This window comes from Corynebacterium tuberculostearicum (assembly GCF_046097255.1).
Taxonomy (GTDB): Bacteria; Actinomycetota; Actinomycetes; order Mycobacteriales; family Mycobacteriaceae; genus Corynebacterium; species Corynebacterium tuberculostearicum_J.
The window spans coordinates 2389916-2446619 of sequence record NZ_CP175770.1; the positions used below are offsets into that span (position 1 = coordinate 2389916).

At 61.1% G+C, this 56704-nt stretch carries 55 protein-coding genes and 1 tRNA gene (2 of these 56 cut by a window edge); 16 read left to right on the top strand and 40 right to left on the bottom strand.

Annotated features, from left to right (window positions below):
* The 4 genes from ACKFRY_RS11400 to ACKFRY_RS11415 form a co-directional block, all read right to left on the bottom strand.
* Positions 1–300: the start of an IS30 family transposase gene (locus ACKFRY_RS11400; protein WP_408922875.1), read on the bottom strand. The gene continues 717 nt to the left of window position 1, outside the view; only the first 300 of its 1017 coding nucleotides appear in the window; the start codon lies at positions 298–300; its stop codon lies beyond the left edge, outside the window.
* Positions 301–693: a hypothetical protein gene (locus ACKFRY_RS11405; protein WP_408922876.1), complete on the bottom strand. Its 393-nt coding sequence runs from the start codon at positions 691–693 to the stop codon at positions 301–303. It abuts the gene before it with no gap.
* A gap of 686 nt (positions 694–1379) precedes the next feature.
* A tRNA-Met gene (locus ACKFRY_RS11410) sits at positions 1380–1456 on the bottom strand.
* A 151-nt stretch (positions 1457–1607) separates the two neighbouring features.
* Positions 1608–4565: a UPF0182 family protein gene (locus ACKFRY_RS11415; protein ID WP_408923431.1), complete on the bottom strand. Its 2958-nt coding sequence runs from the start codon at positions 4563–4565 to the stop codon at positions 1608–1610.
* Positions 4566–4688: 123 nt separating this feature from the next.
* Between ACKFRY_RS11415 and ACKFRY_RS11420 the strand changes: the two genes are divergently transcribed.
* The gene (locus ACKFRY_RS11420; RefSeq protein ID WP_005322346.1) at positions 4689–5225 is read left to right on the top strand and encodes a PPA1309 family protein; all 537 of its coding nucleotides are present in this window, start codon (positions 4689–4691) and stop codon (positions 5223–5225) included.
* Positions 5226–5271: 46 nt separating this feature from the next.
* Entirely contained in the window at positions 5272–5943 is a 672-nt protein-coding gene (locus ACKFRY_RS11425) for a beta-N-acetylglucosaminidase (RefSeq protein ID WP_408922877.1), read from the top strand.
* 5 nt (positions 5944–5948) lie between these two features.
* Here ACKFRY_RS11425 and ACKFRY_RS11430 read toward each other — a convergent pair whose 3' ends face one another.
* Positions 5949–7013 (bottom strand): PDZ domain-containing protein, encoded by a 1065-nt coding sequence (locus tag ACKFRY_RS11430; protein ID WP_408922878.1) that lies wholly within the window; start codon positions 7011–7013, stop codon positions 5949–5951.
* A 93-nt stretch (positions 7014–7106) separates the two neighbouring features.
* On the opposite strand from ACKFRY_RS11430, the gene ACKFRY_RS11435 reads away from it, so the two are divergent.
* On the top strand, positions 7107–8528 hold the full coding sequence (locus ACKFRY_RS11435; protein WP_408922879.1) for a zinc-dependent metalloprotease: 1422 nt from the start codon (positions 7107–7109) through the stop codon (positions 8526–8528).
* Here ACKFRY_RS11435 and ACKFRY_RS11440 read toward each other — a convergent pair.
* On the bottom strand, positions 8525–9046 hold the full coding sequence (locus tag ACKFRY_RS11440) for a M48 family metallopeptidase (protein ID WP_408922880.1): 522 nt from the start codon (positions 9044–9046) through the stop codon (positions 8525–8527). The two genes, ACKFRY_RS11435 and ACKFRY_RS11440, sit on opposite strands and share 4 nt — an antisense overlap.
* A 62-nt stretch (positions 9047–9108) precedes the next feature.
* On the opposite strand from ACKFRY_RS11440, the gene ACKFRY_RS11445 reads away from it, so the two are divergent.
* Complete coding sequence (locus ACKFRY_RS11445; RefSeq protein ID WP_408922881.1) at positions 9109–9996, top strand: hypothetical protein; 888 nt, start codon at positions 9109–9111, stop codon at positions 9994–9996.
* Here ACKFRY_RS11445 and ACKFRY_RS11450 read toward each other — a convergent pair.
* The 8 genes from ACKFRY_RS11450 to ACKFRY_RS11485 form a co-directional block, all read right to left on the bottom strand.
* Positions 9974–12031, bottom strand: a complete 2058-nt coding sequence (locus ACKFRY_RS11450) for an ATP-dependent DNA helicase UvrD2 (RefSeq protein WP_284844715.1) — start codon at positions 12029–12031, stop codon at positions 9974–9976. The genes ACKFRY_RS11445 and ACKFRY_RS11450 overlap by 23 nt on opposite strands.
* On the bottom strand, positions 12024–12755 hold the full coding sequence (locus ACKFRY_RS11455; protein WP_408922882.1) for an NAD(+) diphosphatase: 732 nt from the start codon (positions 12753–12755) through the stop codon (positions 12024–12026). The genes ACKFRY_RS11450 and ACKFRY_RS11455 overlap by 8 nt, the downstream gene beginning before the upstream one ends.
* Positions 12756–13874 carry a potassium channel family protein gene (locus ACKFRY_RS11460; RefSeq protein ID WP_408922883.1) on the bottom strand — a complete coding sequence of 373 codons (1119 nt, stop codon included), beginning with the start codon at positions 13872–13874 and terminating at the stop codon, positions 12756–12758.
* Positions 13875–13946: 72 nt separating this feature from the next.
* The gene (locus ACKFRY_RS11465; RefSeq protein WP_408922884.1) at positions 13947–17126 is read right to left on the bottom strand and encodes an ATP-dependent helicase; all 3180 of its coding nucleotides are present in this window, start codon (positions 17124–17126) and stop codon (positions 13947–13949) included.
* Positions 17119–20226: an ATP-dependent helicase gene (locus tag ACKFRY_RS11470; protein WP_408923432.1), complete on the bottom strand. Its 3108-nt coding sequence runs from the start codon at positions 20224–20226 to the stop codon at positions 17119–17121. The genes ACKFRY_RS11465 and ACKFRY_RS11470 overlap by 8 nt, the downstream gene beginning before the upstream one ends.
* A 32-nt stretch (positions 20227–20258) precedes the next feature.
* A complete protein-coding gene (locus ACKFRY_RS11475) occupies positions 20259–21044 on the bottom strand; it encodes a hypothetical protein (protein WP_408922885.1) in 786 nt (261 codons plus the stop codon).
* 9 nt (positions 21045–21053) lie between these two features.
* Entirely contained in the window at positions 21054–21992 is a 939-nt protein-coding gene (locus ACKFRY_RS11480) for a DUF3152 domain-containing protein (RefSeq protein ID WP_316981682.1), read from the bottom strand.
* Positions 21993–22053: 61 nt separating this feature from the next.
* Positions 22054–22278 carry a DUF3107 domain-containing protein gene (locus ACKFRY_RS11485; protein WP_316981683.1) on the bottom strand — a complete coding sequence of 75 codons (225 nt, stop codon included), beginning with the start codon at positions 22276–22278 and terminating at the stop codon, positions 22054–22056.
* Between the two features lie 71 nt (positions 22279–22349).
* On the opposite strand from ACKFRY_RS11485, the gene ACKFRY_RS11490 reads away from it, so the two are divergent.
* A complete protein-coding gene (locus tag ACKFRY_RS11490; RefSeq protein ID WP_316981684.1) occupies positions 22350–23675 on the top strand; it encodes a DEAD/DEAH box helicase in 1326 nt (441 codons plus the stop codon).
* Complete coding sequence (locus tag ACKFRY_RS11495; protein WP_408922886.1) at positions 23672–24910, top strand: hypothetical protein; 1239 nt, start codon at positions 23672–23674, stop codon at positions 24908–24910. Before ACKFRY_RS11490 ends, ACKFRY_RS11495 begins: the two co-directional genes overlap by 4 nt.
* A gap of 75 nt (positions 24911–24985) precedes the next feature.
* Here ACKFRY_RS11495 and ACKFRY_RS11500 read toward each other — a convergent pair whose 3' ends face one another.
* On the bottom strand, positions 24986–25474 hold the full coding sequence (locus ACKFRY_RS11500) for a hypothetical protein (protein WP_200436090.1): 489 nt from the start codon (positions 25472–25474) through the stop codon (positions 24986–24988).
* A 497-nt stretch (positions 25475–25971) separates the two neighbouring features.
* Between ACKFRY_RS11500 and ACKFRY_RS11505 the strand changes: the two genes are divergently transcribed.
* Both ACKFRY_RS11505 and ACKFRY_RS11510 read left to right on the top strand, forming a co-directional pair.
* Positions 25972–26232: a WhiB family transcriptional regulator gene (locus ACKFRY_RS11505; RefSeq protein ID WP_005322377.1), complete on the top strand. Its 261-nt coding sequence runs from the start codon at positions 25972–25974 to the stop codon at positions 26230–26232.
* 83 nt (positions 26233–26315) lie between these two features.
* Positions 26316–26390, top strand: a complete 75-nt coding sequence (locus tag ACKFRY_RS11510; RefSeq protein ID WP_100067784.1) for a 50S ribosomal protein bL37 — start codon at positions 26316–26318, stop codon at positions 26388–26390.
* A gap of 266 nt (positions 26391–26656) precedes the next feature.
* Here ACKFRY_RS11510 and ACKFRY_RS11515 read toward each other — a convergent pair whose 3' ends face one another.
* The gene (locus ACKFRY_RS11515) at positions 26657–26929 is read right to left on the bottom strand and encodes an anti-sigma factor (RefSeq protein ID WP_198492673.1); all 273 of its coding nucleotides are present in this window, start codon (positions 26927–26929) and stop codon (positions 26657–26659) included.
* On the bottom strand, positions 26929–27531 hold the full coding sequence (locus ACKFRY_RS11520) for a sigma-70 family RNA polymerase sigma factor (protein ID WP_408919128.1): 603 nt from the start codon (positions 27529–27531) through the stop codon (positions 26929–26931). The genes ACKFRY_RS11515 and ACKFRY_RS11520 overlap by 1 nt, the downstream gene beginning before the upstream one ends.
* Before the next feature lie 37 nt (positions 27532–27568).
* On the opposite strand from ACKFRY_RS11520, the gene ybaK reads away from it, so the two are divergent.
* Positions 27569–28072, top strand: coding sequence for a Cys-tRNA(Pro) deacylase (gene ybaK / locus ACKFRY_RS11525; protein ID WP_408919129.1), 504 nt, complete (start codon positions 27569–27571; stop codon positions 28070–28072).
* Here ybaK and ACKFRY_RS11530 read toward each other — a convergent pair.
* Positions 28058–28705 (bottom strand): SOS response-associated peptidase, encoded by a 648-nt coding sequence (locus tag ACKFRY_RS11530; RefSeq protein ID WP_150850790.1) that lies wholly within the window; start codon positions 28703–28705, stop codon positions 28058–28060. The genes ybaK and ACKFRY_RS11530 overlap by 15 nt on opposite strands.
* Between ACKFRY_RS11530 and aroA the strand changes: the two genes are divergently transcribed.
* Entirely contained in the window at positions 28704–30005 is a 1302-nt protein-coding gene (aroA, locus tag ACKFRY_RS11535; protein WP_408922887.1) for a 3-phosphoshikimate 1-carboxyvinyltransferase, read from the top strand. The genes ACKFRY_RS11530 and aroA overlap by 2 nt on opposite strands.
* Positions 29998–31023 (top strand): ribosome small subunit-dependent GTPase A, encoded by a 1026-nt coding sequence (gene rsgA, locus ACKFRY_RS11540; RefSeq protein WP_408921422.1) that lies wholly within the window; start codon positions 29998–30000, stop codon positions 31021–31023. The genes aroA and rsgA overlap by 8 nt, the downstream gene beginning before the upstream one ends.
* On the opposite strand, the gene ACKFRY_RS11545 is transcribed toward rsgA, so the two are convergent.
* From ACKFRY_RS11545 to ACKFRY_RS11555, 3 genes are read right to left on the bottom strand one after another with little or no spacing between them, the layout of a single operon-like run.
* Positions 31020–31268 (bottom strand): hypothetical protein, encoded by a 249-nt coding sequence (locus ACKFRY_RS11545; RefSeq protein WP_408921423.1) that lies wholly within the window; start codon positions 31266–31268, stop codon positions 31020–31022. The genes rsgA and ACKFRY_RS11545 overlap by 4 nt on opposite strands.
* 17 nt (positions 31269–31285) lie before the next feature.
* A complete protein-coding gene (locus ACKFRY_RS11550) occupies positions 31286–31801 on the bottom strand; it encodes a DUF6912 family protein (RefSeq protein ID WP_150850786.1) in 516 nt (171 codons plus the stop codon).
* On the bottom strand, positions 31801–32211 hold the full coding sequence (locus ACKFRY_RS11555; protein WP_150850785.1) for an HAD-IA family hydrolase: 411 nt from the start codon (positions 32209–32211) through the stop codon (positions 31801–31803). Before ACKFRY_RS11555 ends, ACKFRY_RS11550 begins: the two co-directional genes overlap by 1 nt.
* A gap of 176 nt (positions 32212–32387) precedes the next feature.
* Between ACKFRY_RS11555 and ACKFRY_RS11560 the strand changes: the two genes are divergently transcribed.
* Positions 32388–32771, top strand: coding sequence for a hypothetical protein (locus ACKFRY_RS11560; protein WP_150850784.1), 384 nt, complete (start codon positions 32388–32390; stop codon positions 32769–32771).
* A 22-nt stretch (positions 32772–32793) separates the two neighbouring features.
* Here ACKFRY_RS11560 and ACKFRY_RS11565 read toward each other — a convergent pair whose 3' ends face one another.
* The 9 genes from ACKFRY_RS11565 to ACKFRY_RS11605 all read right to left on the bottom strand — a co-directional run bounded on the left by ACKFRY_RS11565 (position 32794) and on the right by ACKFRY_RS11605 (position 43375).
* On the bottom strand, positions 32794–33612 hold the full coding sequence (locus tag ACKFRY_RS11565; RefSeq protein WP_408922888.1) for a hypothetical protein: 819 nt from the start codon (positions 33610–33612) through the stop codon (positions 32794–32796).
* A 140-nt stretch (positions 33613–33752) separates the two neighbouring features.
* Positions 33753–36338 carry a preprotein translocase subunit SecA gene (secA, locus tag ACKFRY_RS11570; protein ID WP_005322400.1) on the bottom strand — a complete coding sequence of 862 codons (2586 nt, stop codon included), beginning with the start codon at positions 36336–36338 and terminating at the stop codon, positions 33753–33755.
* Positions 36339–36563: 225 nt separating this feature from the next.
* Entirely contained in the window at positions 36564–37208 is a 645-nt protein-coding gene (gene hpf / locus ACKFRY_RS11575; protein WP_250408923.1) for a ribosome hibernation-promoting factor, HPF/YfiA family, read from the bottom strand.
* A 144-nt stretch (positions 37209–37352) separates the two neighbouring features.
* Positions 37353–37874 (bottom strand): ComF family protein, encoded by a 522-nt coding sequence (locus ACKFRY_RS11580; RefSeq protein ID WP_408922889.1) that lies wholly within the window; start codon positions 37872–37874, stop codon positions 37353–37355.
* A gap of 141 nt (positions 37875–38015) precedes the next feature.
* A complete protein-coding gene (gene lpqB, locus ACKFRY_RS11585; protein WP_408922890.1) occupies positions 38016–39749 on the bottom strand; it encodes an MtrAB system accessory lipoprotein LpqB in 1734 nt (577 codons plus the stop codon).
* A 3-nt stretch (positions 39750–39752) separates the two neighbouring features.
* The gene (mtrB, locus tag ACKFRY_RS11590) at positions 39753–41510 is read right to left on the bottom strand and encodes an MtrAB system histidine kinase MtrB (RefSeq protein WP_408922891.1); all 1758 of its coding nucleotides are present in this window, start codon (positions 41508–41510) and stop codon (positions 39753–39755) included.
* A gap of 89 nt (positions 41511–41599) precedes the next feature.
* Complete coding sequence (mtrA, locus tag ACKFRY_RS11595) at positions 41600–42292, bottom strand: MtrAB system response regulator MtrA (RefSeq protein WP_005322406.1); 693 nt, start codon at positions 42290–42292, stop codon at positions 41600–41602.
* A 3-nt stretch (positions 42293–42295) separates the two neighbouring features.
* A complete protein-coding gene (locus ACKFRY_RS11600; RefSeq protein ID WP_250408917.1) occupies positions 42296–42910 on the bottom strand; it encodes a dTMP kinase in 615 nt (204 codons plus the stop codon).
* 81 nt (positions 42911–42991) lie between these two features.
* Entirely contained in the window at positions 42992–43375 is a 384-nt protein-coding gene (locus tag ACKFRY_RS11605; RefSeq protein ID WP_005326586.1) for a DUF4259 domain-containing protein, read from the bottom strand.
* Positions 43376–43591: 216 nt separating this feature from the next.
* Between ACKFRY_RS11605 and ACKFRY_RS11610 the strand changes: the two genes are divergently transcribed.
* Positions 43592–44380, top strand: a complete 789-nt coding sequence (locus ACKFRY_RS11610) for a hypothetical protein (protein WP_408922892.1) — start codon at positions 43592–43594, stop codon at positions 44378–44380.
* Between the two features lie 242 nt (positions 44381–44622).
* Here the strand turns inward: ACKFRY_RS11610 and manA are convergent, their stop codons facing one another.
* Together manA and ACKFRY_RS11620 are read right to left on the bottom strand one after the other, a co-directional pair.
* Entirely contained in the window at positions 44623–45852 is a 1230-nt protein-coding gene (manA, locus tag ACKFRY_RS11615; RefSeq protein WP_408922893.1) for a mannose-6-phosphate isomerase, class I, read from the bottom strand.
* Between the two features lie 6 nt (positions 45853–45858).
* A complete protein-coding gene (locus ACKFRY_RS11620; protein WP_408921428.1) occupies positions 45859–46881 on the bottom strand; it encodes an exopolyphosphatase in 1023 nt (340 codons plus the stop codon).
* 41 nt (positions 46882–46922) lie between these two features.
* Here ACKFRY_RS11620 and cobA point away from each other — a divergent pair, with 41 nt between their 5' ends.
* Complete coding sequence (gene cobA / locus ACKFRY_RS11625; RefSeq protein ID WP_408921429.1) at positions 46923–47660, top strand: uroporphyrinogen-III C-methyltransferase; 738 nt, start codon at positions 46923–46925, stop codon at positions 47658–47660.
* 106 nt (positions 47661–47766) lie between these two features.
* Here the strand turns inward: cobA and ACKFRY_RS11630 are convergent, their stop codons facing one another.
* Genes ACKFRY_RS11630 through ACKFRY_RS11645 form a run of 4 tightly spaced genes read right to left on the bottom strand, consistent with a single transcriptional unit; the run spans position 47767 to position 51431 of the window.
* The gene (locus ACKFRY_RS11630) at positions 47767–48816 is read right to left on the bottom strand and encodes a sulfite exporter TauE/SafE family protein (protein WP_408921430.1); all 1050 of its coding nucleotides are present in this window, start codon (positions 48814–48816) and stop codon (positions 47767–47769) included.
* Positions 48810–49496 (bottom strand): sirohydrochlorin chelatase, encoded by a 687-nt coding sequence (locus ACKFRY_RS11635; RefSeq protein ID WP_408922894.1) that lies wholly within the window; start codon positions 49494–49496, stop codon positions 48810–48812. The genes ACKFRY_RS11630 and ACKFRY_RS11635 overlap by 7 nt, the downstream gene beginning before the upstream one ends.
* Positions 49497–49506: 10 nt before the next feature.
* Positions 49507–49758 carry a hypothetical protein gene (locus ACKFRY_RS11640; RefSeq protein WP_250408905.1) on the bottom strand — a complete coding sequence of 84 codons (252 nt, stop codon included), beginning with the start codon at positions 49756–49758 and terminating at the stop codon, positions 49507–49509.
* A complete protein-coding gene (locus tag ACKFRY_RS11645) occupies positions 49755–51431 on the bottom strand; it encodes a nitrite/sulfite reductase (protein WP_250408904.1) in 1677 nt (558 codons plus the stop codon). Before ACKFRY_RS11645 ends, ACKFRY_RS11640 begins: the two co-directional genes overlap by 4 nt.
* Before the next feature lie 253 nt (positions 51432–51684).
* On the opposite strand from ACKFRY_RS11645, the gene ACKFRY_RS11650 reads away from it, so the two are divergent.
* A complete protein-coding gene (locus ACKFRY_RS11650) occupies positions 51685–53040 on the top strand; it encodes an FAD-dependent oxidoreductase (protein WP_250408903.1) in 1356 nt (451 codons plus the stop codon).
* On the opposite strand, the gene ACKFRY_RS11655 is transcribed toward ACKFRY_RS11650, so the two are convergent.
* Positions 53037–54404: a phosphomannomutase/phosphoglucomutase gene (locus tag ACKFRY_RS11655; protein WP_005326604.1), complete on the bottom strand. Its 1368-nt coding sequence runs from the start codon at positions 54402–54404 to the stop codon at positions 53037–53039. The genes ACKFRY_RS11650 and ACKFRY_RS11655 overlap by 4 nt on opposite strands.
* 54 nt (positions 54405–54458) lie before the next feature.
* Positions 54459–54926 (bottom strand): DUF3499 domain-containing protein, encoded by a 468-nt coding sequence (locus ACKFRY_RS11660; protein ID WP_408922895.1) that lies wholly within the window; start codon positions 54924–54926, stop codon positions 54459–54461.
* Positions 54927–55022: 96 nt separating this feature from the next.
* Here ACKFRY_RS11660 and ACKFRY_RS11665 point away from each other — a divergent pair, with 96 nt between their 5' ends.
* Positions 55023–55493 (top strand): metallopeptidase family protein, encoded by a 471-nt coding sequence (locus ACKFRY_RS11665; RefSeq protein WP_408922896.1) that lies wholly within the window; start codon positions 55023–55025, stop codon positions 55491–55493.
* 81 nt (positions 55494–55574) lie between these two features.
* Here ACKFRY_RS11665 and ACKFRY_RS11670 read toward each other — a convergent pair whose 3' ends face one another.
* Both ACKFRY_RS11670 and ACKFRY_RS11675 read right to left on the bottom strand, forming a co-directional pair.
* Positions 55575–55823 carry a WhiB family transcriptional regulator gene (locus ACKFRY_RS11670; RefSeq protein WP_005528147.1) on the bottom strand — a complete coding sequence of 83 codons (249 nt, stop codon included), beginning with the start codon at positions 55821–55823 and terminating at the stop codon, positions 55575–55577.
* A 565-nt stretch (positions 55824–56388) separates the two neighbouring features.
* Positions 56389–56704: the 3' portion of a sugar phosphate nucleotidyltransferase gene (locus tag ACKFRY_RS11675; protein WP_408922897.1), read on the bottom strand. Its footprint extends 779 nt past the window's final position; 316 of the gene's 1095 nt are visible here — the last part of the coding sequence; its start codon lies beyond the right edge, outside the window; it ends in the stop codon at positions 56389–56391.

The following is a 56704-nucleotide window of genomic DNA, read 5'->3' on the forward strand; positions in this document are numbered from 1 at the left end:
CCTGGCTAAGCGGTCCACAGCCCGCTTTTGAGCTACGAGGGCATCGTAGCCATGCTCAGTCATCCCACGGGCGATTTCCCTGCTAATCGTCGACTGATTACGTCCCAGCTGGGCTGCAATCTCACGGTGAGTATGGCCCTGTTTCAGCAGGTAGGCTATCTCTATTCGGTCATGTCGGATAAGACGCTTTCCGCGTCCTACCTTCGATTCAGATTCAGTGGGATGATCATTGAGTATCAAACGCCCAGACTTGTGATCATGGTGCCACGCTTTGACCGTGTCAGCGCTGCGATCAACCACCTAGCCTGCCTGCTTATAGCTTTTGCCAGCATCAACCAGCTTTAGAGCTTGGGCAATGCGATCCCGGTCATGTTGTGCCGTTCCACCGCGATTGCCTCGGACGAGCTCCAACCCGTCCTGAGCAAGGTAGCGATAAGCCAGACTTTGAGGAAACCCGACCTCTTCAATTGCGCTGAGCACAGATCGGCCACTCTCAACCAGAGCGACAACTTGTTGATACTGCTTGTCAACCAAACTCCGCTGACGCCGAGCACGGTTAAGCCCCTCGCTTTGGCGCCATGCCCTCGCCTGAACCTTCGAGACGCCCAACTCCTTCAGGATCACTGGCACCGGACGCGCATCATGCAGATACGCCTCCACAAACCGCTCACGTAGCTTCTCATCACCTGACATCTACACAACCTCCTAGCTGTATAGATGCATTCACCACCTGAGCCCGCCCGTCCATTCATCCCCCTTTTTCCCCAACAAGTGGGCATCGACTAAAATTATTGTACTTCCTTCTTTCAGTAGTTGACTCAACAGAAACAACCCCCTCAAGGCCGTTTCCTTTCCAACTCTCTGCACAAGCATGGTCGTCGCCCCGAATTCTATCTGGCCTAACCATTCTTGCGGTGAGGTTGCACCCACGAGCTGCAAGGCTCCGTCACTACGTTCGCAAAGACGTCTTTGGCCCAGGCAGGTTCAATGTATGCGCTAGGTGCCTCACCTTCTGCTGGACGTACTAGAATGTGTCCGCTTGGAAGCTTTTCAAGAAAGGAATCTGAGAGCTCAAAAGAAAGTTCCAAAGGGGCCTCTCCATCACTAATGCTAACTAGCTGGTTGCCATCTTCGCGCTCTATTAACTTTGTCTTTGTTCCTGCGTTCTTCGATGGCGCCGGAGTGGTTATGCTGTCCTGCTGTGGAAGCAAGGATCCTTCGTTTATTTTTAAGCTTCCACAGCAGGACAGCATCACTTCCAAACCGGCTTAAGTGACAAAATGCCATCGCTAAAGTCCCGATTTGAGTCCCAGGACGTGCTCTTTAAGAGAAATAACTAAAGCCCCTACCAGCGTTTCCACTGGTAGGGGCTTGGAAGTTGGTAGCGGGGGCAGGATTCGAACCTACGACCTCTGGGTTATGAGCCCAGCGAGCTACCGAGCTGCTCCACCCCGCGTCGAGATGACTTCCATCATCTGCGCTTGAACAGCACGTTAACACAAAGTGTATTCGCTCTGTCCTGGCGACTCATGTAACTATACATAGGGAAAGGCACCTACCCAAATCCGCTGGGCAGATGCCTAATTCATTGCGGTTATGAGCCGAGACTACTTCTCCGTCGACTGGTAGGACTCGACTGCCTTGTCGAGCTCATCTAGGGCGCGTCCGTATTCCTCGAAGGATCCATCGCGTGCATCCTCAAGGCCTTTCAAGGCCTTGTTGATGTCATCGATGGCGCCAGCCTGATCAGACGAAGACGGAGCAGAAGCTGGAGCCGAAGGCTTATCGTTCTTGGACTCGTCCTTGCTCTTCTCATCCTTGGCGCCGTCCTTGTCCTCAGAATCGCCGTCGACTTCCTCGATGTTCTGGGCGGACTTGGCGTCGATTCCCACCTGCTCGAGGGCATCGCCGATGGTCGGGGCATAGCCCACGCGGCCCTTATAGGACACGAGCACGCGCAACAGCTTCGGGAAGGCAGAAGCCTGGTCCTTGCGCTGCGAGTAGATCGGCTCGAGGTACAGGATTTCGCCGCCACCTACCGGCAGTGCCAGCAGGTTACCGTTGTGCAAGTCATTGGTGCCCTCCCACAGGGTGCGGTCGCGGGCGACCTGGTCGGAGGACATCATCGCATCCTGTGCCTGCTTCGGGCCCTGGGTCTGTGTATTGGTGGGCAGCACGCGCACGGTGATATCGCCGTAGTTTTCCGGTTCGGAGGATACGGCCATGTGCGCAGACAGGAACTCGCGGTTAAGGCCACGGTAAGAGGTGGTCAGCTGGAAAGTCGGCTTGCCGGTCTCCGGGTCAGCGGCCATCACGTAGTACGGCGGCTGATTGAGCTGGCGGGATTCCTCCGCGGTGGGGTCATTCGGCACGGACCAGAAGGCATCGTTATTGAAGAAGACATTTGGATCATCCACGTGGTAGCGAGCTAACAGGTCACGCTGCACCTTGAACATATCCTCCGGATAGCGGAAGTGCTCGCGCAGCTCATCGGAGATCTCAGCCTCAGGCTTAACGACGTCCGGGAACACACCCTCCCAAGCCTTGAGCACCGGGTCATTCTTGTCGAACTCGTAGAGGTCCACAGTGCCGTCATAGGCATCGACGGTGGCCTTGACCGAGTTGCGGATATAGCCGACCTTGTCATTGACCAAGCGCTGGGTGGTGCCATCGGGATTGAGGGTGTCCTGGGTGGCGTCGGAAAGCGAGGCACGCTGGGAGTAAGGCAAGGATTCCAGGGTGGTATAGCCATCCACAATCCACTTCAGGCGGCCATCAACCACGGCCGGGTAGGTAGCAGAATCGGTGGTCAGCCACGGAGCAACCTTTTCCACGCGCTCGCGCGGGTCTCGGTCATACAGCAGCTTCGATTCGCTGCCGACGCGGTCCGAAAGCAGGAAGTTCAGCTCGCGATACTTGGCGGCGTACATGGTGCGGTCAAAGATATTGCCGATGCCAACGCCGCCCTTGCCGTCATAGGTGTAGGTGGAGCTATCGGTGTCATACTCGACCGGGTTATCGCCAGTCTTGCCGGTAATCGCATAATCCATGCCGTCGGCCGCGCCGGCAATAACCGGGCCGTAGTAGATGCGCGGCTGATCAACCTTAATGCCAAGGGATTTCTCTGCGTCCTGGGTCTCGCCTTCGCCCTCGGACTCGCCGGCCTGAGTCTGTAGGTCAGACACGGTAAAGATGGGGAAGCCACCGCGGGCGGAACCTGCATCGCGGGCCACCTCGTCGACCTTATTGGCCTGCGCTGCCACAAAACCGTTGCCGTGGGTGTAGACGGTGTGGCGGTTAATCCAGTCCGACTGATTCTCTCGCAGCTCGTTCGGATCCAGCTCGCGGGCGGCGACGACGAAGTCGCGCTTCTTGCCATCGATCTCGTAGCGGTCCATCGACAGCGTCTCTGGGAAGCCGTAGAAGTTCTTCAGCTGCTGCATCTGAGTGAAGGTAGGAGAAAGGATCTCCGGATCCAGCAGGCGGAGGTTATTGATGGTGGCGTTATCAGAGGCCACCTTGTCATCGGAGACATCATCCCCGCCCCAGTTGTCTTCATAGGTGACGTGGTCATCAGTGAGCCCATAGGCATAGCGGGTGGCCTCGATATTGCGGGCGATGGATTCTTCTTCCTTAGCCTGGCGATTGGGCTGTACGGAAAAGCGCTCCATCAGCAGCGGCCATGCCTGGCCAATGACCAGCGAGGACAGCAGCATCAGCACCACGGCCAGGCCGGGGATACGCAGGTCCTTGATGACAACGGCCATAAACAGGGCCACGGCCACAAAGACGCCAATGATCATCAAGATGATCTTGGCCGGCAGGTAGGCGTGAATATCGGTATAGGAACCACCGGTAAAGAGGTCGTGCTGGGTATTAAGCAGCTCATAGCGCTCCAACCAGTAGCCGATGACCTGGACTACCATCCACAAGCCGGCGGTAATCGCCAGCTGCAGGCGAGCGGGGTGGGAGATGGAGCCGCGCACACCGGCGGCCTTATTGCCAATGCGGATGCCGCCCAGCACGTAGTGGCCGAAAAGCGCAATAAGGAAGGCCAGGATCAACAAGATGGACAGGGTGCTGACCACCATCTTTAGAACTGGCAACGTGAAGGCATAAAAACCTAGGTCGTGGTGGAACTGGGCGTCTTGTTCGCCGAATTCCTGGCCGTTGAGGAAGAGCAGGACCGTGCGCCAATTGGACTGGCCGATGAAACCGGCGATGATGCCCACGATGGCGGGGATGACCTTGAAGAAGACACCCATGGACTTCTCAATGGACTTGCGGTACTGATACACCGGCGAGTTCAGGTCTCCCAAGTCGAGCGAATCCGGGCGCCCGCGCCAGGCAAAATAGCCGGCGGCCCACACCACTGCAGCGGCCACAAGACCGAAGATGATAAAGAGGACTATCCGCGCAATAATCGCGGTGGTGAAGACGTTCCGGTATTCAATCGCACCAAACCACCTCCAATCCGTGTACATGCCCACGAGCATGGGGCCAAAGAACAAGAGGACGGCAATGATGGCCGCAATGATTGTCGCGACCCGCGGGGGCCGCTTCAACGGGGCGGCTGGTGTGGATGACCCTAAGGACAACGCCAGCTCCAATCAACTAGTGCGAATTTAAAACCTGTAGACTTCTTCCAGCTTAAGGAAGCAATACACAGATAACGAATAAGGATGTTCATGAGTTCCCCCGAATTATCACAGCCAGCTTTAAACCGCGCGATGACCGAAGCCGTGGAATTCGTCCACGCCGAAGGCTGGGACGCCCGCCCCACCATCTTCGCGCTGGTTCCCACCCACTTGGTAGCCGATCAGCTTGCCGCACTCGATGAGGAGGACGCGGCGCCGCTTACCCTCATCGTGCAAGATAACGTGCCCGAAAACATTGAACCTGGTTCGGAGCAGCTGGCCGATTATGTCTCCCGCCTGGCCTGGCCGCGAGAGGTTGCTGGCGTCATCTTGGCCCAAGAGATTAAGTTCCGCGATACCTCCAGCGAGGACCCCTCCCCTCGCCCGGCGCGCCTTTATTCCGGAGCGCTGCGCGAGGAAGGCATCGAAACCACCTTGCTGCAGCTGCGACCCACCGAGGAGGAGCTAGAAGCGGCCGGACCGTTCGCAGAGGATGACATCCAGTTGCGCGGCGGCCCACAGGTAGCACCGGGGGTTATTGCGGCCTTGCGCTATGGGCTGAACCAAGACCCGGATGAGCTAGATTAGACTGAAGTGACAATTCTCGCCTGCGACTAAGGAGCATTTTCCTACCGTGCGACGCACTACTCTCACTCGCCTGACCGCCACCCGCGCCACCGCAGCAGCGCTTCTGCTGGGTGTAGGCGTGAGCACTGCCGCTTGTTCCTCGGACGATGCCGCGCCTGCCGACGCCTCCGTGGAGACCACCACCGCCGGCGCCGAGTCCACCGCCCCTGCGGCGGATACCGCTGAGGAAACCAGCACCGCCTCCAGCTCTCCTTCCACCGTTGCGTCCAGCGCGGAATCGAGCGCGGCGGAAAGCTCGGGGGTGTCTGAGGGGGCGTCGGCAAGCAAGGAGCCCGGTAGCGAAAAATTGGAAAAGTCGGTGGCCAAGGCCTATGACATCTTTGCTCCGGTAGCACCCAAGGAGCTCTTCGCGCACTTCGACCGCTGCGATTCCACGGGCGGGGACGATTCCTATAATTGCTCTGGGCCGGAGGTAGGCCAGTTCCAGTTCTTCCGCTCGCATTCCAAGGCCAAGCAAACCACGCAGGTGCTTACCGAGCTGCGCAGCTCGCAGGTCATCGAAGATGACGGCGACCGCGTCGTAGGCTGGTCCACCTTGGGAACCACCGCGGTCATCACCGTGGTGGACAATAAAGAAGGCATGGTCATGCAGCAGATGATCTCCTCCGACCAGGAAGACCCGGAAGAAAAGATCAAGGAGCTGGGCCTAGCTAAGTAGGCCGGCTACTGGCAGGTTTTAATATCCTTGCCGTCCGCGAAGTCCTTCATCGTGGACACTGCCTCATCCAAGGTGGAAACTTCCGCGATGGGCATATCGCCGTGGTCGCTCGCGGCGGCCTCGGAGCAATTATCCTTCGGCGCGAGGAAGAGCTCCGCGCCCGCCTCGTGTGCTGCGGCGATTTTATGTTGGATGCCGCCAATGGGGCCTACTTTGCCATCTTCCTGAATGGTGCCAGTGCCGGCCACGAACTTGCCGCCGGTGAGGTCTTCCTCGTTGAGCTTATCGATGACCGCCAGGGTAAACATCATGCCGGCGGAGGGACCGCCAATATCCTGCAGGTTGTATTTGACCTTAATATCATCCTGCGGGACCGAGAGCATGGCGATGCCCAGCATTGCCTGCCCCTTCTGCTTCGGGTTCTCCCCTAGCTCGATTTCTTCTTCTTGCTCCTTGCCGCCCCGCTGGACGGTCAGCGTGACCTTATCGCCAGGGCTTTTCTGCTTGATGACGTCTTGGACCTCGCCCGGCTCCGAGACCTCCTTGCCGTCTACGGCGGTAATGACATCGTCCTTTTTCAACGTGCCCTGCGCCGCGCCCTCATCCAAGACCTCCGCGATGGTGATCTTTACCGGCAGGTGCAGGTAATCCATGGCCGCCACGGTGGCTGCAGACTCGGACTGGGTAAAGGCCTGCTTATTGGACTCTTCTACCTCTTTATCGCTCATATTCTGCGGAATGACGGTATCGATGGGCACGATGGTGTCATCGGTCATCATCCAGCGGCCCAGCGCCTGTGCCAGGGTCATATTGGTGCGCACAGACACCGTGGTCATGTTGAGGTGGCCGTCGGTGTCATAGGTTTTCGGCGCCTGGACATCGACGACCTGGGTGCCGTCGACCTCACCCAATGTGTCCACCGTGGGTCCTGGGCCCTCAGCGGCATAAGGCACGGTCAAAGACACATCGGTGCCGGGGATATGGTCAAGCGATACCAACGCACCGGTGAGGACGACGGGGATGGCACCCCAGGCGATGGTGCGGACGCGACGGCTAGCAGGAGAATTCACGGATCAATACCCTACAACCTTTGCCATAGTGTTCGCTGTCAGCGTAGCGGGGATCATGGAAAGTAGCCGGACGGTGCCGGTAGATTAGGACGCATGAGCAACGGATTCGGTTTTTCTTTCCCCAATAACGATGACGACGATAATGACGGACGTCGTGACCAGAACCCGTTCGGCGCATTCGGCGGCGCTAATGGTGGCGGCCTGGGTGACATGCTGAACCAGTTCGGTCAGATGCTGTCCGGCATGGGCTCTTCCATGAACTCGCCGGAAAACTCCGGCCCCGTTAATTACGACATGGCTAAGCGCATCGCCCTGCAGCAGATCTCGCAGTCCAAGGCGGTAAGCGCGGACGATACCAAGGCCGTAGAGGAGTCCGTCCGCTTGGCGGAGCTCTGGCTTGACGACGCCACTTATTTGCCCACCGCCTCCGGCACGGCCAAGGCTTGGGATTCCAAGCAGTGGCTGGAAGAGACCATGCCGGCGTGGCAGCGCATGGTCACCCCGGTGGCAGAGCACATGAATGATGCTCAGCTGGACTCCATGCCGGAGGAGGCCCGCGAGATGATGGGCCCTATGACCAAGATGATGAACCAGATGTCTGGCATGAACTTTGGCATGCAGCTCGGCCACGCCTTGGGCGATTTGGCCTCCCAGGCGCTGACCGGCTCCGATTTCGGCCTGCCCATCGCCCCAGCCAATACCGTGGCACTGTTGCCACAGACCATCCAGAAGGTCGCCCGCGAGATTAATGTTCCTGGCCAGGAGGTGCTAGTTTATATTGCCGCCCGCGAGGCTGCCCGCCAGCGCCTGTTCAAGCACGTGCCCTGGCTGGTAGAGCGCATCGTCTCCTCCGTGGAGGAATATGCCATCGGCCTGGTTATTGATACCTCCCACCTGGAGGAAGTCACCCGCGAGCTCAACCTCGAGTCCGGCGATCCACAGGCAATCCAGGACGCAATGAGCAAGTTGCAGGGCATGGACCTCTCCCCGCGCATTACGTCCAAGAACACTGCGGCCGCATCCCGCCTCGAGACCCTGTTGGCACTGGTGGAAGGCTGGGCCGAGCACGTCGTTACTGAGGCACTGGGCGAGCGCATCCCGTCGACCTCGAAGCTGACCCAGGCATGGGCGCACCGCCGCAGCACCGGCGGTTCCGCCGAGAAGGCCTTTAGCAAGGTGGTCGGCATCGAACTCAATGCCCCTAAGGTTTCTGAGGCCGCTGAGCTATGGCGCCGCGCCACCGTCGCCGTAGGCGCGGAAAAGCGCGATAAGGCCTGGGATCACCCAGACTTCCTGCCCACTGCGGAGCACCTCGATAATCCGGCCGCCTTTATCGATTCCCTGCTGGACGAAGGCCCGGATGAAGGCTTTGAAGAAGAGTTTGCCAAGCTGGAGGAAATGCTGAAGAACGGCGAGGATTCCTCTGCGGCGCAGGGCGACGAGTCCAAGGAGTCCGAGAAGCCGGAAGACCAAGACGACAAGAAGGACAAGGGCAACGAGGACGAGGAGAACTAGCAGCCCCAGCGCTGATAGGCCTCAAGATAGCCCTTCGCCCGCTCAGCGTGGGGCGCCCTGTCCGCCCACTGCCAAAAATCCCGCCCATGGCGCGGGATGAAGGTGTGGGTGAGCTCGTGAATGATCACTGAATCCAGCACATAGTCCGGCACCTGTTGTAGCCGGTCGCTCAGCCGAATATCCGCGGTGGAGGTAGTACAGCTACCCCACCGCGTATTTTGATTGCTCACCCACCGAATAGAGCCAATAGTCGCGCGGCCATCTAAATACGCCGCGTTGAGCCGCCGCGCACGTTCCTCAAGCTGGGAGTCCGTGCGGCGGCCACTGCCCCGTTTCTTTTCCACCCGCGCCAACATGTCCGCGACTGCTTCGCGCTCATCGCGCGCGGACATCCACGCGGGAATGCGCACCTCGAGCACCCCGGATACCATGCGCGCCTGCACGGTTTTCTTCCGCTTGGCAGAGCGAATGACTTTAACCTCTGGGCGCTGCGGTGCGGTTGGCTGCATGCTCGACATGACAGGTGATTGTACCTGTGGTGCAATGGAGACCACATACTTTGGGGGAAGGGGTTAAAGGAGTGGGGATTTCTGCCACCCAGGTGGTCTTGGCGCCAGGCAGCGCAGTATTTTGCCGCGAGGAAACGGTGATCCAATTTGGCATGGATGCCACCCGCGTCGGGGTTGCGGAAACTGGAAGCGCGCTCGCCGTCGCGACGGCTTTCAACACCGCTCGCGAGCCAGTGTCCCCGGAGGACTTGTCCCACCGGCTGCGTGCCGCAGGGCTTGAGGAGGCGGCGGCGCTGAGCCTCATTGAAGACGCACTGGACTATGGCATCCTCTGGCCGCACAGGCAGGCCGCCGAAAAGACAGACACCATTGTCCTCATGGGAGAATCCACCCTGGCGGAGAGGCTCCGCGCACGCCTAGAGGCGGACGGCTTCCAGGTGCGCATCCCGCTGGAGGAAGACAATGCCTTTTCCTATATCCACGACCTCGACGGCATGTATCCGGTGCTCGCCGTGGACCAGCTGCACTGCCCGCTGGATTGCGCGAATGCACTCGCGGGCACCGGAACCACGTGGATTCCGGTATCTTTGCTGGACAATCGTGGCGTCATCGGTCCGGTACGGCTGCGGGGCCAAGGACCGTGCCCCTTGTGTGCGCACTTGGCGCGCGTGGATATGGACCCACTCTGGAATATCATCAGCACCCAGCTCACCCGCGTGCGCCGCACGCCAGAAGCCGTGGTGCTCGATGCGGTTGCGGCGCATACGCAAGTGATTATCCGGCGACTGATGGGGCGGCCGCTGCCGCCAGGCGCGCCAACCGCTAAGCCGCGCCCCGGGCAGCAATGGGAGGTCGATATCTACGGGCACCACCAGCAGCGCACCGTCATTGCGCATCCACGCTGCCCGGTGTGTTTCGGCGGCAAGACCAACCTGGCTAGCTACGAACCGAACGAATAACCTCTAGTACCTGGGCACCGTAGCGCTCCAGCTTGCTGGGGCCTACGCCGGAGATGGAAAGCATCTCTGCCTCATCGGAGGGCAATTCCTCCGAAATCGCCTGCAGGGTGGCATCGGAAAAGATGACATACGCCGGTACCTTTTCCTGACGTGCAATCTGGGAGCGCCACGAGCGCAAGGCAGCAAAGACCTCTTCGTCGCCGCCGCCCTCACAGTCTTCATGGCGGCCGATGACCTTTTCCGCCGGTGTTCCCAACGGACCAGAGCACACGCGGCACCGCTTCGGGCGGCGCGAGCGAGATCCACCGCCGGAGGCATCTTCGGCCGCTGGGACGATGCCATCGAGGAAGCGGGTGCGCTCGCGCGAGGCACGCGAGCCGGTAGTCTTCGCCAGCGCCCACGACAGCGCGAGGTGCTCACGAGCGCGGGTAATACCCACGTAGAAAAGGCGGCGCTCCTCTTCTACCTGTTCGTCGCCGGCCTTGATGGCGTGGTTGATGGGCATGAGCTTTTCCGTTAGCCCCACGAGGAATACCGCATCCCATTCCAAGCCCTTGGCGGCGTGCACGGTAGCCAGCGTCACGCCTTCCATAGCTGGGGCCTGCTTATCGGTAGAGCGCCGGCGCAACTCCCCCAGCACCCCGTTGAGATCGATGCCAGGAGTTGATTCCACAATCTTTTCAATGAGCCCTACCAGTGCATTAAGGGACTGCCAGCGCTCGCGGGCCTGGGCGCCCTGCGGCTCGGTGGAGCTCAAACCCAGCTCGACAAACGCGGCCCGGGCAATCGCCACCGGGTCATCCGGCAGGTCCTCACGGCGGGTCGCGGCGATGAGCACGCGGATGGCCTCCAGGATTTCCGGGCGGCGGAAAAAGCCCTCGCCGCCGCGGACTTGGTAGACCACTCCGGCGTCGGCAAGCGCTTGCTCAAACTGCTCCGACTGGGCGTTGATGCGGTAAAGGATGGCAATCTCGGAGGCCGGCACACCCTGATCCAGCAGAGTAAGGACCTGGCCAGCCACCTCTTGGGCCTCAATTTCTTCGGACTCATAGGCCTTGAAGGTGGGCTCTGGGCCGGGCTCGCGCATGCCCTGCAGCTCCAAGCGCGTGCCCGCCGCGCGGCCGGTGGCCTTGCCAATGACCCGGTTGGCCAGGTCCGTTACCTGCGGCGTGGAGCGGTAGTCGCGCTGCAGCTTGACCACGGTGCCATCCGGATACGTGCGGGAGAAATTAAGCAGGTAGTCCGGGGAAGCACCGTTGAAGGAATAAATGGTCTGGTTAGCATCGCCCACCACAGTAAGGTCATCGCGCTCGCCCAACCAAGCGTTGAGCACCCGCTGCTGCAGCGGGGTAACATCCTGGTACTCGTCGACGACAAAGGTGCGGTACTGCTCGCGGAAGGTTTCCGCAATCGCCGGCACATTCTCGATGGCACCTGCGATGTGCATGAGGAGGTCATCGAAGTCCAAGTGCATCATGTCCGGCGTGGCCTTGGACTGCTCGTAGCGGCGGAAAGCCTCTGCCACCTTGGCCGGATCGGCCGGTGCACTGCGGTCCGTATTGGCGATCACGGACTCATAATCTTCGGCACTGACCAGCGCGGACTTAGCCCACTCGATCTCCGCCAGGACGTCTCGAATCATGTCCTTGGAATTATCTAGCCCCACCGAGCGCACCGCGCGGGCAACTAGGGGGAATTTATTATCCAGCAGTTGCCACGGAAGATCTCCTGCTACCTGCGGCCAGAAATACTTCAACTGGCGGCGCGCCGCCGCGTGGAAGGTCTGCGCCTGCACGCCGGCCACGCCCATGGTGCGCAGGCGATCGCGCATTTCTCCGGCCGCTCGCGCCGTGAAGGTCACCGCAAGTACGCGCTGCGGGCTCACAAAACCCTGGTCCACCAAGTTGGCAATGCGATAGGTAATAGTGCGGGTCTTGCCCGTACCCGCGCCAGCCAAGATGCACACGGGCCCGCGCGGCGCCGTGGCCGCGCGCAGCTGATCTTCATCCAGCAAGGACAAATCCGGCTTAGTCACCGTGGTACCACTCCATAATCATCGTGTGTGCAATTGAACCCGGACGAGGAAGCGAAAGCTCAGGCAGTTCGGCGCGCTCCACCCACCGGATCTCTTCCAATTCCCCATCAGTATGGCAGGTGGGGTGGACATCAGCCGTGTGCGCACAAAAGCCCAGCATAAGAGAACCACTCGGCGGCCACGCCTGCGAGCCCCAATAGCGGATATCCTCCACCCTACGCCCGGTTTCTTCCAGGGCCTCGCGTGCAAAAGCAGCCTCTGCGGTCTCGCCCGGCTCAACGTAGCCGGCGATCAGAGAAAAGAAGCTAGTGCGGCGGCGATTGCGCGCCAGCAAAATCCGGTCGGTGCCGCTGAGGCGAATGAGCCCGATGACGGCAGGATCTAGGCGTGGGAAGACCATCCGGCGCTCGTCCAAAGGATCGCGCCCAACGATTCCCGGTGCTGGGTAGTCCAGCTTGTGACCGGTGCGCGGATCAAAGCGCTGCTCGCGCCGATTGCGGATCAGCGCAATGGCTTGCAAAATCACCGGCTGGTCCGCAAAGAACGTCGCGCTTTCTAGCCGGCCCAGCTCGCTAGCACCGTCTTCCGGATACGCGCACGCCTGCAGGGTACCTAGGTCCACTACTGCGTGCTTGCCGACGCCCCCGGGAACCTTCTCCACCAGCACCGGCTCCCCCGCTGCCGTAACCGGTACCTGGCCGTGAGGGGTTACTGGGAGGAACACTTAATCCTCATCATCATCGTCCATGACCTCAATGGGTTGCTCCATCTCATGCTTGATGTAGAGCAGACGGTCGCCCGGCTTCAGCGCGGAGGCATCCGCAGTATCCACGCGGTGCAGCTCGTTATTGCGCAGGACAGCCAGCACGATATCTGCCAGGTGGCGTGGGTTGGAGCCCACCTCGAATTCGCGCACAGCGCGCTCGGCTACGGAGAAACCCTCGTTGGGTGAGAGCAGGTCTTCCATCATTTCCACCACCGTCGGGGTCACGGTGGCTAGGCCCAGCAGTCGACCGGCCGTCTCAGCGGAGGTGACCACGGAATCTGCACCGGATTGGAGCAACAGGTGACGGTTTTCGGACTCGCGCACCGACGCCACGATCTTGGCCTTGGGCGCAAGCTCTCGCACGGACAGGCAGCACAGCACCGCGGTATCGTCCGTGGATGGGGTAACGACGATGGAGCTGGCGTTCTCTACCCCAGCGATCTTTAGCACGTCCTGCTTGGTACCGGATCCAAAGATGGTGACCAATCCGTGGTGCTCGGCGTGAGCGAGGGACGCACGGTTGGTATCGATGACCACGATCTGGGAGGACGGAACATCATCGGCCAGCAGCGCGGCCACGGCTCCGGCGCCCTTGGTGCCATAACCGATAACGACGGTGTGGTTACGCAATTGCTTTCTCCAGTTCTGGATTTGGAAAGTACGGCGGGCTTTATCCGTCAGCACGGACAAGGTCGCGCCAACCAATAAAACAAGGAAGATCAGGCGGGCGGGGGTAATAAGCGTTAAGTTAATAAACCTGGCCTGCGGGGACACGGGCACGATATCGCCGTAGCCCACGGTAGTCAGCGACACCGCCGCATAGTAGGCAGAGTCCAATAGCGACATGTCCTCGCTATACCCACCGCCGTCTAAATAGACCACGACGGTCACGAAGACAACGATGCCCAAAGCCCACAGCACACGCTTGCCCAACTGACGCCACGGGCTGGAATTTTCATCCCTCGGCACCGTAATGACATCAATGAGAGCGTGGTCTGGCTGCGAGGACAGCTCGACCTGCGGCAAGAAGCGACTTCTAAAGCGTGACTTCATTGCCTGCGCACGTTTTTTGGCCACTAGCCCAGCCTTCTTTTCTGGTCTCGAATGATTGCTCAAGAGATTGCGCGTTTACGCAACCGCCCACATACCTTAGCCCTTGTGGTACTCAACTGACGATTCAAGGAGTTTCTTCAGCTCTTCCCCACGCGGCAGGCGGGCAGGCTCGAAGGTATAGCCATCGTGCACATAATAAAATGCGGCACGAATCTTTTCCCCGCCGTGGATGCGGCGCCAGGCCTCTGCATACACCGCTAGCTGTATCTTGGCAGCATCCATGGCTTCTCCCTGGGGTGGGCGGCCGGTCTTCCAGTCCACCACCATCCAGGTGCCATCCTCCAAGCGGAATACCGCATCCATGCGCCCGCGCACCACGGACTCACCAATAGTGATTTCAAAGGGCGCCTCCACGTGCTCCGGCTGGCGCTCGGCCCACTCGGAGTTCAGGAAGGCCTCCTTGAGCTCTTCCAAATCGAAGTCCTCCGGCTCATCAATACCTGGAAGTTCTTCCTCTCCCAATAGTGCCGGGCTGCCGAAGCGGTCCTCCAACCACGCGTGGAAGGCGGTACCGCGCTTGGCATAGGAATTCGGCTTAAACGGCACGGGGCGGCGTTGCCTGCGGGCAAACTGAAGCGGGTCTGCCCGCAGCGCAACCATGTCAGAGGCGGTCAGCTCGCTGGGTAGCTCAACGTCTACCACCGGCTGTTGCAGCGCCTTGTACTCCTCAATGAGCGCGCCAGCTTCCTGCTCCCACAGCTCAAAGGTTTCACCGCGGCTCAAATCTGGGAGCTCCTCCATAGCTTCAAGTACCAGGTCCGCACCGGCGACTGCCTCTGGGCTGGCCTGCAGCGCTGGGAATTGGGCGCTCTCCCCAAAATCATCCTCGGAAGGCTCGTCGGGGACGGACCACTCCACCACGTACTGCGGGAATTGCTCTTTCAGGCGCTCTAGATATTCATAGGGAGCCTTCTTGTTCTTTCCATTGAGGTTATTGGTGCCCGAACCGGTAATGGTCAGGGTGGATTCGGTACGCGTCAGCGCCACATAAAAAAGGCGCGCCGATTCTTCCGCCTTGATGGCGCTATCTGCGTTCTTAAACTCCTCGCAGGCGTTCTGGAAATGCGAGCGCTTTTGGGCATCCTCCGGGACCTCAATATAGTCATCGTCTCCCGGGACCTTATCGATCCTGGTCAGGAAGGTCTCTGCTTTCGCACTATAGCTAGACGAATCCGCATGCACCACGCAGACGTGTTCCCATTCCAAGCCCTTGGCCTTGTGCGCGGTCATAATCTGCACGCGGTCAGTGGCCGCGGGAACCTCGCCAAGGTCTAGGCCATCTTCCTTTTCGAGCGCTAACGCAAAGTAGTCCAAAAGCGCATACAAAGAATCACCGTGGAAGCCCGCGACGATATCGGCAAATTTATCCAGATGTGTCGCACCCCCTGCGCTTCCACGCGCAAGGACTTCGGTGCGGATATTAAACAATGCTTCAATATCGGCGAAGATATCCACCAGCGGTTTGGACAGAGAATAGGTGCGCAGGTGTCGCAGTTTGGCAGAAACCTCTTCCATTCGGGCGAGGCCTTGCGGGGTATAGCGGTCTCTCTCACCTAGATCGGCCAGGGCGTCGGCAAGGCCGACGCGCTGATCCGGCTCCTCAGCGGTGACGTCTTCCAACTGCGCACGCAGGTAGTCTTCTGGGTCCATCCCCGGCTCCCAGCGCAAGCGCTCCTCCCTCGCGCCGGCCAGGTTTCGTTGGCGAGAAGCAAGCGCTTGTATATCGCTAATTCCCAGGCCACAAATGGGGCCCGCGAGCAGGCGCACGGCCGCAGGCAGATCTTCTGGGCGCACGAGCATGGTGGCAATAGCTACAAGGTCCTGGATTTCTGGCTGCCACAGCAGGCCACCGAGACCAATGATTTCATTGGGTACGCCCGCTTTGTCCAGGGCCGCAGCGATGGGTGCGGAGTGCCTATTTTTACGCACCAAAACCGCCGCACTGAAGGTATCTCCCTCGCGCTTTTCCCACTGCTCCTTCAGGTACTCGGCGACGAACTCGCGCTCGCGAGCTTCGCTGTCAAAGTAAGCCAGCTGAATCTCACCTTCGCCCTTGTGCGGTGCGGCTGAGAGCGCATCTACGGGGCGTTCACCTCCCTCGAATACCTCCTCAGCCACTAAGTTTGCCAAATCCAGCGCGCCAGAGGGGTTGCGCCAAGAGGTGGTCAACTGGTCCTTCGGGGCGGATGTGCCCGGCGCAACTGGGAAGTCTTCCACGAAGGCAGTGAGATTTTCAGAGGTCGCACCACGCCACCCGTAGATGGCCTGCATTGGATCGCCCACGGCCGTAACCGACAGGTCCTCTTGGTCCCCTCCGAACAGGCTGCGGAGAAGCACGCGCTGGGCATAGGAGGTGTCTTGGTACTCGTCTAGCATGACGACCTTATAGCGCTGGGACTGCTGCTTTCCCACCACAGGATGGTCGCGCGCGACGCGCGCGGCGACGGCCATTTGCTCGCCAAAGGTGATGACTTGTCGCTCGGATTGTTCCTTTTTCAGGGCCTCCAGCAGCGGCACGTACTGCACGCGGCGCTCCTGTATTTGGATATATTCCAGCAGCTTTTGCGAGTATTCGGGGCCATTCTTTTGCGATTTGTCGAGGTTATCGATGTCCGCCCGAAAATCGCGGGCGTGCTGGGCGATGTGACTCGTGTCTTTGAGCCCGTTATCGATATCTTGGCTAAATTTCAGCAGGGTCTCGGTAATCGTGGCTAGGGCGCGATCGTCTTCCAGCTGGCCGGTGTAATTGCGCACCACATCGTAGGCCAAGGAATAGCGCTCGGCCTCGGTGATGATGCGTGCGGTGGGCTCTACTGGAACCAACAGCCCGTATTCGCGAACGAGTTCTCCCGCATAGGAGTCATAGGTAGCTACCTTCGGCGCAATGTTTTCTAACGCTTCTGCCACCTCGCCGCCTGGTGGGATGAGGCCGGAATCGCGCAATTTAATCAGCTGCCGCCGGATGCGCTGCTCCAGCTGTTGCGCGGCCTTACGGGTGAAGGTCAGGCCGAGAACCTGCTCCGGGCGCACATAACCATTGGCCACCAGATACACCACGCGCGAGGCCATGGTTTCTGTCTTTCCGGCACCAGCGCCGGCAACCACGAGTTTGGGGCTAAAGGGGCCTTCGATGACATGGGCTTGTTCCTCGGTAGGCGGAAAGTTCTTGCCCAAGGCTGCAGCAATCTGCTGTGGGGAAAAGTTGCTCTTAGGCATCGGTGGTCATCCTTCCTTCTTCCTGCACGGGGCAGATGGAGCGAATTGGGCATTTATCGCAGTCTTTATTGGTGCGCGCAGTGATGCGCGGGCCCCGCATCTCCTCCACCAGCGGGGGCAGAAGTGCGGCGAATTCTTCCAGGGCTTCCGGCGACTTATCGCTTTGCCAAATCTCACCAATCTTCTTGGTGGTCGCGCCCGGATACACCAGCACACCGCCCTGGCGCGGCATGCCTTCGCCGTCGTGAACCTGGTGGCCGTCAAATGCGCCATGGGCAAGCGCAAGCTGATAGGTCATCAGCTGCACATGGTCCTCGCCCTCTTTCTTAGCCGGCTTGCTTCTGCCCGTCTTGAGGTCCACCACCAGGTAATTGCCCTCTTCATCGCGAAGCAGACGGTCCATATAGCCGCCGATGCGCACCTCCTCGCTGACACGTACGCCTACGGGGATTTCCACACCGGCAAGCTCTTGATTGACCTCGGATTGGCACGCCCATTCCCGGGCGCGGTCCAACAGGGTGGAAAACTCATCGAGTTTGAAACGCAATTGCCACTGCGGTACGTCCTGAATCCGCTCGAAGGCTTCCATCACCAATAGCTTGGCCTTTTCCGCGTCCATGCCGCGGCCAAGGGCTTCAAAGAAGGCGTGCGCCAAAGTACCGCGGAGCAGGTGTTCCTCGGTGCTTGGGTCCTCAGCCACATTGCCGAGCACGGCCTTGAGTGGACAGTTGAGCAATGCTTCCACACGGGAAGGCGACAAGCTACCGCTGGTATGCAGCGGCACTTCAGCCGCAACGGAGCGCGCAGACCACCATTGCTCCGGGTGGGCGCCAGGGATATCGGCTGCTGCTAAGCGGGCGAGCTGGCGCGCTGCTTGTTTGCGCTCAACCTCACTGGATTCCGGATTGGTAACTACGCGGCGCAATTGTGCAACAAAGGCTGGCACGGACAGCACCGCCACATCGAGGGGATCCACCTCGAGTCCATCGCGCAATGACACGGGTGCGGGTTCGGGCACATCGAGGCCCAGTTCGCGCGGGAGTTGGGTGCGGCGCAGCGCCCGCTTTGCTTGCCGACGCGCAGCTTGACCAGGCACGTCCACGCCACGGCCAGCGAATTCGCTAATGAAGCGCGAAGGCTCAGAGACCGTATCGCCCTCCGGGTTTTCCACAGCGGCAATAAGCAGGCGCTGTCGGTGGCGGGTGGTAGCGACGTGGAAGAGTCGACGCTCCTCTGCCAAACGGGAGGCAACGTGGCTGACGGGGGTATCGGGATCAATATCGTGGTCGAGGAGATCGATGAGATCTTCCTGCCCAAAGATGGAGCCAGTCTCCCCTAGCGAAGGCCAGCTTCCCTCCTGTGCGCCGGCCACAATGACGGTATCCCATTCACGGCCCACGGCGCCGTGTGCAGTCAGGATCTCTACTGCCTGCGGAATAGCGGTGCGGCGGTCACGCACACCGGTGGGAAGTTCCTGTTCGGTGATATGCGTCAGGAAGGCGCGCAGCGAGGAATCAGGGCGGCGCTCGACGTAGTCGCCTGCGGCGTCAAAAAGCGCCATCATTGCATCCAAGTCGCGGTCGGCCTGCGAGCCGGTCGCACCACCGCGCAGCGCCGAAGCCTGCAGGCGGTTATCGAGCTCGGTTGCACTCCACACGGCCCAGAGGGTCTCCTCTACCGAGGCGCCAGAGGCGAGTGCGTCCCGGCCGGCGCTTAGAACCGCGCGTACACGCTCCAGAATGGAGTATTCGCGCTCAGTAAGTTGCCCATTAAAATCTGGGAGCTCGCCATAGAGAAGACCGCGAAGGCTATCGATGCCCCGGGTGGTGGAATCCCAGCGGCGCAGACCACGGATAAGGCGGCGCAGGGTGACGGGATCGGCGCCACCCACGGGGCCGGTGAGCAATTCTTCCAACTCCGAGTTTGATAGGTCTTCCTCCAAGGCACGCAGGGCGAGCAGCACGGCGGAAACCAAACGCTGTTCGGCCAAGACGACGTCGGTAGGGCTAATGTGCACGGGCACGCCGGCGGCCAAAAGGGTGCGGCGCATCTGCCCGATATCACCGGTTGAACGAACGATGACGGCGATATCCCGCCAAGGCACGCCGTCTTCTAAGTGACGGCGCCGCACGGTATTGGCTACGACGTCACGCAGACTGCCGTCCGAATCCACAATGGAGATGCACGCCGGAGCGGGTGTGCGGTGGGGCTCGGTGAGCTCGATGTCGTGGTCAGCTGGGAAATCCCGCAGGAAACGCGAGCTAGCACCGCGGAAGGCAAAGACGGATTGATCGGCATCGCCGCCTACCACCACGAGATCCGCCTGCGGGGCCATGTCGCGAATGAGCTTGCCTGCGGTGGGGTCGAGCAATTGCGCATCATCGACAATGATGGTGTGGAAGGGGTGCTCGCGCAGTAGCTGGGGGCGCTGAAGAACCGCGGTAACCAATTCCGCAGCGGAATAGGAATGGGCGCGGGAAAGGAGCTGCACGCGTTCGTACTCGCGCAGGAATTCACCCGCCGCGGACCACATGGGGCGGCCGTGCTCGGCACCGAGGCGCTCTAGGTCGCCCGGGCCCAGGCCGCGTTCAATGGAGCGCAAAAGGAAATCGCGCAGCTGCCGGGCGAAGCCCACATATTCCAGTGCGGGCCGCATCTCCGCGGGCCACGAGCCATGCCCGTCTTCTGCTTGGCCAGTGAGCAGCTCGCGGATGACGGCGTCCTGCTCCGCACCGGTAATAAGTCGCAGCTCCTCCTCGGCCGCTGTGCGCAGCAACGCGAATGCTAGGGAGTGTACGGAACTCACCATGGAGGTCTGTGCGGCGTAATCCTCGAGCCGCTCAGAGAGCTCGCGGCGCAGCCGGGCGCCGGATTCCTTCGAGGGAGCGATAACCAGGATGCCGGAGGGATCCGCGCCGGTCTGACGGGCTTTATCCAAGGCATGAATGACGGTATCGATAAGGAAGCTGGACACACCGGTACCGGCGGCACCGGTTACCTTCCAGGTACCGGATTCGGGCAGGTCAACAGGCCAACTGCGGGTCGTGGCGGACTGGGTACGGGGAACAAGGCGCACCTGCGGGGACGGTGGAAGGACCACTCCCGCACGCGCGGTGGAATGGGGGTCGTAACTCACCGCTCCAGTATGGCAGATGCCCGCGACACCAGATGCTGCTCCACCCGTTCAATATGCGAACGCGTGTTTGAACGCGACGCGGAGTGCAGGTCATTGACATAACGGCGATACGACACAGCGCGCAAAAGCAATTCCGGCATACCGGGCACATGACTAAAGCGCTGACAGATCCCATCATCGACCGCTTGGCCAATAAGCCCATCCACAATAACCAAAGCGGCCGTCCAGCCGGCTGGGCGCGGGGATTCGCTCGGTACAATGTCCACAATGCCCGGCGGGTTGGAGCCGTGGTAAACCGTGGTGGTGAGAAGAGCGGTGTGGGCGGGGATAAGGGGGACGTCGGCAAGCAGGGCTGGGCGATAAGCCTCGCCCGTTTCCTCCCAGGCGGCGCGCTCGGCGCGGGCGAAGGCATCGCTGCGCTGCCCGTTGGGAAGGGGTACTTCGGCTATAGCCGCATCCAAGCGCAACGCCATCTGTGCGGTTTCATCAATTCGCCCGCGTACTTGGCCAGGAATAAACTGGGTAGCCTTCCACCCTGCAGCCGTGTGCCGACCATCGCTCGACAGTACCGGCCGGGAAACGCGGGCCCCCTGCACGCTGAGGCGCTCGCGCACCTTAGCGGACCAGGCGGCAAACGGACCGGCCTGGGAATAGACCACGTCGCCCACCTTGATGCCGTTATCCCACACCGGGCCCAATTGATCGCCCTGCGCGCGGCGGGTACCAGTGGCACCGGTTTCCGCGTGGAAGGCGCTTAACACATGCTCTGGGGGAAGCGGCATCCTTAACTCCTATTCGGGTTGGTGGGGATCCTTATTATCCGGATTCGGATAAGGCCACGGGTTTGGTGAGCAGGTCACGTCCTCATCAGGATAGACCTCGCTGGGATTGCGATCGTGCAATTTCTTGTTGTTAAGGTCCAAGGTCTGCTGCATCATGACCGGCGCCAGCTTGCCTTGGCCGCCACACGGCTGGTGGGCCGCATAGCCAATGGCATGACCCAACTCATGGTTGATGACGTACTGGCGATAATTGCCCAAATCGCCTTCAAAAGGCGTGGCGCCGCGTACCCAGCGGGCCTCGTTGATAATGGTGGTGGACTCGCCCGTAATGGTGGTGTGGCAGGAGGTTTCCGTTTCAATCTTCTCGCCACAGCGCTCTGCGGCGGTGCCGAGCGAAGTCAGCTGGATGCGGGTATCCGGTTCCGCATCAGTGGCCACGTGCTCGAACTCGAAGTCCTTATGCGCGGTCCAGCCGCGCGGGTCAGACAAGGTGGCCTCCACCATGGCGGCAAAAGACTCATCGCCCCCATACGGTGCGGTGTTCAGGCCATCTTCCACCTCGATGGAATAGCGCACCTTGTGCTCGCCACCCTTACCCGCGACGGCGCCAGGCTCGCCTACCTCGTGGAAGGTGCCCTTGCCCTGCTTGGTATAGGAGCCACCGGGCGGCATCTCGCTGATTTCCCGCTTCACCGCTGCAGCGTCAGCAGGATCAGGGCCTACCTTTTCCGTACTCGTTGGGGCAGCCTCGCTAGTGACTTCCGCCTTTTCTTCAGAGGAAGAGGCCGTGGCGATATCGACGATGAACCAAATGGTCAGCGCGATCATGAGGGGGATAGCCACCACGCGCCACCAGCCATATTGACGCGCAAACCGGACCACCGCATTGGGGTGGTCCGGCGTATGGCCCTGGCTCCGGTGAGCGTGGCGAGTCTCCCTTATTTCCATGGGGTCTTAGGTTACCCGCTTGTATTTAAAAAAGCTGAATCAACAGCCCTATGCGCTCGCCTTAGGCGCCAGCGAATCCCACGGCGTGCTTTTTGGCAATGCCGACCTCGACGTAGACCACGCGCTCAGTGCGCACGAGGTACTTGCGGCCCTTGTCATCTTCCAATTCCAAGGTGGAGTTATCCGCCAGGGCACTGTTGATCTTCTGCGTCAGCTCGGCTTGGTCACCTGCAGCGCTAATGACCAGCTCGCGAGCGGTATCTGCGAAGCCAAACTTGATATCCATGAAGATTCCTCCTCTAACTAGAGTTTTATTGTCAATGGCCCCACTATAACCATCCCGGCTACTATCAAGGTGTGTCTGACATAAAATCCCAGCCACCGAGCTTCGCGGAACTCGGCGTTGCGGCCGAAATCTGCGATGGTCTCGCCACTCGTGGCATCACGCGTACTTTTGCAATCCAGGAATTAACCCTGCCCATCGCACTATCCGGCCAGGACTTGATTGGCCAAGCGCGCACTGGCATGGGCAAGACCTATGGCTTTGGCGTGCCGCTTTTGGACCGCGTTTTTGATGACGCCGATATCGACGAGCTCGATGGCACCCCGCGCGCCCTCGTGGTGGTCCCCACCCGTGAGCTTGCCCAACAGGTCACCGAGGACCTGCAGGTGGCTGCCGCTCACCTCCCCGTGCGCTTAGCCTCCATTTACGGCGGCCGTCCCTATGAGGAACAGATCAAAAAGCTCAACAAGGGCGTCGATGTCATCATCGGCACGCCCGGCCGCTTGATCGATCTCCACGAACGCGGCAATCTACAGCTAGATCGCGTGGCTATCTTGGTGCTCGATGAGGCCGACGAGATGCTGGATTTGGGCTTTTTGCCCTCGGTGGAGGCTATCCTCAAGGCACTCGATGGCAATGCCCACCAAACCATGCTCTTTTCCGCTACGATGCCGGGCGCAATTTTGACGCTCGCCCGCCGGTTTATGGAAAAGCCCATCCATATCCGCGCCGAATCCGGCGAGCAGGATTTCACCCATTCCTCCACTCGCAAGGTCACCTTCCAGGCCCACCGCATGGATAAGGTTGCCGTCGTCGCCCACGCCCTGCAGTCCTCCGGCCGCGGGCGCACCATCATCTTCGCTCGCACCAAGCGCGCGGCCGCCCAGTTGGCCGATGATCTTGCCCGGCGCGGCTTCCACGTGGGCGCGGTCCACGGCGATCTGGGGCAAAAGTCGCGCGAGAAGTCGCTCCATGCCTTCCGCACCGGCCAGGTGGATATCTTGGTCGCCACCGATATTGCCGCCCGCGGCATCGACGTTGATGATGTCACCCACGTCATCAACTATCAGGTTCCGGATGATCCGATGACCTTTGTCCATCGCATTGGCCGCACGGGGCGCGCCGGCCATACGGGCACCGCTATCACCATGGTGGGCTATGATGAGCTGGGCAAATGGCAGGTTATTAATGATGAGCTGGATTTGGGTGAGCCGAATCCACCGCAGTGGTTCTCCACGTCCCCGGAGCTGGCCCAGGCTCTAGACATCCCCGCGGAGGTAGAGGAAACTGTCGGCCCTGAGACCAAGGTCGTGGGCCAGGTGCCTGTCCGCGAGAAATCCCCCACCCGTACCACCGCGCGCCGCGGCAGCTCCCGGCGCCGGCGAGGAGGCCGCCGATGACTAAAGCTCCCATTTTGCGCTCGACCCCCGCCGATTGGAAGGCTACCGGCATTATTGCCGTGGTCTGCGCCATAGCGGTCGGCGGGGCGGCTATTACCGCCAATATTAATCAAGCGCATCTCAGCCAAGCGGCCGTTCCTGGGGATAAGGATGCACCCGCGCTTGCCGACGTCCCCGAGGCCCTCCACGAGTCCTTCAGCCTCCCCAACGAACCAGTACCCGGCCAATACCGGGCGGTTTCGGCACATGGCCTGACCATCACGCACGCCGATCACACGCTCACCGCCACGAACCCGGACGGCTCCGAGGCGTGGACTTATGAGCGCACGGACGCGGATCTGTGCTCGCTGTCAACAGCGTGGGGCAAAATCGTGGCGTCGTATAAAACCGGCGTGGGCTGCGGGGATACCGTGGCAATTGAGGCTGCGACCGGTGAGTATGACAGCACCCGCAGCGCCGTCAGCTCGGAGGAGGTAGTACCCGTTTCCTCCAATGACCGGGTAGGAACGGTCTCCACCGACCGGATTGATCTGTGGCGCTCCGATATGGTGCGCACCGTGGAATACGGTGATGTGGAGGCCAAACAAGAGCCGGACAAGCAACCGCATGAGGACTGCTCGATTAGCTCCGCCCTCACCCGTACCGAGAATTTGGCACTGACCGAATCCTGCCCCGATAAACCGGGCACCACCTGGTTGCGTTTCCAAAACACCACCCCTGATGATTCCCGTGAGCCCGATATCGCTGCCGATGTGGACATAGCCACCGACGGCGCCCGGCTTGTCGCTGTGGGACAAAAGGCCGCCGCCGTCTACCGCCCAGGACCGCACCCCACGATCGAGTCCTATAACAATAAGGGCGAAAAGCTGGACTCTACTTCGGCGGAGCCTTCTGCAGACATTGACGCCGGCGCCTCCCCGTTCGCCCCGGCAACCGCGGATCTTCCGCACCATATGACGTGGTTTGATGGCTCCCGGCTCTATCTCTTCAAGCCGAGCGACCTCGCAGTGGATCACGTAGTAGAAGATGCCATCGGCACCCCCATCGCCGTCGACGAGCACATGTTGGTGCCTACCCAAGAAGGCATTGCTGTCATGGATTGGTCCACCGGCAAACCCCTGCGAACCATCCCGGTTGATCGCGGCAGCTACCACGGCCCCGTCTATCTCACCTTGGCGGGCGACACCATCGTGGAAACCCGCGGCGATCAGGTCGTGGGCCTAAGCGCCGATTAACACCCTCCACTACAGAAAGGGCCGCGCCTTCCGGATTTACCCGGGGCGCGGCCCTTAGTGTGCGTGGCAGCGAATTTAGAAGTTTGCTGCCGCCCACTCGGTGGAAGCACGAACGAACATCAGCAGGAAGATGACTACGGCGGCGCTCGCCAAGGTCACCGCACCAAGTAGCGGCGATCCTCCGCTAAACATCTGGAAGGAGCTCGCTGCCAAGATGAGCTCGACCAGGATAATGGCTCCCCTACCCCAGCGCTTTCCCTTGACCATGGCCCAAGCACCGACAATGACAAAGCCAAAGACAATAAAGATAAATAGTGCGGTGCCCAGCCCCACAAAGCTTCCGGAGCCCGAGTCCGACACCATGGAACCATTTTCTGCGCCGGTCGCCTCGCGCACGATCAGGAAGATACCGAAGCAGATGACGGCAATGGACTGAACCACGGCGAGCGCTGCAGCCACGAGGACCGGCTGTGGCGCGCCCTGCTGGGCCTTCTCCTCACGCGCCGGCTGCGCGGAGGAAACACTTTGCTTTTTGTTTACCTGCTTTTTCTTCTGCTTAGACACAAACCCACAGTCTACTCACCGGTCAAGGCCATTTCCTTGTGCGCCACTCAGGTTTCGCGGGGGCAGGGGTTAGCCAGGTAGATTTGACGCTTCTTCAGTCACCGCACTCAATGTTTTTGGGACAATACGCCAGTTCAGCGCGTTTCTCACAGGCTTCTTTCAACTCATACGTCGACCTAAATGACCCCCACACTAGTTTCATTCACGTGAGGTTGACCACAATTTCGCCTCTACCCCTAGCGGAGTCTGAGTAAACATGTCATGATTCTGGGGTAGCAAAAAGAAAGAGGACGTAAACCTCTTCTTAACTTGAAGGAAACTTCAAGTAACCACAATGTGAACCATTGGCGGCGGCGACGCTGGCCCGACCTCGAGACCGGGCCCCACTGCACGCAGACCAGTTCACACAACCACCCACCCTGGCATTGGTTGCTTTTCATTTTCATGAAAAGCGCTTGTGCTTACTGCTGTCGAATTTTTGTTAGGAGATATCAATCATGGATTGGCGCCACGAAGCTGTTTGCCGCGACGAAGACCCCGAGCTGTTCTTCCCAGTAGGCAATTCTGGTCCTGCACTTACCCAAATCGCTAAGGCCAAGCTGGTCTGCAACCGTTGCCCTGTTGCCTCTTCCTGCCTGAAGTGGGCACTGGAATCCGGCCTAGACGCCGGCGTCTGGGGCGGCCTTTCTGAAGAGGAGCGCCGCGCCCTCAAGCGTCGCCGCAACCGCGGCCGTGGCCGCGCCCGCGTTTCTGCTTAATAAGCAGCCCCCAATTTTCGTTTCGGCGCCCTTAGCCGCTACAGTTGAATAAAGTTCAGATACCCTCAACGAAGGAGTGCGCAATGAGCAAGCGTGGTCGCAAGCGCAAGGATCGCCGCAAGAAGTCCGCTAATCACGGCAAGCGTCCTGGCGCATAACGCACAGCATTACTCAAAGCCCGGTTCCCTCGGTCACTTCGACCGTAGAACCGGGCTTTTGCTATGTCAGACGCACATCGATGTCGTCTCCTAGCTCCCCGCTTGACCTCTCCGTGCCTTAAGTCCAATGTGATCGGGCCGAATTGAACACATTGGGGTCTCAATTCGGCCCTTCCGCCCTCAATTCGGCCCGATCAGTATGGACTCAAGCAAAAAGTTGGAAGATCATGAGACCAGACCCCACCACAGCGGGTGAGCAACAGTGCCTACCACGCCGTGTCGATGCGGGTGATCTCTATCGAAATGCGGCGGCGCAGCGCCTGCGGCGCCTTGGCCTGGCCGTTACAGCAGTTGCGCACCAGGGAGCGGATAATCTCCTCGCTCTCGAGGCGCTGCTGACAGAAATCGCACTGGGCGATGTGCTCCCGGATAGCGAGCGCGCGGGCATAGGTGGTCGATTCATCGAGAAGCTCGCACAGGAGGGCCTGTACCTCTGGGGAGCTACACGCACCACAGTTGTGTTCCGTTGCGCGGTCCATTACTTCTCCTCCATGTCTGGGTGTTCTAATCCAATGCCTTGTTCTCGTGCCACGTCTTTCAACGCTTTCCGGAGCAATTTTCTTCCCCGGTGCAACCGGGACATCACCGTGCCCAGCGGAGTATCCATGATTTCTGCAATCTCTTTATACGCCAAGCCCTCTACATCCGCGTAGTACACCACCATCCGGTAGTCATCGGGCAGGTCATTCATGGCCTCTGAAATGGTGGCGTTTGGCATGTCCTTAAGCGCAGCTACCTCGGCGGATTCCAGGCCAGTGGAATCGTGTCCCGCGGTGGTATAAAGCTGAAAATCGCTCAGGTCATCGGCCGAGGACTCCGTGGGCCGGCGCTTCGCCTTGCGGTAGGAGTTGATGTAGTTATTGGTCATGATGCGATACAGCCAAGCCTTAAGGTTTGTACCTTCCTTGAAGGAATGAAAGGACTTATAGGCCTTGAGGTAGGTCTCCTGCACGAGGTCCTCAGCATCTTGCGGGTTGCGCGTCATGCGCAGGGCACCGCCGTAGAGCTGGTCTAGCAGGGGCAGCGCTTCCGCTTCGAAGCGGCGCTGCAGCTCCTTTTCGCTGATTGTTTCTTTAGCCACAATTTCTATCCTAACGCGTAGCGTTAGAATCCCAGTCATGTCCAAAAAGTCCCCGCATGCAGCCACCCCAGCGCTCAAAGTCATGGAAGACGCCGGCGTAGACCACCATGTGTACACCTTTGAGGCGGGCAAGGATCACTTCGGCGATCACGCCGCGGCGGCCCTCGAGGTAGAGCCGGAACGCGTGCTCAAAACCCTGGTCATCGATTTAACGGCAGGCAAAGGGCCCAAGCGGAAGTTGGCGGTGTGCGTAATCCCTACCACCCACCACCTGAGCCTCAAGAAGGCCGCGGCCGCCCACGGCGTTTCTAAGGCCGCCATGGCGGATCCGCATGACGCGTCCAAGTCATCCGGATATATTCCCGGCGGCATTTCCCCGCTGGGCCAGAAGAACGCGCTGCCCACGGTCATTGAGGAAACCGCCGTGCTTTTCGATACCGTCTTTATTTCCGGCGGGCGCCGCGGGCTGGATATCGAGCTCAATGCGGAGGACCTCGCAGAGCTGTGCTCTGCTAGCTTTGCCGATCTACTCGCCGAGTAGCTCCGGATAATCGTTGGATACGCTGCCCACAGCCTTGTCGGCGGGGTGGGTGTGAAAGCCACGCAGTGGCGTCGGCAAGAGCAGCTCAGCGGCCTCTTCGGGGCTGCCCTCCAGCCAGGTACGCATTTCTTCGGCCGCCAAGAACCGCGGCAGGCGGTGGTGCAGCCACTCCATTTCTTCCGTCGCTGCAGTGGTGACAATCGTGGCGGACAGGCGGTCTAGGCCGGTGTCCCACAGGCCCGCCGCCCACAACAGGCCCTCTTCCGCGCGGACGTAATAGGGCTGCTTGCCGCCTTCTTCTTGATGCCATTCGTAGTAGCCGTTCATGGGGATAAGGCAGCGCTGCCCCTTAAAGGCATGCCGGAAGGAGGGCTTGCTGGCCACCGTCTCCGCCCGGGCGTTAAACAGCGGCGGGCCGTCCAGGTCCTTCTTCCAGTGCGGCAGCAGTGCCCACCGCGCAGGGTCGACCTGGGCGAGGCTTTCGCGCACGCGCACTATCGCCACCGGCTGGGTGGGCGCAATATTGTAGCGCGGGCCTGGGGTGCCTTGTGGGGCGTGGACCTCAGTAACTCCGGGCAGTGCGCCCACTTCATCGAGAAGGGACTCGGTAAAAAGAACGAATCTTCCGCACATGCCCTCTATTATGGACGATATGTCTCAACCTTGGTCCGCCCCGCAAGCGGCAGGCCCCATTACGTGGGCCCAGCACGTACCGGGCTCGAAGTCTATTACCAACCGCGCCTTCATTCTGGCGGCGTTGGCCGATGGCCCTTCTACCCTGCGCGCGCCGCTCGTCTCACGCGATTCGCAGCTGATGGAAAAAGCCCTGGAATCTATGGGCGTGCGCTTCGAGCACGAGGGCGAGGATATCCACGTCGCCCCAGGCCCGCTTAAGGGTGCCACGGTGGACTGCGGCCTGGCCGGCACCGTTATGCGCTTTATCCCGCCGGTTGCGGCCCTGGCGGACGGCGCCGTGCTTGTCGACGGCGACGAGCAGGCCTACGCCCGCCCCATGTCCACCACCCTGGACGCACTGCGCCAGCTTGGCGTCGAGGTGGACGGCGATAGCCTTCCCTTTACCGTCCGCTCGCACGGGGTACCGGAAGGCGGCGAGGTTACTATCGACGCCTCTGGCTCCTCGCAGTTCGTCTCCGGACTCCTGCTGGCCGGTGCGCGCTTTGCCAAGGGCATCACCGTCACCCACGAGGGTGGCCCCCTGCCGTCCATGCCGCACGTGGAGATGACCGTAGGCATGCTGCGCCAAGCCGGCGTACGCGTGGATTCCGGCGAGAATACCTGGACCGTGCATCCTGGCCCGATTGCCGGGCGGGAATGGGCAATCGAGCCGGATCTCTCCAATGCCACGCCCTTCCTTGCCGCCGCTGCCGTCACCGGCGGCCGGGTGACCATTAAGCGCTGGCCTGCCAATACCACCCAGCCGGGCGACGCCATTCGCCATATTCTGGTGGATATGGGTGTCATGGTCACCCAAGAGCCGGGCTTTGTCACCGCGAAGGGCACCAAGGGCGGCGCGCTGCAGGGAATCGAGCGCAATATGGGCGATATTGGCGAGCTCACCCCCACCGTCGCGGCATTGTGCGCCCTGGCGGACACCCCCTCTACCCTGACCGGCATTGCGCACCTGCGCGGGCACGAGACCGACCGTTTGAAGGCGCTGGCGGATAATATCAACGCCCTCGGCGGCAAGGTCACCGAGCTTGCCGACGGCCTACACATCGACCCCGCCCCTCTCCACGGCGGGGAGTGGCCGTGCTACGCGGATCACCGCATGGCCACCGCGGGCGCGATTATCGGCCTGCGGGTACCGGGCGTAGAGGTAGAAGACATTGCCACCACCGCGAAGACCCTTCCCGGCTTCGACCGCATGTGGGAGACGATGGTGGACCCCGAGCAACAGGAGAGCAATGGCTAGGCGTTTCGGTTCTTTCGATGAATCCGATGTGCGCGTGCGCCCCGGCAAGGGCTCGCGGCCGCGTACTAAGGACCGCCCCAAGCACAAAAATGCCAAGTTCGGCATGGTTATCACCAAGGACCGCGGGCGCTGGGGCGTAGCGCTAGACGACGGCCCCCGCGTCACCGCCATGCGCGCCCGTGAACTGGGCCGCACCGCCATCGAGGTGGGCGACCGCGTGGGCGTCGTGGGCGATACCTCCGGCAAGAAGGACACCCTAGCGCGCATTGTGAAGCTGGAAGAGCGCACCTCCGTCCTCCGGCGCACGGCGGATGACACCGACCCTTATGAGCGCATCGTGGTGGCGAATGCGGACCAGATGCTCATCGTCACCGCCGTGGCCGATCCGCCGCCGCGCTCCGGGTTTGTCGAGCGCGCCTTGATCGCTGCGTTTGTGGGCAATATCCACCCCATCCTGTGCCTGACCAAGACCGATCTCACGGATCCTGCTCCCTTCGCGGCCGAGTTCGCCGACCTCGACGTCACGGTGGTGGAAGCCGGCGTCGAAGACGGGCTTGAGGCGGTGCGCCAGCACATCGACGGCCACGTCACCGCGCTCATCGGACATTCCGGCGTGGGTAAATCCACCCTGGTCAACCGACTGGTACCGGATGCGGATAGGGAAACGGGGGAAGTATCGGGCGTCGGCAAGGGCAGGCATACCTCCACCCAATCGGTGGCGCTCCTCCTCCCCGCCGAGGATGCATTCACCGGCGGCTGGATTATCGATACCCCCGGCATTCGTTCCTTTGGCCTCGCGCACGTGGATGCCGATGACGTGCTTGGCGTCTTTGAAGACCTTGCCGCCGCCATCGAGGACTGCCCCCGCGGTTGTACGCATATGGGTCCCCCTGCGGACCCAGAATGCGGCCTCGATGACCCTGCGCTTATCCCCCCTGATACCGCCAGTGCGCGGCGGCGCGACGCGGTGCGCGGCCTACTCGAGGCCCTGCGCACCAACGTGGAGTGGGATAATTAGAATTGGAAGCCGGTATCGGCCATAACACCCAAAATGCCATCCACGATGCCGAAGAATACATCGAGGATCTGGCCCCAGGTGCCCTGGGACGAGGTCTCTAGCAGCGCCAGCCACGGGGTGGTGGGCACGGCGTCGGCAGCCGCATCTGCAGCTGGGGTGGTATCTGCCAGGGCGGCCGGCGCGGCGATGAGGGCTGCGCCTGCGGTAACGGTGGCCGCAGCGAGGTTCTTGAAGCGCTTAGTCATATTTTCTCCTTGAGTAATTAGAGCAGTTCTACGAGGAACGGCAGCTCGGTGGGATGATAAAAGGCCATGAACTTATCCAGTGCATCGCCCACGGCCAGCTCCGCATCCTCATCGCCCAAGTCTGCGGTATCGATAGCCTCGATGGCCTTCGCGGTGGTTTCCTCGGACTCCGCAATATCCACGTGGATGGCCGCTAGGTCGTCCGTGCTGAACTGCGCCGGATTGAGCTCTACCACCGGCTCGCCCATATCCGGGCGCGGGGTGAGGACAGAATCATCCAAGTCTACCGAGATAACCACGCGGCGGTGCGGGAACTTCTCTTCATCGCCGATGGCCAAAAGGCGCATGGAGGCCATTGAGGCCTCGAGGAATGCCGAGTAGGCAACTTCTTCTTCATCGCCCTCGGTATAGAACTCCTGCAGCGCAGGGGTCACCATGAAACCCCAGCCGGAGCGCGCGGACAGCGAGCCGGTTTCTTCCAGCTCCGCCAGCATGGCGTAGGTAGCAGGGATGTAAACGCGGGCTTTAGCCACTAAAACTCACCTTCAATATCGAAGACTGCCTGGATTTCAACGGAGACGCGGTCAAAGCTGGTGTACAAAAAGCCCACCATGCCGGATTCCACGGCGGCGCGCACGTTGAGGATGGAATCATCAACCATGACACAGTCATTGAGCGGCAGCTCTAGAGCATCTGCGGCCGCCTGAAAAGCAGCGACCTCAGGCTTTTCCGCCCCCACCTCTCCGGAAAGAATGACTGCGTCGACGTTTCCGCGGTACTCCCACTCGCGGATGTGCTCCGCGCCTGGTCCGCCTGGGTCATTGGACAGGATGGCGGTTGCTGCACCATTTGCCTTGGCGGCGGCCAGCAGCGCCTTCCAGCGGCGGTTGTCTTCTTCGGTGCCGTCGAGGACGCCGACATAGTCAACGATTAGACCACGCATGTACTTAAATCCTTTGGTTACGATTCTCTTTAACTCCCCGAGAGTATAGCGAACCGCGCGCTCATTCGCGCCCACGCCTTTCAGGAAACCCTCAGAAATGGCGGGGTTGGGGCGGGCATGAGACAATTATCACGCGTCCGCCTCCTGCCCTTATTCAGGAGTACTACTTCCCCACCATGTACGAGCCCATTCCTGGCTACTCGCACCTCAAACTCTTCATTGCACCCCACCGCGTGCACTATGGCCGCTTGCCGACGTCCGCGGAAGTCGCCGCCCAACACCGCATCCAAGGCTGGGTAGTCTTCGCGCTCGAGGTAGCCGCCGGCTATCGCCCGCTAGCCCATCTCAATTCACCGCGCTATTCGGATGCCATCCGCCTGCACATTGGATCGTGGGTGCGCCGGCGCACAAGCCCCTATGCCACGGACAGACTGCAATTGACCAGCCTGCACGCGCGGCCCAATGGCGAGTACTTTGGTTCCGCCCACATAGGCCAACAGCAGCATGCATTTACGGGTTCGGCGAGCCCCACCGGTTTAACGTCGTTCCGCTTGCTCTAACTCAGCGGGCAGGGCTTGGCGCCTAGGAGAAGAACTGGCCCAGGTGAGAAAGGATTTCGGACCAGTCGAGCGCGGACCATCCGAATCCGGCAGCGCTGGTCAGCGCCGCAATACCGGTGGCTAGGAGGCCACCTTCGAAGGCGGATAGACCGGAATGCTCATTCGCCGCCGCATCCTCAGGCACGGTTCCCGCATCACGGTGCGAGACGGCGGCCTGCTCCAAAGGTGCATTGACCTGCTTGGTGATGGTGACAATATCGCGCAGCGCCGCCGCATAGGCAGGGAACTCATCCGGGAAGGCGGAGCCAGTTTCCCCGATGGTCGGCAGCTGGCCACTTTGAGAGGTCACCGCGTTGCCGACTGGGGCCTGCGGCAAGTCCTTGGTAAACTCACCCAGCTCAGCGCGAATTACCGCCTGGGCATAGTTGGCGCCCAGCATGTCGAGGTAATCCAGTACGGCCGCTTCGGTGTACTGCTTGCCGTCCAGGGATTGCGTCCGCTCCTCTGGCTCCCACGGGAAGTCCAGCGGCGTGGAATAGATATTGCCATCGGTGCGCGCGGTATTGAGCCGGGCCTTGCCAAAGTAGTACTCGAAGGCGGCGTCCGCTTTGTCCTGAGACAAAATTCCATCGGCCACCAATGCTTCCTTGCGCTGGGTAGCAATAGCCAGGATGGCCGCAGCCGCATTATCCTGCTCAATTTTTTCGCCCGAATCCAAAATGATGCGCAACGAGGTGGCGGAATCACGCTGCATCTCATAGGCCACGGCCGGGGTGGCGCCACCGAGCAAGGTAGCAGACAGGAGCGTCGTAATACCCAGACGCAGAGAGCGGCGGCGCATCGTCAGTGGAGCTCCTCACAGGAAATAAGCAGAATGGACAGGTTTCTTATATTCTACTCATTTTTTCCTGAAAAGAAACCCGCCCCGCTCCCACTCTCACGAGCGGGGACGGGGCAGGTTCGGAGGAAGGACGCCGAGGCCTAGGCCTCTACGGTGCCCTCACCGTTGCCGGAAGCGGTAGCAGCTGATTCGCCGGCCTGCTCCTCTTCCTGCTGCTTGAACTGCTTACGCAGCATAAATAGCTGGCGGACGGTCTCTTCCTTCACGCCATCGTTCATGGCGTTGAACATCTCGCCGCCCTCCTTCTGGTACTCCACCAGCGGGTCGCGCTGCGCCATCGCGCGCAGGCCGATGCCCTCCTTGAGGTAGTCCATCTCATAGAGATGCTCGCGCCACTTCTGGTCGATGATAGGCAGGATGACCATGCGCTCGGTATTGCGCATCTGCTGCTCGCCGCCGATGGCGGTCACAGACTCTTCGAGCTTGTCGTACTCATTATTGGCGTCCTGCACCAGGGCGTCGCGAAGCTGCTCAGCAGAAAGCTCACCCGGGGAACCATATTCGGAGCCTTCCACCAGCTCCTCATGGGAAATGGTGGGGCCGTAGAGGGAATCCAGCGCATTCCACAGCGCGTCCAAATCCCAGTCCTCCACATAGCCGGTGGCGGTAGCGCCAGCGACATAAGCGGACACGGTGTCATCGATCATGCCGCGAATATTGTCCTGAATATCGCCGGCATCAAGGATGTCGTGTCGGGTAGCGTAGACCACCTTGCGCTGCTCGTTGAGCACCTCGTCGTACTTGAGGACGTTTTTGCGCATCTCAAAGTTCTGGTTCTCCACCTGCGCCTGGGCGCCCTTGATGGAGTTGGAAACCATCTTGGCCTCGATGGGGACATCGTCCGGCACGTTGAGGCGGTTCATCATATTCTCCATGGACTGGCCCACGAAGCGCACCATCAACTCATCGCGCATGGACAGGTAGAAGCGGGTCTCACCCGGGTCACCCTGGCGGCCGGTACGACCACGCAGCTGGTTATCAATGCGGCGGGACTCGTGACGCTCGGTGCCCAGCACGTAGAGGCCACCGGCCTCGCGCACCTGGTCACCCAGCTTCTTGGAGCGCTCCCTCTCGGAATCGATTTCTGCTTCCCAGGCCTCCTGGTACTTCTCTTCATCCTCGAATGGGTCTAGGCCGCGCTCGCGCAGCTTCTCATCGAGGATGACTTCGGGGTTGCCACCGAGCACGATATCGGTACCACGGCCGGCCATATTGGTAGCCACGGTGACGGTGCCGGGGCGTCCCGCACGGGCGATGATCTGACCCTCTTCTTCGTGGTGCTTAGCGTTGAGCACGTTGTGCTTAATGCCGCGCTTAGACAGCAGCTGGGACAGGTACTCGGAGCGCTCCACGGAGGTGGTACCAACCAGAACCGGCTGGCCGGACTCGACGTGCTCGGCAATATCGTCCACCACTGCGGCGAACTTAGCTTCCTGCGTCTTGTAGATGCGGTCAGAGTGATCGGCACGCTGGTTCGGCTTATTGGTAGGAATCGGCACCACATCCAGGTCATAGATGGAGTGCAGCTCGGCGGCCTCGGTTTCTGCCGTACCGGTCATGCCGGAGATCTTCTCGTACAGGCGGAAGTAGTTTTGCAGGGTAACGGTAGCCAGGGTCTGGTTCTCGTTCTTGATCTCCACCTGCTCCTTGGCCTCAATAGCCTGGTGCATGCCCTCGTTGTAGCGGCGGCCGGCCAGCACGCGGCCGGTGAAGCCATCCACGATCATGACTTCGCCATTGCGGACGATGTAGTCCTTATCGCGGGTGAACAGCTCCTTCGCCTTCAAGGCATTGTTCAGGTAGGACACCAGCTGGGAGTGCTCGGGGGCGTAGAGGTTATCGATGCCGAGCTGATCCTCGACGTATTCCACGCCCTCTTCCAGCACGCCGATGGTGCGCTTCTTGTGGTCCACCTCGTAGTGGATACCCTCGCGCATGCGCGGGGCCAGCTGCGCGAAGACGCTATAGAACTGGGAGGAACCATCTACCGGGCCGGAGATGATGAGCGGGGTACGGGCTTCATCGATAAGAATCGAGTCAACCTCGTCCACGATGCAGAAGTTGTGGCCGCGCTGGACCACATCGTTGAGGGAGCGGACCATGTTATCGCGCAGGTAGTCAAAGCCCAGCTCGTTATTGGTGCCGTAGGTAATGTCGCAATCATAGGCAGCCTTGCGCTCTGGCGGGCGCATCTCGGACAGGATGACGCCCACGGACAGGCCGAGCCAGCGGTGGACACGGCCCATCATCTCGGCGTCGCGCTTTGCCAGGTAATCGTTAACGGTGACGATGTGGACACCCTTGCCATCGAGAGCATTGAGGTAGGCCGGCAGCAGCGAGGTCAGGGTCTTGCCCTCACCGGTGCGCATCTCGGCGACGTTGCCGAAGTGCAGGGCCGCACCGCCCATGATCTGCACGCGGTAGTGCTTCTGATCGAGGACGCGCCAGGCAGCCTCACGGACGGTGGCAAAAGCCTCGAGCAAGATGTCATTCATCTCTTCGCCGTCTCGCAGGCGAGTCTTGAACTCGTCGGTCTTTGCCTTAAGCTCGTCGTCCGAAAGCTCCGCGTACTTATCCTCAAGGGCAATTACATCGTCTGCCATTTTGCCCAGGCGCTTGACCGTACGGCCCTCGCCCGCGCGCAGCAGCTTGGAAAGTCCAAACACGGTTAGTTAGTCCTTCTAGTCGCGACAATAAAGTTAACTCGTCGCTATTGTACTCACTCGCTTTCACAAAGCATCTCCCACCTAGCACATAGGGCAGGCGCACAGCCTCCGTTCAGCCTGTATAAGCCCCGGCACCTGCTTGCCGACGCCCCCTCCCCTAACCACACATTCGACCCCGCTGCATACTCGCAGCAGGGTCGTTAGCTAAGAGAAGTAGAAGCTTCTTTAAGCTTCAGCGTCTTCCGACAGGGAGATAATGCCGTAGTCGTAGGCGTGGCGGCGGTAGACCACGGACGGCTTATTGTTCTCCTCGTTGACAAAGAGGAAGAAGTCGTGGCCCACCAGCTCCATCTCGCTCAAGGCATCATCCACGCTCATCGGGGTAGCCGGGTGTTCCTTGGTACGCACGATCTGGCCGGGGCGAACGTCCTCCACGGTCTCAGCATAAGGGTCAACGTAGCGCTCTTCCTTGGCGCGCTCGGCTTCAGCTTGGGCCACCATCTCAGCGGCAATCTCGCCGGTGCCCTTTTGTGCACGGTGACCGCTCTTGACGTTTTCGCGGCGCACCTTCACCTTGCGCAGGGAGCGCTCCATCTTGCCCAAGGCGGTTTCGAGCGCTGCGTAGAAGGAATCTTCCTTGGCTTCAGCGCGGGCAATGTGACCCTTGCCGGTAGCGGTGATCTGAAGACGCTCCGCTTCGGAGTCACGGCGTGGGTTTGGTTCGTGCTGTAGCTCCACGTGGAAGAAGGTCAGGGTGGGGTCAAGGCGTTCAATCTTGGCCAGCTTGTCATTAACTCGCTCTTGGAAGTGCTCGGGGACCTCGACATTGCGGCCCGTAATCGTTACCTGAGCTTTGTTCGGCTGGGACATTGAGATGCCTCCCTTGAGTAGTGGGGACTAGAATCAATCACAGTAACTATCTCTCTGTGACACTCCTCATGGTAGCACTGGTTATGACCTTTGCGGGAGATTTTTAGGCAACTCCCCTACCTCGAGGGTGGGCGCCACCCCTATCTAGGCATCCGCAAAGACCAATGCCCCGCAGACTTCCACACCCACGGCCTGCAGGGCGGCGATGCTCGCGGCGAGGGTGGCACCGGTGGTAATGACGTCGTCGGCAAGCAGCGCAGGGCCCTGCGCAATTGGGGCGCGCACGCGGACTCGGCCCTGCAGGTTGGCCCACCTATCCTGGGCGTTGAGCTCGGACTGGTCCGCGGTGGACTGGCCCATTGTGAGCGCCGCGCACACGCCCACGCGCTGGTGCTGCGCCGCGGCGTGACACACAGCGGACACCGGATCGCCGCCGCGTGCCCGCGCCGAACGCGGCCGAGTAGGCGCGGGAACGAGGGTGTACTCGCGCGGGATATCGCCGCGGGCGCTCAAATGAGCCAGCCCGGCCGCGAAGACGGCCCCCACATACTCGCGCACCGGCCGATTGCCACGCTCCTTCATGCCAATGATGATGCGGCGGCGAATATCGGAATAGGGGCCGAGAGCATAGACAGGCGCGCCCAGCAGCCGGGGCCGTGCCACCATGTAGGGCGGCTGCCGCAGGTGATCGCGGCACGGTGGGCACAAGACCTCACCCGGCGCGCCGCACCCAGCGCACGCACGCGGAAAAATAAGCTCCCCCAAGCCCATAATCGCCTCTCCCCAGCCGCGCAGGCCCTCTGGCGGCTAATTAGAAACGATAGGGGAAGAACGCCGACCCTGCAGGCCGGAGACCTCGCGCCAGTTGGTTTCGTCCATCACGGTGGAAGGAAGCTCCAGCATGGCGTGCGAATCAGTAATAAAGAGCTTGGTAGGCGAGGTTGCCACGGCCACCACGGGGGCGGTGATATTGCCGGTGGGCATGGTCGAGGCTGAGGAACCATCCTGCTCGATGCGCCATACGGGCGACTGGCTCGAGGAAGTACCCACGATAAGCGAGCCATCCGCATTCCAGTCCAGCGATAGTGCCGAGCCAGATACTTCGGGGCCTACCTCGCGGGCATTGACGATGCGCTTATCGCCGCTGCTGGATTGGGCAACGGCCGCAATGTACACGTGGCCATCAATAATCATGGCCACGCGCGCACCGCTATGGGACAAGCGGATAACGGAGATTTCGCCCTCAATATCGTCGATGCTGCGGGCATCCACCTCGGATTCGGAGATGCGGCCCGTGGTCTTGGAGCGCACCACGCGCACGATGCGATCGCCATCGACCACGGTCCAGGCGGCTTGCCCGTTGTACTCGAAGGTGGGCCGTGCCAGTGTGGGGCCATCCACTGAATCCTGCAGCTGGCCGTCAAGCTCGCCTATCTGCAGCGAGAAGTCACTATTAGACTTGCGGCGCACGGCCGCAACGAGGCCGCTATCGGCAACATCCACGGATTGCACATCGCCGCTGCTGCCCAGCGTGGACTTGACCGGCTCGGCCACGCCATCGTCTACCTCCAGCAGGTTGCCCTCATTAAGGGCATAGAGCTTAGACAAAGAGGTGCTGCTTTCCTCCGGGTTATAGTCCGCGAAGTCATCCACGCTGAGGCTATCCATGCCCTCCACCAGGTCACCGCCATCGGCTTTGACCTTGAAGGGGCCGGTATGGCCGGCTTCCGTGAGCGTCCACACTAGCTGGGCTGCAAAGAGCGTGCGATCTTGAGCGTCTAGGTCAGCAAGGCCCTCGAATTGGTAGCCCTGTTCGCGATCGTAGCCAGCGAAAGTGACATTCTCCCCCGCTGCCCGCCGGGTAGCGGGCGCAATGCTAGCTGAAGGTCCCTCCATCAACAGCGTAAGGAGCGTCGACTCCGATTGTTCGCCACCCTTATACAGCCAGCGGCGGTCTGGAACCAGCACATCGTTGCTCTGCTTAAAGAAGTACAACGATTGCGGGGTGTAGTGATTGCGCATTTCATTGCGCTCCATTACTACCCCTGCCGGCAAGCCATCGACGCGCCATCTATCGTCTTGCTTCTTCATGTAGATGACGGCCTCGTAGCCCTCATTTTCCGGCACGTACGCACCGCCGGATTTCAGGCGGCCGATGATGGTGCCGCGCACCGTGAAGGCGCGCTCATTATCCCTCGAGCTTTGCTTACTAGCGGGCGCGGTAACGATGTCCAGGCTATCGACCACCATCACGTCACCGCTGGCGTCCCAGGCTTCCCGGGCGTTATCCGTCAAAAAGCCGCGCGCGACCTCATGGTCGTTTCCCGGCACGGCAGAAGCCTGGTAGAAATCACGCAACGTCAAGTCCGGATCATCGCCCGGTTGCGGTGCAATGACTTCTTCAGGGCCGTCCTCTTGCTGTTGGTAGGTTCCGACTACTTGCGGGCCGGTGTTATTCGGCAGCGTGGAACAACCGCTGACGAAAAGCACGGCCGCTGCGGTGCCGACAACCGCAATCTTGCGATAGTTCGCTCTCAACACGCTTTACTTCCTCCTACCCTCAAAGTCCGGGGCCTTATAGGCGCGCCTGTCTGGAGCGGCCGCGCCGCGGTTAAGCTCGCGTTCCGAAGGCCAGAGGATGCCATCGCCGTCGGCCTCGCCATCGCTGCCTTTTTCGCTCTTGTCGACGTGCGGCGAGCTCATGCCCGATGAAATAGCCGGCGTTGCAGAGGCAGGCCCAGCGTCCGGCTCGGCGGCGCCAGTATCCTGTGCTTCTGTAGCTTCAGCTTCGGGTTCTGCCAGTTCGCTACCGTCCGCAGTGCTGGTGACGGGTGCGCCGGGAATCTCCACAGCGATGGGATCCTCGCCCACCTCGGTATTCGGGGTGCGCGGAATAATGAGGCGGAAGCGAGAACCAAAGCCCTCGTAGCCGGTGGCATCTAGCGTGCCGCCATGCAGGACGGCGTCCTCGCGGGCGATAGCCAGGCCCAAACCAGTGCCGCCGGAGTGGCGCTTGCGGGAAGAATCCGCACGCCAGAAGCGGTTGAATACCAGCTCTTCTTGGCCCGGTTTTAGGCCCACGCCATGGTCCGTAACGGTAACGCCCACCGCAGTGTCCGTGGCAGCAACGTCGACCGCCACCGGATTGCCTTCCGAGTGGTCAATGGCATTGGCCAGCAGGTTGCGCAAGATGCGCTCGAGGCGGCGTGAATCGGCCTCGACTCCGATGCGCTCCTCCGGCAGGTTGAGTTGCACCTCCACGTCGAGCTCGCGGGCCAAATGCTCCACCTGCCCGTAGGCCGCCTCCACACAGGAGCGCAGATCAATGGCTGCCGTCGACAAATCCGCCACGCCAGCATCGTGGCGCGAAATCTCCAGCAAGTCCGCGAGCAGCTCCTCGAAGCGGTCCAGTTCGCTCGACATCAAGCGGGAAGCGCGCTGGGCGCCTTGCGGCAGGCTATCGCTTTCCGCCTCAATCATGTCCGCGGCCATACGCACGGTGGTCAATGGGGTGCGCAGCTCATGGGAGACGTCGGAAGTAAACTGCCGCTGCAAATCGCCGTACTCCTCCAGCTGCGCAATTTGGGAGGACAGCTTATCGGCCATGTTATTGAAGGACGCGGCCAAGCGGCCCATCTCATCATCGCTATCGACGGCCATGCGCTCCTTCAAATGACCCGCCGCCAGGCGCTGTGCAATGCGCGAGGCCGAGCGAATCGGCGTAATTACCTGCTGGGTAGCCAGCCAGGCAATGCCCACCAGCAACACCACGACCACCACGCCGGCTGCCGAGAGCAGGCCGCGCATCAACGCCATGGTGGACTCTTCCGATTCCATGGACAGCGCCAGGTAGACCTGCGTATGGGGAATATCGGTATCGGTAGGCGTGCCTACCAGCAAGGCGTTGTAGTGATCACCATTCTCGCGCGGCGCTGGGAAATACTGCTGCGCAATCTGGCCTTGATCCACCATCTCTCGCAGCTGATCCGGCACGGGGAAATCCTCGGGCGAAGTGGTAACAGAGCCATCCTGGTTTTCCACCACGATGACTGGCTCATAGACCGCTTGGGCATCGCCCTGTTGGGCGGAGAGCTGGCCCAACGCAGCACGCGCGGAGTTAATACGTACCTGGACGGAGTTAGCAGAACTGGTGGCATCAATCTGCTGTTCCACGGCTGTGCGGGCGCGCTCCAGCTCCTGTTGGGCCACGTCTTCTTTCTGGCTGACCAGGCGCTGGGTGAGCACGGACACCAGCGCGTAGGCCAAGATGATCATGACCACCGAGGAGGCGACCAAAATCATGCCAATGACGCGCGCCTGCAAAGAGGTGCGCCACGTTGTAATGAAGGCGTCTCGAATGCGCCTTAGACGCTCAATGATGCCGATGGTCCTTACTCCCCGGCGCCGGCCTTGCCGGTCTTATAGCCCACGCCGCGCACGGTCAGCACGATCTGCGGGTCTTCCGGATCGTGCTCGATCTTGGCACGCAGGCGCTGGACGTGCACGTTTACCAGGCGGGTATCAGAGGCATTGCGATAGCCCCACACGGATTCCAGCAGCGATTCACGCGTATGCACCTGGCCGGGGCGGCGCGCCATTTCCAGCAGCAGGTCGAACTCCAGCGGAGTCAGGTTCAGCTCGGTGCCATCGGTGCGGCGCACTGTATGCTCCGGCACGTCAATGACAAGGTCCGCAACCTCCAGGATTTCCGATTCCGCAGAATCGGTGCGACGCAGGCGCGCACGAATGCGTGCGATGAGCTCCTTGGGCTTGAATGGCTTAGTGATGTAATCATCCGCGCCGGATTCCAGGCCAAGGACCACATCAACCGTATCGGTCTTGGCGGTCAGCATAACGATGGGCACGGAGGATTCACGGCGGATGGCACGGCAAATATCTACGCCATTCATGCCCGGGAGCATGAGGTCCAGCAGGATGAGGTCCGGCTCGTGCTGCTCAAAGGCAGGCACGGCGTCATTGCCATCCATGACCGGAATGGGCTTGAGTCCCTCGGACTCGAGCACAATGGTCAGCATCTCTGAGATAGCCGGATCGTCATCGACAACCAAAATCTTGGGCGCCACGTTTTATTCTCCTACAAGGTCTTTTATCGCTGAAATAATAGTATCCGCATCGGCGGTAGCGATCCAGCGTCCACCCCAGCCCGCATCTGCTAGGCGCCGGTAGGCCGCGGCGGTGCGTTCTTGCAACCCGCCATCGCGTTCGTAGCGGTCGCGTTCCCGGCTGGCGTCTGCCTGGGCTCGTGCCTGCGCTCTTTCCGACGCCACCTCTACCGCAGTATCCAAATACACCTGCAGGTCCGCCTGCGGCAGGCCGAGGGTGCCAAATTCCAGATCGTGCACCCACTCCATCACCGCATCGTCTTCGAGCCGTGCCGCCGAATACGCCGCGTTGGAAGCCACGTAACGATCCAGTAGCACCACAGTGTCGGATTCCTTGGCGCGCTGCAGCTGATCCTTTACGCCATAGCGATCCAACGCGAATAGCGTCGCCATGGCATAAGCCGAATCCGTGAGGTCGCCCATCTTTCCGTAGAGCGCCTTTTGCGCTAGTTGCGCGTGAATCGAATCTGCATAGCGCGGAAAGGCAATAACCTCCACGGGCCGGTCAAACGACTCCTTGAGTGCGGAGACCAACGTATTTTTACCGGCACCGTCGATGCCTTCAATGCTGATCAGCATAGGTGTGGGCTATCTTCCCTTCTGTTATTTCACCCGCGGGGCCGCTCTCGCGCGGCCGCTGCCGCGGGCAGCAGGTTCGGCTTAGGACAGGGCCTCAATGAATGGTTCGAGGTCATATTCTTCCTCGACGTTTTCGAGCACCTCGAGCGCATTTTCCGTCAAGGTCTCGCTGCCAGAGCCCACCAGTTCCCTAATATAGGGGTAGTCTTCGACAACTTCGCCCGCGCTAAACGGCGCACCAGCCCAAATGGCAGCAATGGTGGCCGCCGCTTGAGCATTCTGCTCTTCTTCTTCGCTGAGTTTTGGCTTGCTGTGTGCGACCTCGCAGGCATCCTCGACGGCGCGAATTACCCCTTCTTCATCGAGGTTTGCCATCTCATCCAAGAAATCGATGTTGAGGTCCGTGCTGAAAATATTTTCGTCCCAAGTACTCACTTTTGACTCCTTCGGTGCTTTCAGCGCCATTTATACACGCTTTCTTGATGAAAGAAAGCAGACGATGAAAAGGTTTGCATGGCCTTCTACGCCCGTGAACTGCCTTTTTGTTTACTTATCACAGAAACGCGACGCCGTCGCAATGTTTCCTAAACATGATAGCCTCGTTACCAACTTGTTACCGGGGCACTGTATCGCCCTCCCCCTTGGGCTGAAACCGCCCGCCTCATAGAAAGGACAGCCACGATGAAGCCAGATTCGCGCCGCGTCTACGTGTTCATTGTGGCCGGACTGATCGCCGCGGTCGTCGTCGGAGTCGCCGTCTGGCGCATGAGCTCGCCGAGCGCCAACTATTCCAATGCCGCGGATCAGTCCGCGACCACCTCCGTCTCCCCGACCCACACCGCAGCCGAGGAGACCACCACTTCTTCCACGGACCATTCCCCCTCGAAGAAGCACTCCTCGCGCACCACGAGTTCTACCGCCTCGTCCGGCGATGCCAAGCACCAGCAGCCGCACAACAACGATCCGTTTCTCGCCCCTAATGCGGTAGTGCGCCCACAGGCAGCAACCCAGCCCACCAAGGTCTACCGTCCAGAAAACATCTCCCCGCAGGGCACCGCCTCGCAGGGCAATACCACCACCCAAGGTGGTCAAGGTACCGGCCAGGGCAATCAGCGTCTGACACCCGATTACCCGAGCAACCAGAACGGCTCGCAGTCTACTGGCGCTCCACAGAACAACCAGGGCGGCACCACCCCGCCGGCCACCTCTGGTCCGTCCACTCCACAGCCCTCACCTGAGGCACCTGCCGCGCAAGATAACTCGGGCAAGGCTTCCGACGCACCGGCCCAGGAACCAGCTGGTACGGAGCGACCCGAGGCCGAGAAGGCGGAGCAGGAACAGCTCACCGGCCATGCCGCTGCAGAGCGACCCTCCGCCGATCAGAACCAGGAGCCTACCGACCTGGTACCAACCAAGCAGGCACCGGCCACGGCCCAGCAAGCTCCGAGGGAAGCGGCACCTTCGCGCTAATCCGGAGCCGGTTCTCGGCGTAGACGAACAAAAACAAGCACGTTACCTCGATCCTGAAGGCAGAAATCGGGGAAACGTGCTTGTTTTGCATGCGCAGGAATGCGGTAGTTACGAAGCAGCCACAATATTCGCCTGAAACTGGAAGGAAACGGCCGAAACGCGGCCGTAATGAAGCCCAAAAAGCACGCTTCGCCTGAAACCGGAGGACGGCGGCGAAGCGTGCTTGTGTGGCTTAACGCGGACTAGGCGCGGGCGACGAAGAGGTCGGCGGCGTCGGATGCCGCTGTAGCGGTAACGAGGCCCTCGGAGGCTGGCAGCCAGACGGCCTGGCCTGGGGTCGCGGTGAGGGTCTTGCCCGCAGCATCGGTAAAGGTTACGGAACCTGCGGTGCACAGGGCGATGGTCGGGCCATCGTAATCGAGATCCACAGAAGACGAACCGGTGAGCTCCACGCGGTCCAGCAGGAATTCCTCGATGGGTACCGGGTACGACCATGCGGCGGCATCGTGGACATTGTCTTGGGCGGACTTATCTTGTTGCTGCACTCGCGGCTCGTCGGCAGCGCCATAAGTCAATACCTTGACCAGCTCTGGAACGTCCACGAACTTAGGCGTCAGACCACCGCGCAACACGTTATCGGAGTTCGCCATGATCTCCACGCCGAGGCCAGAGACATAGGCGTGAAGCTGACCGGCATCTAGGTAGACGGCCTCGCCGGGCGAGAGCTCGATGTGGTTGAGCAGCAATGCGCCCAGGACACCGATATCGCCTGGGTAGCGCTGGTTGAGATCCAGCACCGTGGACATGACGCGGGACTTCCAATCGGTCGGGTCCGCGGCTATCAGGCGCTCGCCGGCGGCAACAATGGCGGAAATGAGCTCCTTGCGCTTGGCAGCCGGAATGGTAATCCACGTGGTGAAAAGGACGCGCAGGTTGGCGGACTCGGTGGTTGCCGAGGGGTCGTCGTCAAGCATGGCAACGTAGTGGTCCAGCTCAGGGCACTCAAGGGCGGCAAAAAGCTCGCGGGTGCGCGCCAAGGGGCGGAAGCCGGCCATGGCATAGAAATCCGTGAGCGCGACAATGAGCTCAGGCTTGTGATTATCGTCCTTGTAATTGCGATTAGACGCGGTGAGCTCGATGCCGGCGGCGTTTTCGCGGGCAAAGCCCTCTTCCGCCTGCGCCTTTGACGGGTGGGCCTGCAAGGACAGCGGCTCCTCGGCCGCAAGCACCTTGAGCAGGAAGGGCAGGCGCTCGCCGTACTCGGCAGAAACGCGGCCACCTAGCTGCCCTGCCGGATCCTCGGCAATGACCTCATTGAGCAGGCGGCCATCCACCGTGGAAGGGTCGCCGGGATGGGCGCCGAACCACAGCTCTGCGACGGGCTTGTCGGAATCGGGCTGGCCCTGCAGGTGCGGGATAAGGGTACGCGAGCCCCAGGAATAATTGCGAGTGGCGCTGTGCAACAGCTGCATGTGTTTCTATCCTTTAGAAATCTCGTAGGCGGTCGCGGCAAAACTCCGCGTAATAAGCTGCAGTGAGCGGGCAAGATGCCCCATGCCCGGTTCCGGGTCGATGCTGCGGACTGCAAGCGAGTTGGGCAGGTTCGCCTCTTCCTGCCCCCAGAAAACTACCTTCAAGGGTACCAAAGCGCCCTCAGCACCATCGCCATCAATGAAGGGGTCATAAAAGAGATCAGTGGCCGGGGAACTATCGGAGTCCCGGTCGAGCGCGCGGCGCAATTCGGCTGGGTCCACATAAGCGCTCGGTAGGCCGTGTACGGCCCAGATGGTCGCGGCCATGCGGGCCACGAGGGCGTCGAGCTGCACGTGCTCGCGACGCTCAGAATAAGAGTACGGGTCGAGCACACAGGAATGGATGACGCGGGCGCCGTCGATAAACTCGCGCAATTGGCGGCCCGGATTGGTGGTGGCATCGCGCTCGGGAGAAAGCTGTGCAAGCTCGCGGTCCACGGCCGCAGCGAGGCCCTCGAGGGTCTCCTTCACCGCGGCCGGGCCCTGATAGAGCAGGCAGCACAGCGCATGCAGGGCGGCAATGCTGCGCGCGGGCGAGCTGCCCTCGGCCGTCGGCAAGCAAGGGGCGACGAGCGTGTCTTCCGGGCAGTCCTCCACCAGCGAACCCTTGGCCGGCCCGATGAGCACGGTGGTGGCCCCGCGCTGGCTGGCGGTAATGAGGGCGCGCGACGCCCAGTCGCACTCGCCGGGTTCGCCGACGACCACGACCACGTCCAGCGCCCCCACGTAGCGCGGGAGCGATTCGGTCACCACAACCGGGATTCGCAGCGGCTCGGCTAGGCCAACGCCTAGGTGGGAGGCTTGGCGGGCAATCGCGTCGGTGGGGATAATGACCAGCGAGCGGGGATTGAGCCCGCCGAGCGCCTCGCCCCAGCGCTCCACTTCTCCGGCCACCAGGCGGATTTGGGCGCCTTCGTGCGCCACATCAAAAAAGCGCACGGTTTCGGCATCATAATTACCGGTATCCATGTGGCCCAAGCATAGTCGGGCGCCCACTAAGATGAAGTCCTATGACTTCCGCACAGATCCATCCCGTAACCCTGATTGGTGGCGGCCCCGGCGCGTGGGACCTCATTACCGTGCGCGGCATGCGCGCCCTGCAGGATGCAGAGGTTATTCTCGCCGATCATCTGGGACCTACGGCGCAGCTCGATAAGCTGTGTGATATTACTTCCAAAGAGCTTATTGACGTCTCTAAGCTCCCCTATAAGAAGTCAATCTCGCAGGAAAAGATCAACGAGCTGCTTATCGAGCACGCCCGTACCGGCCGCAAGGTGGCACGCCTTAAGGGGGGCGATCCCTTCGTCTTTGGGCGCGGTTTTGAAGAGGTGCAAGCGCTGGCGGAAGCGTCTATTCCCGCCACGGTCATTCCGGGCGTGACCTCCGCCATTTCCGTTCCCGCGGCCGTGGGCATCCCGGTAACTCAGCGCGGCATTGTCCACGGATTCACGGTGGTCTCCGGCCACCTGCCGCCCGGCCATGAAAAGTCCTTGGTGGACTGGGCAGCGCTCGCCCGCTCTGGCGCTACGCTCGCGGTCATCATGGGTGTGAAGAATGCCCCGGCGATTGCCAATGCTCTTATCGACGCCTCCCTCTCCCCCTCCACTCCTTGCGCCATCATCCAAGAGGGCACGCTTTCTACCGAGCGCGCCTATCGCTGCACCTTGGGCACCCTGGCGCAGACGATGGCCGAGCACGAGATCTCCGCGCCGGCGGTCTACGTCATCGGCGAGGTGGCCGGGCTGTAGCACCCCTCGGGGCCTTCAGGGGCCGCGAGGCCAACTTGTGGCCGCGCTCTACCCCACCGCAGCCGGGCTTTGGCCCGTATCGTGGCCAAAGGTCGCGGCGGAAGGGCTACGCACGGTCAGCGGCGGGGCTTTCGGGCGCCTTATCCTGCACGATGGTTACGCCAGACTTGCGCGAACCGTGGGCGCGGTGGGTAGCAGCGACGCGCTCCGGATAATCCGGGGCATGGAAATCCGCGTGGGCGGCTTCCTCGGCGTTTTCGGCTTCCAATTCCGCCGCACGCGCACGCCTGGTGCGCAACGCGCCACGAATGGTGGCTGCAACGCCGGCCGCGACCACGACCGCGATGGCAACGGGAGTAACTGCTGCAGGCACTGCCCAGCCAAAGTATGTCTCGGCACCACCGATAACTTTGCTGATATTCAGGCCCACGATGGCCGTGCCCACCAGTCCGCCGAGCAGGACGGGGTTGATGCGGGAGATGAGCCACGCGGCGATGGGCGCGGTGATAGCGCCGCCGATGAGTAGGGCAATGACTGCGGCCAAGTTGGCGACGATATCGTGCCAGAGCCCGACGATAAAGCCTGCGGTGGCGCCGAAGGTCACTAGGAATTCAGCGGCGTTGACCGTGCCGACGATGCGGCGCGGCTGCTCGCGGCCGATGGCCATGAGCGTGGAAGTCGACACCGGGCCCCAGCCGCCGCCACCGGTGGAATCGACGAATCCGCCCACAAGACCAAGACCGGCGAGAAACGGCGTGGAGTGGGAGCGCTTATAGGCGGAGCCACGGCGGCGCGGTTGGGAGAAACGCCAAATGAGGTTCGCGCCGATGCCCACCAGGATGAGCGCGGTCACCGGCGCGGCCGCCGCGGTGGAGATATTCGACAGCAACGTGGCACCTAAAAAGGCGGCGATCCCGCCCGGCACGCCGAGTCGGACCACGGTTTTCCAATCCACGTTGCCGAAGCGCGCGTGGCTCAGTCCGGAGATGGCCGTGGTACCAAGCTCGGCGGTGTGAACTACGGCTGAGGCCTGCGCGGGGCCAAGGCCGGCAAGAAGCAGTATGGTGGTGGACGTGACGCCAAAGCCCATGCCGATGCCACCGTCCACGAGGTTGGCGGCCGCACCGGCGAGCGCGATGAGGATGAGGGTTAGCATGGCGCGAACACCTCCTGTGCGGCGCGACGGGCGTGGTGAAAGCGATCTGCAACGAGGCCCGCGAGATCAGTGCCAAGAGGGCGGTCGACGGTCGCGGGAACGCCCGCCAGCCGGTCAAGGAGCAGGCCCTCGGTCACGAAGAGCGGAATCACGCGCACGCGAGAGGGGTCTTGATGCTCGCGGCACAGGGACACGATCCCTTCGCGACCACCGCGGGTGGCGAATTCCACCGTCGTGGGCACGCCGGTGAGCGCGAAGGGGCGGTGGGCGAGTTCTCGGATGGCGTCGTTGGCTGCTGTATCAGAGGAACCTACGGAGTAGATGACCACATGGGCATCGTCAGGCCGGGTACGGGAGGCGAGCACGCGGGCGAGGTCCTCGCCGGTGCCGAGCCCAGGGGCGAGGTGAAGGGAAAGGTGGGAGGTTGTGGAGGCGTCGGCAAGCGCGCGCGGGACGTCCACGCGCTGGTGGTAGCCCTGGGTAAAAAGCAGCGGAACTACAATTGCCTCGGTCTCCCCTAGCTGGGCGAGCTCGAGCGCGGCCGTGGTGAGGTTAGGCTCGTTGAATTCCAGATGCGCCGCGCGGGCTGGGCGCAGACCCGTGGCCTGAGTCAAACGCTCAATGCCGGCCGCGGCGCCCGGGTGCCGCGAACCGTGGGACAGGGTAATAAGTGCGGGCATGGGGACATCCTTAAGCCTTCGGCGCCGTGGTGTGGCCGCGGCGGGCAAGCGAGCGCTTCAGTGCTTCGTTAGAGGACACAGCCGGTGCGGGGGCTACCGGGGCATCGTCTTGGCCATGGAAACGCACGGAGAAAATCCGCAGGCACTCCTGGCACTTCCAGGAAAAGTCATCTTCCTCATCCGGGAAGAGGTCGGTGCCGGCGCAATACGGGCAGAAGCTGGGATGGTTGCGGTTGGGGTTGGGCTGGCGGCGAAAATTCACTGCAAGTCCTCCTCCTTGGCACGCAAGACCCAGTGGCGGAATTGCTCGCCGTCCTCGCGCTGCTCTTTGTATTTATTGACCAAGCGAATGACGTACTCGGGCACCTCATCGGCGACGACCTTGTGGCCGCGCAGTTTGCGGCCCCAGTCCGGGGACAGGCCAAGGGCGCCGCCAAGGTGGACTTGGAAGCCCTCGACGCGGTTGCCCTCGGAATCGGTAACAATCTGGCCCTTCAGGCCGATGTCCGATACCTGCGAACGCGCACAGGCATTGGGGCAGCCGTTGAGCGCGATGGAAATCGGAACGTCCAAATCGCCCAAGGTGTCTTCCAAGATGTCTACCAACTCGATGGCGCGGGCCTTGGTGGTCACGTGCGCGAGCTTGCAGAATTCCAGGCCGGTGCAGGAAATGACGCCGCGGCGGAATTCGGACGGCTGGGAGTAGAGGCCGGTCTCATCGAGCGCGCGGGAGAGCGCCGGAATGTCTTCTTCCTCCACATCAAGGAAGAGCAATTCCTTCATCGGGGTGGTGCGGATGCGGCTGATGCCGAACTTTTCGGCCACGTCCGCAATGGCGATGAGCTGCTCGCCGGTGGCGTGGCCCACGGTGGGCTTTACGCCAACGTAGAACTTGCCATCCTTCTGGCGGTGCACGCCCAAGTGATCGCGGGAGCCGGGCTCGACCTCCAGTGGGATACCATCCAGCAGTGGCTTGTCTAGGTATTCCTCCTCCAGTACTTGGCGGAATTTTTCGATGCCCCACTTGGCTACCAAGAACTTCAGGCGGGCACGATTGCGGTTGCGGCGGAAGCCGTAGTCACGGAAGATGCCGACCACACCGGCCCAGACCTCCGGCACGCGCTCTAGGGGAACCCAGGCGCCGAGGGACTGCGAGAGCATCGGGTTGGTGGACAGGCCGCCGCCAACGAAGCAGTCGAATCCCGGGCCGTACTCGGGGTGGTTCACGCCCACGAAGGCAACGTCTTGAATCTCGTGCGTGACGTCCTGGCGGGAGTTGCCGGAGATAGCGGTCTTGAATTTTCGCGGCAGGTTATGGAATTCCTCGCGCGGCAGGTAGTTATTCTTAATCTCTTCGATGGCTGGGGTGGCATCGATAATCTCGTCCTCGGCCACGCCGGCAACCGGAGAGCCCAAAATGACGCGCGGCACGTCGCCGCAGCCCATGAGCGTGCTCAAACCTACCGACTCGAGCTTGTCCCAAATGGTGGGCACATCCTCGATTTGAATCCAGTGCAGCTGGATATTCTGGCGGTCCGTAAAGTCCGCCGTGGAGCGGGCATAATCGCGCGAGATCTCACCCACGGCGCGCAGCTTGGCAGGATCGGCACGGCCACCGTCGAAGCGCACACGCATCATGAAGTACTCGTCCTGCAGCTCGGCGTTGGACAGCTTGGAGGTCATCTCGCCGCCCAAGTTCTGGTTGCGCTGAGTATAAAGGCCCAGCCACTTGAAGCGAGGGGCTAGGTCATCGGCCAGAATGGAGGAAAATCCCTGCTTGGAATAGATATCGATGACGCGCTGCTTGGCAGAAAGCCCGCCGTCTTCCTGCTTAATTACCTCATCGTTATTGAGGGGCTCGGTGCCGTCAATCTTCCATTGGCCTTCGGGCTTTTTGGCGCGGGACGTGCGCTTGGTATTAGTCGCGGTGGTCATGGTGTAGATCTCAACCTGCCTTTCCAAAGTATTGAAAGACAACGTACCCGTCTAAAATGACCAGACAAAGCGGTCTTTTTTATTTTCAACTAAAAAATCGCCCTGAACTGCATGAAGAGAAAAATATTTTTAGAATCTAATTCAACTCCTTGCCACAACCTAGACTAAACGGTTCAATTGCCAGAAAGATAAGCCACAGAAAATGAACCTAGCGGTCTAGACCCCGCGATAGAGAGAAAGGCATTCACGCAGCATGAATCAGCCCTTGAAGGTAGCCGTCATCGGCGCAGGCCCGGCCGGCATTTACGCCTCCGATATCCTGGTGAAAAAGACCGGCGGCGAGGTACAAATTGACCTCATCGAGCAGATGCCCGCGCCCTTCGGTCTCATCCGCTACGGCGTAGCGCCGGACCACCCGCGCATTAAGGGCATCATCAAGTCCCTGCACCGCGTGCTCGATACCGAGCAGATTCGCCTGTTGACCAACGTGCATATCGGCCGTGACATCACCGTGGACGAGCTGCAGCAGCATTACGATGCCGTGGTCTTTGCCACCGGCGCCGTGGGCGATCGCCACCGCGATATCCCTGGCGCGGACTTGGACGGCGTGCATGGCGCAGGCGAATTCGTGGGCTTTTACGATGGCAACCCGCGCTTCGAGCGCGACTGGGACCTCTCCGCCAAGGAGGTCGCAGTCATTGGCGTGGGCAATGTGGGTCTGGACGTCTCCCGCATCTTGGCCAAGACCGGCGATGAGCTCAAGGTCACCGAGATCCCCGATAATGTCTACGAGTCCCTGGCTAAGAACCAGGCAGAGAAGGTGCGTGTCTTCGGCCGCCGCGGCCCGGCGCAGGCCAAGTTCACCCCACAGGAGCTCAAGGAGCTGGACCATTCCGAGTCCATTAATGTTGTGGTCTCCCCCGAGGACATCGACTATGACGAGGCCTCGCTGGCCGCGCGCCAGGAGAGCAAGTCCACCGACTTGGTGTGCCAGGTGCTCGAGCAGTACGCGATTCGCGATCCAAAAGAAGCGCCACACACGCTGCAGATCCACCTCTTTGAGCAGCCGGTAGAGATCTTGGGCGAGGACGGCAAGGTCAGCGGCATCAAGACCGAGCGCACCGCGCTCAACGGCGATGGCAGCGTGCACGGCACCGGAAAGTTCACGGAATGGCCGGTGCAGGCGGTTTACTTCGCCACCGGCTACCGCTCCGATGCGGTCGATGGCGTGCCCTTTAATCAGGACAAGAACGTCATCAATAACGATGGCGGCCATGTTATCGATGCGGCCGGCGCAGTGGTACCGGGCCTCTACACCACCGGGTGGATTAAGCGCGGCCCGGTGGGCCTGATTGGCAATACCAAGTCCGATGCCACGGAGACGATTGGCATGCTGCTTGCCGACGCCGCTTCTGGCACCCTCCCCTCCCCCTCCAGCGCCGCGGATATCACCGAAGTCTTTGCCGAGCGCGGTATCGATTATCTGACGTGGCAGGATTGGCAGCGCTTGGACGCGGCCGAGCGCGCCCTAGGCGAGCGCGAGGGCCGCGAGCGTAAGAAGTTTGTGGAGTGGGAGGACATGGTCTCCCACTCGCGCGCCGAAAATTAGCGGCGAATGATGGCAAGGACCTCGTCGACGATGGACTGCACCTCGTCGGTGGTCTTTGCCTCTACATTGAGGCGCAGCAGCGGCTCCGTATTGGACGCGCGCACGTTGAACCATGCCTCGGTTCCCTTGAGCTCGACGGTCACGCCATCGAGTTCATCGACGGACTCAATCTTATCCGCCAGCTCATCCAGTACTGCCTGGGTAGCGGCCTTCTGGTCCTCCACGGTGGAGTTAATCTCGCCGGAGGCCTCGTAGCGGGAGTATTCCGCCATGAGCTCGCTCAGCGGCTTGTCGGACTGGCCCAGTGCGGCCAGCACGTGCATCGCAGCAAGCATGCCGGAATCAGCGTTCCAGAATTCCTGGAAGTAGTAGTGCGCGGAGTGCTCGCCACCGAAGGCAGCCTTGTGCTCGGCCATCTGCGCCTTGATGAAGGAGTGGCCCACACGGGTGCGCACCGGGGTACCGCCCTTTTCCTTAATGAGCTCCGGCACGGTCTTGGAGGTAATCAGGTTGTGGATGATGGTAGCGCCGGGGAACTTCTCCAGGTAACGCTCAGCCACCAGCGCACAGATGGCAGAAGGAGAAACCGGCTGGCCCTTTTCATCCACCACGAAGCAGCGGTCCGCATCGCCGTCGAAGGCCAAGCCAATATCGGCCTTCTGATCCACGGTGAACTTCTGCAGGTCTACGAGGTTCTTCGGGTCCAAGGGGTTAGCCTCGTGGTTCGGGAAAGTGCCATCGAGCTCGAAGTACAAATCGCGGACGTCGAAAGGCAAGCCATTGAAGACGGCCGGCACGGTGTGGCCACCCATGCCATTGGCGGCATCGACAGCTACGACGAGCGGCTTGGAATCCTCTAGCGGTACCAGCTTGCGCAGGAAGTCGGCGTAGCCGGCCAGAATCTCCTGTTCGGCAATTGCACCCTCGGTGCCGGTGAACTCCGGGGTGCCGTCGATAAGCATCTGCTTAATCTGCTCCAGGCCGGTCTCCTGGCCCACCGGTACCGCGCCGGCGCGGCAGAGCTTAATGCCGTTGTACTTGGCCGGGTTATGAGAGGCGGTAAACATAGCACCCGCACACTCCAGGGAGCCGGCGGCGTAGTAGAGCTCGTCGGTAGAGGTTAGCCCCAGCAGGGTCACGTTGAGGCCCTGTGAGGTCACGCCCTCAGCAAAAGCGCGCGCCAGAGACGGCGAGGACGGGCGCATATCGTGGCCGACTGCTACGGTATTTTCGCCTTCTTCCCGCAAGATGGCGGCAAACGCGGCGCCCGTATCGCGCACGAAGTTCTCATCGATATCTTCGCCCACCACGCCACGGACGTCATAGGCCTTAATTACTGCATCAAGATGCTCACGAGTTCGCATAACCTGCAATAGTACCCCCGCCGACTGGGAAACTACCGCACCACGGGGTTCGTGTCAGTCCTGTTCCGGTTCCGCGGGCGTCGTTTCATCGGGCACGACGGAAAGGTGGGCGCGGCGCGCCTTTTTGGCATACGCCACGCGGCGGGTGCGAAAGACCGGGTGATTCGAATTGGCAGGGTCTGCCCCATCAAAGGTGGCGGAATAGTCAATAGGGTCTGCACCGGAGCCGGCGCTGCGGTCATCGACCAAGCCGGTGGTCACACGGCCGTCTTCCTTGACGGCCTCTGCCAGGGCCATCAGGTCATCTTCCTCGTCCAGCTCAATGCGGTCCACTCGCACCAGTTCCCAGCCCACTGGGGCGGAGATGCGGTCACGGTGGGTGGCACACGAATCCCAGCTGTGTGGGTTCTCCTCTTCCGCCAGCGGCCCAACGACGGCCGTCTGGTCCGCGTAAGCGTAGGTCAATGTCGCCACGGCGGGGCGGCCGCAGCCTGGGCGGGAGCAATGGCGAGAAATAGTCACAGCGCATAAGTCTAAACCCTTAGTTGAGATTTAGATAGTCTTCGCCCCGGCGTGGCTCCGCTAAAACCAGCCCGCCAGGACCCTAGAATCAAGGTCATGACCGCCGCTCGCCCGCATATCCGCCCCGACCGCGACCGCCACGGCCACGGCATGCGCGGACCTCTCCTCCCCCAGCAGACCCCGCGCTACCGCAGCGCGCGCGAGCACTTCGACATGGCCGTATTGGAGGCCTATGCCCCCATCCAAAACGCCTTCGCGCCACAATTGCGGGGCCTCGACTTGGCTGTAGACACCATCCCGCGCATGCGGCTTTCGCCCGATATGACCGTGCTACCGGATGAGATTATCGCCGATGGTCCAGTTCCCCTCGGCCGCGTGGTTCCTGCCGGCGTAGATTCCGAGGGCCAGCCCACCCGCGCACGCTTGGTCATTTTCCGCATGCCCATCGAGCAACGCGCCTCCACCCCGTCCGAGCGCTCCGAGCTCCTGGGTACCGTTATCACCGCGCTGGTGGCCAACTACCTCAACTTGGACCCCGAAGAAGTGGACCCGCGCTATAGCTGGTAGCCCCGGTAAATTTCGCGGCGCAGCAGAAAAGCCCCTGGCCGCACATTGCGTGCTAGCCAGGGGCCTTACTGGACACCTTAATTATCCAATCTCGCGCTTGAGGCGGCGGCGCTCACGGTCAGATAGCCCGCCCCAAATACCGAAGCGCTCATCGTGCTCCAGCGCGTACTCCAAGCATTCATCGCGCACCGCGCAGGCCTGGCAGATTCGCTTGGCCTCGCGGGTAGAGCCTCCCTTTTCAGGGAAGAATGCTTCAGGGTCGGTCTGCGCGCACAGCGCCTGGTCCTGCCACTCCTGCTCGACGGCACCGAAGAGTTCATCGAGCGACATCTCTGCAGCAGCACCGCCACGGAGAATGGCGTTGTTATTAGCCATTTTGTCCACGCCTTTTCCTTTCTCCGAGGTTGGGTAATTCTCATCAGTGCGACCGACTGTACACCACATTCTCTTTGGGTAGCCCCGCCGGGATGGTGTGGAAGTAACGGCGCCGGCCGCTGTTTCTTTCACTGATGTAATTTCACACCGGATCACTAAATATCGTCAACCCGAATTGGCGGCTTCTTCGCGCTTTCCGGCAAAAACGCAGCACACGATCCCCATCCGTCACATCCGTAACAACTGATCCCCTGTGGGGGTATAGGTAGGGGGTACTACATGTAGTGGTGCCCTGTTTTTCTGTCAACAATTTTCAGGAAATCCCGGCGTGTCGCGCGCACAACCCCGCAAAGAAGGGATCCATGCGCTTCACATCTATGAAGATTCCGCACCATGTCGGCCGGTTCGCCTAGGCGCAGCGACTGGCCCCATAAAAGAAAGGTCGAACCGAGGCTCTATTTTCCTCAGTTCGGCCTATCCCATCTGGGCCTAGTGCAGTGCCTTGGCCACGGCGGAAGCGTTAAGCATCGGAGCTAAAACGCACGCCGGCATCGGGGATGGAAACGCCAGGGAAGACACGCATGCCGTCGAGAAGCTCGCAGCGTGCGCCGATGTGGGCGCCTTCACCAATGACGCAGTTCTCAATGACCGCGTTGGCGCCAATGTGGGCACCGGAGGCAATGATCGAGTTGTGGATGATGGCGCCTGGCTCAATGCGCACGCCGTCGAAGACAACGGTGCCCTCCAGGCGGGAGCCCGCGCCCACCTCGGAGCCACGGCCCACTGCGGTACCGGACAGCAGCAGCACGCCACCGGCGATACCGGCGGAGGGATCC

Bases quoted from the DNA above. Each gene is read 5' to 3' on its own strand.
- ACKFRY_RS11435 (WP_408922879.1), top strand. From the start codon at position 7,107: ATGAGCAACGGATTCGGTTTTTCTTTCCCCAATAACGATGACGACGAT.
- ACKFRY_RS11485 (WP_316981683.1), bottom strand. From the start codon at position 22,278: ATGGATATCAAGTTTGGCTTCGCAGATACCGCTCGCGAGCTGGTCATT.
- ACKFRY_RS11565 (WP_408922888.1), bottom strand. From the start codon at position 33,612: ATGCGCCGCCGCTCTCTGCGTCTGGGTATTACGACGCTCCTGTCTGCT.
- ACKFRY_RS11650 (WP_250408903.1), top strand. From the start codon at position 51,685: ATGAATCAGCCCTTGAAGGTAGCCGTCATCGGCGCAGGCCCGGCCGGC.
- ACKFRY_RS11600 (WP_250408917.1), bottom strand. From the start codon at position 42,910: ATGCTGATCAGCATTGAAGGCATCGACGGTGCCGGTAAAAATACGTTG.
- ACKFRY_RS11465 (WP_408922884.1), bottom strand. From the start codon at position 17,126: ATGCCTAAGAGCAACTTTTCCCCACAGCAGATTGCTGCAGCCTTGGGC.
- ybaK (WP_408919129.1), top strand. From the start codon at position 27,569: ATGTCCAAAAAGTCCCCGCATGCAGCCACCCCAGCGCTCAAAGTCATG.
- aroA (WP_408922887.1), top strand. From the start codon at position 28,704: ATGCCCTCTATTATGGACGATATGTCTCAACCTTGGTCCGCCCCGCAA.
- ACKFRY_RS11515 (WP_198492673.1), bottom strand. From the start codon at position 26,929: ATGGACCGCGCAACGGAACACAACTGTGGTGCGTGTAGCTCCCCAGAG.
- ACKFRY_RS11475 (WP_408922885.1), bottom strand. From the start codon at position 21,044: ATGCCGCTTCCCCCAGAGCATGTGTTAAGCGCCTTCCACGCGGAAACC.
- ACKFRY_RS11420 (WP_005322346.1), top strand. From the start codon at position 4,689: ATGAGTTCCCCCGAATTATCACAGCCAGCTTTAAACCGCGCGATGACC.
- ACKFRY_RS11645 (WP_250408904.1), bottom strand. From the start codon at position 51,431: ATGACCACCGCGACTAATACCAAGCGCACGTCCCGCGCCAAAAAGCCC.
- cobA (WP_408921429.1), top strand. From the start codon at position 46,923: ATGACTTCCGCACAGATCCATCCCGTAACCCTGATTGGTGGCGGCCCC.
- ACKFRY_RS11630 (WP_408921430.1), bottom strand. From the start codon at position 48,816: ATGCTAACCCTCATCCTCATCGCGCTCGCCGGTGCGGCCGCCAACCTC.
- ACKFRY_RS11560 (WP_150850784.1), top strand. From the start codon at position 32,388: ATGTACGAGCCCATTCCTGGCTACTCGCACCTCAAACTCTTCATTGCA.
- ACKFRY_RS11665 (WP_408922896.1), top strand. From the start codon at position 55,023: ATGACCGCCGCTCGCCCGCATATCCGCCCCGACCGCGACCGCCACGGC.
- ACKFRY_RS11620 (WP_408921428.1), bottom strand. From the start codon at position 46,881: ATGGATACCGGTAATTATGATGCCGAAACCGTGCGCTTTTTTGATGTG.
- ACKFRY_RS11495 (WP_408922886.1), top strand. From the start codon at position 23,672: ATGACTAAAGCTCCCATTTTGCGCTCGACCCCCGCCGATTGGAAGGCT.
- ACKFRY_RS11580 (WP_408922889.1), bottom strand. From the start codon at position 37,874: ATGGTGGCACGGCCCCGGCTGCTGGGCGCGCCTGTCTATGCTCTCGGC.
- ACKFRY_RS11605 (WP_005326586.1), bottom strand. From the start codon at position 43,375: ATGGCGCTGAAAGCACCGAAGGAGTCAAAAGTGAGTACTTGGGACGAA.
- rsgA (WP_408921422.1), top strand. From the start codon at position 29,998: ATGGCTAGGCGTTTCGGTTCTTTCGATGAATCCGATGTGCGCGTGCGC.
- hpf (WP_250408923.1), bottom strand. From the start codon at position 37,208: ATGTCCCAGCCGAACAAAGCTCAGGTAACGATTACGGGCCGCAATGTC.
- ACKFRY_RS11555 (WP_150850785.1), bottom strand. From the start codon at position 32,211: ATGCGTGGTCTAATCGTTGACTATGTCGGCGTCCTCGACGGCACCGAA.
- ACKFRY_RS11440 (WP_408922880.1), bottom strand. From the start codon at position 9,046: ATGTCGAGCATGCAGCCAACCGCACCGCAGCGCCCAGAGGTTAAAGTC.
- ACKFRY_RS11655 (WP_005326604.1), bottom strand. From the start codon at position 54,404: ATGCGAACTCGTGAGCATCTTGATGCAGTAATTAAGGCCTATGACGTC.
- ACKFRY_RS11670 (WP_005528147.1), bottom strand. From the start codon at position 55,823: ATGTCGCTCGATGAACTCTTCGGTGCCGTCGAGCAGGAGTGGCAGGAC.
- ACKFRY_RS11545 (WP_408921423.1), bottom strand. From the start codon at position 31,268: ATGACTAAGCGCTTCAAGAACCTCGCTGCGGCCACCGTTACCGCAGGC.
- ACKFRY_RS11505 (WP_005322377.1), top strand. From the start codon at position 25,972: ATGGATTGGCGCCACGAAGCTGTTTGCCGCGACGAAGACCCCGAGCTG.
- ACKFRY_RS11530 (WP_150850790.1), bottom strand. From the start codon at position 28,705: ATGTGCGGAAGATTCGTTCTTTTTACCGAGTCCCTTCTCGATGAAGTG.
- ACKFRY_RS11480 (WP_316981682.1), bottom strand. From the start codon at position 21,992: ATGGAAATAAGGGAGACTCGCCACGCTCACCGGAGCCAGGGCCATACG.
- ACKFRY_RS11405 (WP_408922876.1), bottom strand. From the start codon at position 693: ATGTCAGGTGATGAGAAGCTACGTGAGCGGTTTGTGGAGGCGTATCTG.
- mtrB (WP_408922891.1), bottom strand. From the start codon at position 41,510: ATGATTTTGGTCGCCTCCTCGGTGGTCATGATCATCTTGGCCTACGCG.
- ACKFRY_RS11635 (WP_408922894.1), bottom strand. From the start codon at position 49,496: ATGCCCGCACTTATTACCCTGTCCCACGGTTCGCGGCACCCGGGCGCC.
- manA (WP_408922893.1), bottom strand. From the start codon at position 45,852: ATGCAGCTGTTGCACAGCGCCACTCGCAATTATTCCTGGGGCTCGCGT.
- ACKFRY_RS11610 (WP_408922892.1), top strand. From the start codon at position 43,592: ATGAAGCCAGATTCGCGCCGCGTCTACGTGTTCATTGTGGCCGGACTG.